Annotated in this window: 49 protein-coding genes and 3 tRNA genes (2 of these 52 cut by a window edge); 21 read left to right on the forward strand and 31 right to left on the reverse strand. The window is 68.9% G+C overall.

What is annotated here, in order from left to right; all coding sequences use genetic code 11:
• A protein-coding gene (gene rdgB / locus H7J06_RS25890) for an RdgB/HAM1 family non-canonical purine NTP pyrophosphatase (RefSeq protein WP_264042330.1) crosses the window boundary here: on the forward strand, window positions 1-150 show its end. Its footprint begins 450 nt before the window's first position; only the last 150 of its 600 coding nucleotides appear in the window; its start codon lies off the left edge, out of view; it ends in the stop codon at window positions 148-150.
• A 12-nt stretch (window positions 151-162) separates the two neighbouring features.
• On the opposite strand, the gene H7J06_RS25895 is transcribed toward rdgB, so the two are convergent.
• The gene (locus tag H7J06_RS25895; RefSeq protein WP_264042280.1) at window positions 163-531 is read right to left on the reverse strand and encodes a DUF3817 domain-containing protein; all 369 of its coding nucleotides are present in this window, start codon (window positions 529-531) and stop codon (window positions 163-165) included.
• Window positions 528-914, reverse strand: a complete 387-nt coding sequence (locus H7J06_RS25900) for a hypothetical protein (RefSeq protein ID WP_264042281.1) — start codon at window positions 912-914, stop codon at window positions 528-530. The genes H7J06_RS25895 and H7J06_RS25900 overlap by 4 nt, the downstream gene beginning before the upstream one ends.
• A 172-nt stretch (window positions 915-1,086) precedes the next feature.
• Here H7J06_RS25900 and H7J06_RS25905 point away from each other — a divergent pair.
• Both H7J06_RS25905 and H7J06_RS25910 read left to right on the forward strand, forming a co-directional pair.
• A tRNA-Leu gene (locus H7J06_RS25905) sits at window positions 1,087-1,170 on the forward strand.
• A 61-nt stretch (window positions 1,171-1,231) separates the two neighbouring features.
• Window positions 1,232-2,170, forward strand: coding sequence for an NmrA family NAD(P)-binding protein (locus tag H7J06_RS25910; RefSeq protein ID WP_264042282.1), 939 nt, complete (start codon window positions 1,232-1,234; stop codon window positions 2,168-2,170).
• Here the strand turns inward: H7J06_RS25910 and H7J06_RS25915 are convergent.
• A complete protein-coding gene (locus tag H7J06_RS25915; RefSeq protein ID WP_264042283.1) occupies window positions 2,148-3,134 on the reverse strand; it encodes a GlxA family transcriptional regulator in 987 nt (328 codons plus the stop codon). The two genes, H7J06_RS25910 and H7J06_RS25915, sit on opposite strands and share 23 nt — an antisense overlap.
• A 92-nt stretch (window positions 3,135-3,226) precedes the next feature.
• Between H7J06_RS25915 and H7J06_RS25920 the strand changes: the two genes are divergently transcribed.
• A complete protein-coding gene (locus tag H7J06_RS25920) occupies window positions 3,227-3,865 on the forward strand; it encodes an HD domain-containing protein (RefSeq protein ID WP_264042284.1) in 639 nt (212 codons plus the stop codon).
• Window positions 3,866-3,915: 50 nt separating this feature from the next.
• Here the strand turns inward: H7J06_RS25920 and H7J06_RS25925 are convergent, their stop codons facing one another.
• From H7J06_RS25925 to H7J06_RS25970, 10 genes are all read right to left on the reverse strand, one after another.
• Window positions 3,916-5,715: a sulfatase-like hydrolase/transferase gene (locus tag H7J06_RS25925; RefSeq protein WP_264042331.1), complete on the reverse strand. Its 1,800-nt coding sequence runs from the start codon at window positions 5,713-5,715 to the stop codon at window positions 3,916-3,918.
• Between the two features lie 28 nt (window positions 5,716-5,743).
• Entirely contained in the window at window positions 5,744-6,211 is a 468-nt protein-coding gene (locus tag H7J06_RS25930; protein WP_264042285.1) for an SRPBCC family protein, read from the reverse strand.
• A 34-nt stretch (window positions 6,212-6,245) separates the two neighbouring features.
• Entirely contained in the window at window positions 6,246-8,648 is a 2,403-nt protein-coding gene (locus H7J06_RS25935) for a lysylphosphatidylglycerol synthase transmembrane domain-containing protein (protein ID WP_264042286.1), read from the reverse strand.
• 102 nt (window positions 8,649-8,750) lie between these two features.
• A complete protein-coding gene (locus H7J06_RS25940; RefSeq protein ID WP_264042287.1) occupies window positions 8,751-9,560 on the reverse strand; it encodes an SDR family NAD(P)-dependent oxidoreductase in 810 nt (269 codons plus the stop codon).
• A 31-nt stretch (window positions 9,561-9,591) separates the two neighbouring features.
• Entirely contained in the window at window positions 9,592-11,148 is a 1,557-nt protein-coding gene (locus H7J06_RS25945; RefSeq protein ID WP_264042288.1) for an FAD-binding protein, read from the reverse strand.
• Between the two features lie 9 nt (window positions 11,149-11,157).
• Complete coding sequence (locus H7J06_RS25950; protein ID WP_264042289.1) at window positions 11,158-11,994, reverse strand: mycofactocin-coupled SDR family oxidoreductase; 837 nt, start codon at window positions 11,992-11,994, stop codon at window positions 11,158-11,160.
• The gene (locus H7J06_RS25955) at window positions 11,991-12,827 is read right to left on the reverse strand and encodes an oxidoreductase (RefSeq protein ID WP_264042290.1); all 837 of its coding nucleotides are present in this window, start codon (window positions 12,825-12,827) and stop codon (window positions 11,991-11,993) included. Before H7J06_RS25955 ends, H7J06_RS25950 begins: the two co-directional genes overlap by 4 nt.
• A gap of 1 nt (window position 12,828) precedes the next feature.
• On the reverse strand, window positions 12,829-14,082 hold the full coding sequence (locus H7J06_RS25960; protein ID WP_264042291.1) for a hypothetical protein: 1,254 nt from the start codon (window positions 14,080-14,082) through the stop codon (window positions 12,829-12,831).
• Entirely contained in the window at window positions 14,079-15,266 is a 1,188-nt protein-coding gene (locus H7J06_RS25965) for a sulfotransferase family protein (protein WP_264042292.1), read from the reverse strand. The genes H7J06_RS25960 and H7J06_RS25965 overlap by 4 nt, the downstream gene beginning before the upstream one ends.
• Window positions 15,267-15,271: 5 nt before the next feature.
• The gene (locus H7J06_RS25970; RefSeq protein WP_264042294.1) at window positions 15,272-15,715 is read right to left on the reverse strand and encodes a nuclear transport factor 2 family protein; all 444 of its coding nucleotides are present in this window, start codon (window positions 15,713-15,715) and stop codon (window positions 15,272-15,274) included.
• 81 nt (window positions 15,716-15,796) lie between these two features.
• Here H7J06_RS25970 and H7J06_RS25975 point away from each other — a divergent pair, with 81 nt between their 5' ends.
• The gene (locus H7J06_RS25975) at window positions 15,797-16,687 is read left to right on the forward strand and encodes an SDR family NAD(P)-dependent oxidoreductase (RefSeq protein WP_264042295.1); all 891 of its coding nucleotides are present in this window, start codon (window positions 15,797-15,799) and stop codon (window positions 16,685-16,687) included.
• Window positions 16,688-16,693: 6 nt separating this feature from the next.
• Here the strand turns inward: H7J06_RS25975 and H7J06_RS25980 are convergent, their stop codons facing one another.
• Window positions 16,694-17,491: an oxygenase MpaB family protein gene (locus H7J06_RS25980; RefSeq protein ID WP_264042332.1), complete on the reverse strand. Its 798-nt coding sequence runs from the start codon at window positions 17,489-17,491 to the stop codon at window positions 16,694-16,696.
• Window positions 17,492-17,614: 123 nt separating this feature from the next.
• Between H7J06_RS25980 and H7J06_RS25985 the strand changes: the two genes are divergently transcribed.
• Entirely contained in the window at window positions 17,615-19,384 is a 1,770-nt protein-coding gene (locus tag H7J06_RS25985; RefSeq protein ID WP_264042296.1) for an MOSC and FAD-binding oxidoreductase domain-containing protein, read from the forward strand.
• Between the two features lie 7 nt (window positions 19,385-19,391).
• Here the strand turns inward: H7J06_RS25985 and H7J06_RS25990 are convergent, their stop codons facing one another.
• Window positions 19,392-20,045 carry a DedA family protein gene (locus tag H7J06_RS25990; protein ID WP_264042297.1) on the reverse strand — a complete coding sequence of 218 codons (654 nt, stop codon included), beginning with the start codon at window positions 20,043-20,045 and terminating at the stop codon, window positions 19,392-19,394.
• 65 nt (window positions 20,046-20,110) lie between these two features.
• On the opposite strand from H7J06_RS25990, the gene H7J06_RS25995 reads away from it, so the two are divergent.
• Entirely contained in the window at window positions 20,111-21,037 is a 927-nt protein-coding gene (locus H7J06_RS25995) for an enoyl-CoA hydratase (protein ID WP_264042298.1), read from the forward strand.
• On the forward strand, window positions 21,030-22,175 hold the full coding sequence (locus tag H7J06_RS26000; RefSeq protein WP_264042299.1) for a thiolase family protein: 1,146 nt from the start codon (window positions 21,030-21,032) through the stop codon (window positions 22,173-22,175). The genes H7J06_RS25995 and H7J06_RS26000 overlap by 8 nt, the downstream gene beginning before the upstream one ends.
• Window positions 22,176-22,178: 3 nt before the next feature.
• On the opposite strand, the gene H7J06_RS26005 is transcribed toward H7J06_RS26000, so the two are convergent.
• Window positions 22,179-23,477 (reverse strand): acyl-CoA dehydrogenase family protein, encoded by a 1,299-nt coding sequence (locus tag H7J06_RS26005; protein WP_264042300.1) that lies wholly within the window; start codon window positions 23,475-23,477, stop codon window positions 22,179-22,181.
• A 63-nt stretch (window positions 23,478-23,540) separates the two neighbouring features.
• Here H7J06_RS26005 and H7J06_RS26010 point away from each other — a divergent pair, with 63 nt between their 5' ends.
• On the forward strand, window positions 23,541-23,738 hold the full coding sequence (locus H7J06_RS26010) for a hypothetical protein (RefSeq protein WP_264042302.1): 198 nt from the start codon (window positions 23,541-23,543) through the stop codon (window positions 23,736-23,738).
• Here the strand turns inward: H7J06_RS26010 and H7J06_RS26015 are convergent.
• Window positions 23,735-24,367, reverse strand: coding sequence for a TetR/AcrR family transcriptional regulator (locus H7J06_RS26015; RefSeq protein WP_264042303.1), 633 nt, complete (start codon window positions 24,365-24,367; stop codon window positions 23,735-23,737). The two genes, H7J06_RS26010 and H7J06_RS26015, sit on opposite strands and share 4 nt — an antisense overlap.
• A 69-nt stretch (window positions 24,368-24,436) precedes the next feature.
• On the opposite strand from H7J06_RS26015, the gene H7J06_RS26020 reads away from it, so the two are divergent.
• From H7J06_RS26020 to H7J06_RS26035, 4 genes are read left to right on the forward strand one after another with little or no spacing between them, the layout of a single operon-like run.
• Window positions 24,437-25,477: a Rieske 2Fe-2S domain-containing protein gene (locus H7J06_RS26020; protein ID WP_264042304.1), complete on the forward strand. Its 1,041-nt coding sequence runs from the start codon at window positions 24,437-24,439 to the stop codon at window positions 25,475-25,477.
• Window positions 25,474-26,553, forward strand: coding sequence for an NAD(P)H-dependent amine dehydrogenase family protein (locus tag H7J06_RS26025; RefSeq protein ID WP_264042305.1), 1,080 nt, complete (start codon window positions 25,474-25,476; stop codon window positions 26,551-26,553). Before H7J06_RS26020 ends, H7J06_RS26025 begins: the two co-directional genes overlap by 4 nt.
• A 34-nt stretch (window positions 26,554-26,587) precedes the next feature.
• Window positions 26,588-27,589, forward strand: coding sequence for a patatin-like phospholipase family protein (locus H7J06_RS26030; protein WP_264042306.1), 1,002 nt, complete (start codon window positions 26,588-26,590; stop codon window positions 27,587-27,589).
• 20 nt (window positions 27,590-27,609) lie between these two features.
• Entirely contained in the window at window positions 27,610-28,296 is a 687-nt protein-coding gene (locus H7J06_RS26035) for a 2-C-methyl-D-erythritol 4-phosphate cytidylyltransferase (RefSeq protein ID WP_264042307.1), read from the forward strand.
• Here the strand turns inward: H7J06_RS26035 and H7J06_RS26040 are convergent.
• Both H7J06_RS26040 and H7J06_RS26045 read right to left on the reverse strand, forming a co-directional pair.
• Window positions 28,274-29,005 (reverse strand): IspD/TarI family cytidylyltransferase, encoded by a 732-nt coding sequence (locus H7J06_RS26040; RefSeq protein ID WP_264042308.1) that lies wholly within the window; start codon window positions 29,003-29,005, stop codon window positions 28,274-28,276. The two genes, H7J06_RS26035 and H7J06_RS26040, sit on opposite strands and share 23 nt — an antisense overlap.
• A gap of 5 nt (window positions 29,006-29,010) precedes the next feature.
• Window positions 29,011-29,433 (reverse strand): PPOX class F420-dependent oxidoreductase, encoded by a 423-nt coding sequence (locus H7J06_RS26045; RefSeq protein WP_264042309.1) that lies wholly within the window; start codon window positions 29,431-29,433, stop codon window positions 29,011-29,013.
• A 188-nt stretch (window positions 29,434-29,621) separates the two neighbouring features.
• Between H7J06_RS26045 and H7J06_RS26050 the strand changes: the two genes are divergently transcribed.
• Both H7J06_RS26050 and H7J06_RS26055 read left to right on the forward strand, forming a co-directional pair.
• Entirely contained in the window at window positions 29,622-32,468 is a 2,847-nt protein-coding gene (locus tag H7J06_RS26050; protein WP_264042310.1) for an MMPL/RND family transporter, read from the forward strand.
• 93 nt (window positions 32,469-32,561) lie between these two features.
• Window positions 32,562-33,764, forward strand: a complete 1,203-nt coding sequence (locus tag H7J06_RS26055) for a low temperature requirement protein A (protein WP_264042333.1) — start codon at window positions 32,562-32,564, stop codon at window positions 33,762-33,764.
• Window positions 33,765-33,769: 5 nt separating this feature from the next.
• On the opposite strand, the gene H7J06_RS26060 is transcribed toward H7J06_RS26055, so the two are convergent.
• Complete coding sequence (locus tag H7J06_RS26060; RefSeq protein WP_264042311.1) at window positions 33,770-35,041, reverse strand: MFS transporter; 1,272 nt, start codon at window positions 35,039-35,041, stop codon at window positions 33,770-33,772.
• Window positions 35,042-35,207: 166 nt separating this feature from the next.
• On the opposite strand from H7J06_RS26060, the gene H7J06_RS26065 reads away from it, so the two are divergent.
• Window positions 35,208-35,849: a MerR family transcriptional regulator gene (locus H7J06_RS26065; protein WP_264042312.1), complete on the forward strand. Its 642-nt coding sequence runs from the start codon at window positions 35,208-35,210 to the stop codon at window positions 35,847-35,849.
• 6 nt (window positions 35,850-35,855) lie between these two features.
• On the opposite strand, the gene H7J06_RS26070 is transcribed toward H7J06_RS26065, so the two are convergent.
• From H7J06_RS26070 to H7J06_RS26085, 4 genes are read right to left on the reverse strand one after another with little or no spacing between them, the layout of a single operon-like run.
• Complete coding sequence (locus tag H7J06_RS26070) at window positions 35,856-36,656, reverse strand: ABC transporter permease (protein WP_264042313.1); 801 nt, start codon at window positions 36,654-36,656, stop codon at window positions 35,856-35,858.
• The gene (locus H7J06_RS26075) at window positions 36,656-37,513 is read right to left on the reverse strand and encodes an ABC transporter permease (protein WP_372515413.1); all 858 of its coding nucleotides are present in this window, start codon (window positions 37,511-37,513) and stop codon (window positions 36,656-36,658) included. The genes H7J06_RS26070 and H7J06_RS26075 overlap by 1 nt, the downstream gene beginning before the upstream one ends.
• A complete protein-coding gene (locus tag H7J06_RS26080) occupies window positions 37,492-38,697 on the reverse strand; it encodes an ABC transporter substrate-binding protein (RefSeq protein ID WP_264042314.1) in 1,206 nt (401 codons plus the stop codon). The genes H7J06_RS26075 and H7J06_RS26080 overlap by 22 nt, the downstream gene beginning before the upstream one ends.
• A gap of 29 nt (window positions 38,698-38,726) precedes the next feature.
• A complete protein-coding gene (locus H7J06_RS26085) occupies window positions 38,727-39,779 on the reverse strand; it encodes an ABC transporter ATP-binding protein (RefSeq protein ID WP_264042315.1) in 1,053 nt (350 codons plus the stop codon).
• Between the two features lie 1,074 nt (window positions 39,780-40,853).
• Between H7J06_RS26085 and H7J06_RS26090 the strand changes: the two genes are divergently transcribed.
• The 3 genes from H7J06_RS26090 (at window position 40,854) to H7J06_RS26100 (ending at window position 51,974) form a co-directional block, all read left to right on the forward strand.
• Window positions 40,854-50,090, forward strand: a complete 9,237-nt coding sequence (locus H7J06_RS26090; protein ID WP_264042316.1) for a type I polyketide synthase — start codon at window positions 40,854-40,856, stop codon at window positions 50,088-50,090.
• Window positions 50,091-50,145: 55 nt separating this feature from the next.
• Window positions 50,146-50,538, forward strand: a complete 393-nt coding sequence (gene acpS / locus H7J06_RS26095) for a holo-ACP synthase AcpS (RefSeq protein WP_079923263.1) — start codon at window positions 50,146-50,148, stop codon at window positions 50,536-50,538.
• A 98-nt stretch (window positions 50,539-50,636) separates the two neighbouring features.
• Window positions 50,637-51,974, forward strand: a complete 1,338-nt coding sequence (locus H7J06_RS26100) for a dipeptidase (protein ID WP_264042317.1) — start codon at window positions 50,637-50,639, stop codon at window positions 51,972-51,974.
• On the opposite strand, the gene bcp is transcribed toward H7J06_RS26100, so the two are convergent.
• The gene (bcp, locus tag H7J06_RS26105) at window positions 51,971-52,444 is read right to left on the reverse strand and encodes a thioredoxin-dependent thiol peroxidase (protein ID WP_264042319.1); all 474 of its coding nucleotides are present in this window, start codon (window positions 52,442-52,444) and stop codon (window positions 51,971-51,973) included. The genes H7J06_RS26100 and bcp overlap by 4 nt on opposite strands.
• 107 nt (window positions 52,445-52,551) lie before the next feature.
• On the opposite strand from bcp, the gene H7J06_RS26110 reads away from it, so the two are divergent.
• Window positions 52,552-52,779 carry a DUF3618 domain-containing protein gene (locus H7J06_RS26110; RefSeq protein WP_264042320.1) on the forward strand — a complete coding sequence of 76 codons (228 nt, stop codon included), beginning with the start codon at window positions 52,552-52,554 and terminating at the stop codon, window positions 52,777-52,779.
• A 6-nt stretch (window positions 52,780-52,785) separates the two neighbouring features.
• Here H7J06_RS26110 and H7J06_RS26115 read toward each other — a convergent pair whose 3' ends face one another.
• Together H7J06_RS26115 and H7J06_RS26120 are read right to left on the reverse strand one after the other, a co-directional pair.
• Window positions 52,786-52,956 (reverse strand): hypothetical protein, encoded by a 171-nt coding sequence (locus H7J06_RS26115; RefSeq protein WP_264042321.1) that lies wholly within the window; start codon window positions 52,954-52,956, stop codon window positions 52,786-52,788.
• Between the two features lie 558 nt (window positions 52,957-53,514).
• Window positions 53,515-53,590, reverse strand: a tRNA-Lys gene (locus tag H7J06_RS26120).
• 159 nt (window positions 53,591-53,749) lie between these two features.
• Between H7J06_RS26120 and H7J06_RS26125 the strand changes: the two genes are divergently transcribed.
• Window positions 53,750-54,973 (forward strand): L,D-transpeptidase, encoded by a 1,224-nt coding sequence (locus tag H7J06_RS26125; RefSeq protein ID WP_264042322.1) that lies wholly within the window; start codon window positions 53,750-53,752, stop codon window positions 54,971-54,973.
• Between the two features lie 40 nt (window positions 54,974-55,013).
• Here the strand turns inward: H7J06_RS26125 and H7J06_RS26130 are convergent, their stop codons facing one another.
• From H7J06_RS26130 to orn, 4 genes are all read right to left on the reverse strand, one after another.
• On the reverse strand, window positions 55,014-55,358 hold the full coding sequence (locus tag H7J06_RS26130; RefSeq protein ID WP_264042323.1) for a hypothetical protein: 345 nt from the start codon (window positions 55,356-55,358) through the stop codon (window positions 55,014-55,016).
• Window positions 55,348-56,778 (reverse strand): phage exclusion protein Lit family protein, encoded by a 1,431-nt coding sequence (locus H7J06_RS26135; protein WP_264042324.1) that lies wholly within the window; start codon window positions 56,776-56,778, stop codon window positions 55,348-55,350. Before H7J06_RS26135 ends, H7J06_RS26130 begins: the two co-directional genes overlap by 11 nt.
• 155 nt (window positions 56,779-56,933) lie before the next feature.
• A tRNA-His gene (locus H7J06_RS26140) sits at window positions 56,934-57,009 on the reverse strand.
• A 40-nt stretch (window positions 57,010-57,049) separates the two neighbouring features.
• Window positions 57,050-57,671: the 3' portion of an oligoribonuclease gene (gene orn, locus H7J06_RS26145; protein WP_264042325.1), read on the reverse strand. Its footprint extends 26 nt past the window's final position; the window shows 622 of its 648 coding nt (coding positions 27-648); the start codon falls outside the window, past its right edge; its stop codon occupies window positions 57,050-57,052.

Genomic DNA, 57,671 nt, shown 5'->3' on the forward strand with positions numbered 1-57,671 from the left:
GGCGACGGAGGGTTCGGATACGACCCGATCTTCGTGCCGGCCGGCTCGGATCGCTCCGCGGGCGAACTGACCCCGGCGGAGAAGGATGCCGCGTCCCATCGTGGGCGCGCCCTGGGCCTGCTGCTGCCCGCGTTGCGCGCGTTGGTCTGACCGGCCGCAGCCTCAGAGGTCGTAGGCGGCCTTGATCTGCTTGGTCTGGAAGTGCTCCACGATGACGCCGAGCAGCGGGATGGTGCCGGCCAACAGCACGCCGATGGTCTTGCCGATGGGCCACCGCACCTTGGTGGCGAGGTTCGCGGCCGACAGCAGGTAGGCGAAGTACACCCAGCCGTGCACGACGCCGATCCAGCTCGGCGGATCCTCGACCTGCACGATGTACTTCAGCACCATTTCGTAGCAGAGCGCGATCAGCCAGAGCCCCGTGGTCCAGGCCAGGACGCGGTAGGCGATCAGTGCCTTGCGGATGGGCTCCTTCGGGGTCCGCGGTGACGACTCGTCGGCAACGGGTGCGTCGGGTTCGGGACTGCTCATGTCGTGGTCCTGTCGTCGGTGTCGGGGCGGCGGTCGGCCTTGGCGAGCTCGGCCAGGTACGCGTTGTACTCGGAAAGCGTGGGGTCGTCGTCGTGGTGCGCGGCGACCGTGGGCCGCTCGGGCAGCAGACCGTCGGGGATCTCGGTCGGCTTGTCGTGGTCCGGCCTCGGCGGCGGGGCCTCTTCGTAGCGGACGAACTTGTAGTACGCATAGAAGCAGAAGCCGCCGAACATGGGCCACTGCAGGGCGTACCCGAGATTCTGGAACGAGCCGGACGCCGACTCGTAGCGCGTCCACTGCCACCAGGCCAGGACCAGGCAGCCCGCTGCGGCGACGAACACCAGCGCGACGAGCGCCGGTCTCCTACGCCGTGTAGTGGACATTCGTCCACGGTACCGCGACGGACGTGGCCGCCGGCGCACTCCTCGGTGGCCCGGTCGACGTCAGCCAGGGCTCGAGGTCGATCGCCCACGGCAGCCGTACTCCGCGCCGCACGTGACGTGACCGTGCGCTGCCCGAGAGGCATCCGATGATGCAGGTACGATTTCACGCGTTGCGGGCGTGATGGAATTGGCAGACATGATGGCTTTAGGTGCCATTGCTCGGAAGAGCGTGGGGGTTCGAGTCCCCCCGCCCGCACTGCGAGGGAACCGTAGTAACGTCTCCACCTGAGTATTGTCAACCATACCCAGGAGGATTGATGGCCGAAGAAGCGAAGCCGCTCGTACTGGTGATCGGCGCCGGTGGGCACGGTGGCACCGGACGGCGCGTCGTCGAGCAACTCCTGGCCCGCGGTCGCGCGGTTCGACTGTTCCTGCGTTCCCGCGGCGCGCACGTGGACGATCTCGAGCGTCGGGGCGTTCAGGTGGTCATGGGCGACCTGATGGACCGCAGGACGCTCGTCGACGCGGTCGCGGGAGTCGACGCCGTCTACTTCGCCTACCCGATCGCCGCGGGTGCCGTCGCGGCCGCCTCGAACCTGGCCTCGGTGCTGCGGGCCGATGGGGTGTCGCCCCACCTCGTGGTGATGTCGATGGGCCCCTCCGCGGCCGACAGCCCGAGCGCGCTCGGTCGCGCGCAGTGGGTTGCCGAGGAGGTGTTCACTTGGGCCGGCCTCGATCCCACCGTGCTCAGGGTCGCGGCGCTGTTCTACGAGAACGTCGTCGTGTTGCACGGCAAGGAAATTCGCGAAACCGGCCGGTTCGCCAACAGCTTCGGCACGGCACCCGCGCCGTGGATCGGTGGGCGCGACGCCGCCGACCTCGCCGTCGCCGCGTTGGTCGACCCCGACCGCTTCGCCGGCGCCAAGGTCAGCTATCCGCCGGGAGCGGAACTGCTCAGCCACGTTCAGATCGCCGAGGCGATCAGCGCGGAGATCGGCAGCGCGGTCGAGTTCGCGCCGATCTCCGCCGGGGAATGGCAGCGAACGTTGGAGGACGCCTCGATGTCTTCTGGCGTCGTCAACGACGCCATGGCACAACACATCTCGGCGGTCGGGGCCCAGTTGGCCCAGCGCGCCGGCGCGGCGATCGTGCCGGACCCGAAGAAACTGTCCGACGTCATCGGCCGGGAACCGCAGTCCTTCGTCGAGTTCGTCCGCGACAACCGCGAAGCGTTCACGTCGACCGGGACGTCCTGAAGCGACTGCGGTAGGCGCTGGGGGTGATGCCGAGCTCGCGGTGAAACAGCCGGCGCAACGACTCGCTCGAGCCCACCCCCGTCTGCTCGGCCACCTGGTCGAGTGTCGCGTGGCCACTGGTCAACGCCGCGCACGCTGCCTCCAGGCGGGTCCGGTCGACGAAGTGCTGTGGGGTGTGGCCGGTTTCGGCGAGGAACAAGCGCGACAGGTGCCGCGGGCTGACGCCGGCTCCGTCCGCGAGACTGGCCAACGTGTGGTTGCGGCGGGGGTTCTCGGTGATGTCGTCCATCACCATGCGCACCACGGAGTGATCGGTGGGCTGCGCGTCGAGGCGCACGCTGAACTGGGACTGGTCACCAGGGCGGGCCATGAACACGACCAGGTCCCTGGCAACCTCCCTGGCGAGCACCGGTCCGTGATCCTGCTCGATCAGCGACAGGACCAGGTCGATGCCCGCCGTGACGCCGGCCGAGGTCGTGAACGTGCCGTCGGTGACGAACAACGACGCCGAGTCGACGGTCACCTCTGGATAGCGTGCGGCCAGGTGGCGGGCCAGCTTCCAGTGCGTGGCGACGCGGCGACCGTCGAGCAGCCCCGTCGCCGCCAGCGGGAAGGCGCCCGCGCAGATGGACACCGTGCGACGGCTGCGCTGGGAGAGGTCCCGCACCGCGGCGACGAGGGCGGTGTCGGTGACGCTGGCCTGCCAGTTCGGCGACCCCGGCACCAGCAGCGTGCCGAACGTCGCAGGAAGGTCGTCGACGCCCGCGTCCGCGCCGTGGCGGGCACCCGAGCTGGCCACCACGTCGGCACCGGTCAGCGAGGCGTGGGTGATGCGGTAGGCCGCACCGAAGGCGTTGGCCGAGGCGAACGCGTCGATCGGACCCGCGACGTCGAGCATCTGGACTCCGTCGTAGAGCAGGACCACGACGTCGTGCGCTTCAGTGTCCATATCTGAGGTTTTCATGTCTGGAAGCGCACGGCACGGGCGCCTCCGTCGGACCGATAGTCGAAGGAGTAGACCGGCACCACCGCCGGCCACGTCGAAGGGAACACATCATGACCGAGAACATTGCGGGCGTCGCGATACCGGACAGCGCGCTGGTGAAGGACGCGACCGAGTTGATCCGGGACACCACCACCGAGTTGATCTTCCACCACTCGCGCCGGGTGTTCCTGTTCGGCAGCCTGCAGTCGCGCAGATTCGGGATCACCCCCGACGCCGAATTGCTGTACGTCGCCGCACTGTTCCACGACACCGGGCTGGTGCCGCCGTACCGAGGCACCGCCCAGCGGTTCGAGATGGACAGTGCCGACGCCGCGCGGGAATTCCTGCTCTCACACGGCTTCTCGCGTCCGGAGACCGACGTCGTGTGGACGGCGATCGCGCTGCACACCACGCCCGAGGTGCCCTACGGGCTGGACCCGGTGATCGCTGCGACCACCGCCGGCGTGGAGACCGACGTGCTGGGACTCCGGTTGGACGCGATCGACTCCGCGGAGATCGACGCCGTGACCTCGGCGCACCCGCGACCGAACTTCAAGGCCCAGATCCTGCAGGCCTTCGCCGACGGCTTCTCCGACCGCCCGGACACCACCTTCGGCACCGTCAACGCCGACGTCCTCGAACACTTCGTGCCCGGCTTCACGCGAACCGACTTCGTCGACGTGATCACCAACTCCGCCTGGCCGGAGTGAGTCGGCGCGCCGAGACAGTACCCACTGTTGCCCGTGGGGCGTCTGCGCGACTACCCGTGCTGTCTCGGCGAGAGGGTCTTGCCGAGCGCCCAACGAATCACGCCCCCCGACCGGCCGGCCGGGGGCTGACGGTCGGCGTACGGCCACGGTCGATTGCGCTCGGGCACCGAGGTGGCCCGCGCCTGCTTGAGCTGCACGCGTAGGTGCGCGCGGACGTCGTGCAGGGCCGGGTCGTCCCACCGGTTGTCGGCCTCGACGGGATCGGCAGTCAGGTCGTAGAGCTCCCACTGGTCGTCGAGCGGATCGGTCCGGTACACGTCGCGGCCGAAGCCGTTGGCGGCCAGGTGACGCACGCCTGGCTCGGTCCAGGTCGACGGATCGTCGAAGGTGCGCACCAGCTTCCACAGATGGCCGTCACCACCGGGGGCGTCGGCGTCGTCCACGCGCACCACCAAGCCCTCGAAGTTGGACGCCACGTGCGCGGGAATCCTGATACGCAGCGGCGCAGGCGGATTCACCGTCAGACCCATTCCGCGGGCGGCCGCCGAGGCGCCGGTGTCACCCTCGAGCACGTTGTCCCGCGTCATCAGGTACACCGCCCGGCCCTCGTCCGGGGCCGCGCCGTCCACGACCGGCATGAGGTCGCGGCCAGGCAGCGGGTGCACCTCCGAGAAGGACTCCGAGAGCACGTCGGCGACGACGTCGACGTCCACGCCCGCAGCGCCGAGCAGGGTGGGCACCAGGTCGACGTGCGACGTCGGTGCCGAGACGGTCCGTGCCGCCGTCGCGTCCGCACCGACCCGGGCGATGACGAACGGCACCCGGGTGGCTTCGTCGTACAGGTTGAACCACTTCTGATTCAGCCCGCCGTGGGCGCCGAGGAGATCGCCGTGATCCGAGGTCCGCACCAGGACCGCGTTCTCGGACCCGCCCTCGGTGACCGCGCGCCGCACCCGGTCGAGCGGTTCGTCCACTTCGGCGTGCAGGCGGTAGTACAGATCGCGGTACTGCTGCGCGTTGCGCTTGTATCCGCGGCCGATCGCCGGTGCCGGACCGTAGCCGGAGTAGTACGCCTCGCGAAACGCGATCTGTGCGGCCGGCTTGGTGCGCAGGTCCTCGTCGGCGGTCGGTGGCGCCGGCACGTGCGGCGGATCCAACGACGGCGACGCGGTCAGCGGACTGCGGCGTTGCCACGCCGGGAACAGCACGATGTCGTGCGGGTTGACGAAGCTGGCGACCAGGAGGAACGGACGCATCGCGGCCTCGTCACCGGCACGGCGTCGCTCGTAGCGGTCGGTCAGCCAGGCCACCACGCGGTCGGCGAACAGCGGATCGCGTCGAAACCCGCTGTTGGCCAACGCCGCACCGTGCGGCTCGGGGCCCACCCAGCCGGAGAAGCCGTACGGGCCGAGCGGGTCGGCGTCCAGATAACGCCGAACCGCGGCGTCGTCGACGACGCCGTCGTCGTCATTGGTGGCCAACGTCTCGCCGGTGACCGGGTCCTGGAGATCGGCGTGCGAGATGTGCCACTTGCCGTCGTAATGGGTGTCGTACCCCGCGGCGCGGAACCAGTTGCCGAGCGTCGGCACCTCGCCACTGCGCAGCCACCGCAGCCGCGAGTCGTCGTACCGCTTGCCGATCCCGTCGGTCTGGGTCACCCCGTGCAGGTCGGGATACTGGCCGGTGAAGATCGTCGGGCGGCTCGGCACGCACGCCAACGACCCCGTGTAGTGCCGCTCGAAGCTCACGCCGTGCTCGTCGAACCACCGTCGCCCGCCGAGGGCGCGGCGGCGCCAGGCCAACAGGTCCGGCGACTCGTACGGCGGTATGGCGCGCTCCTCGTCGGTCATCAGGATGACGACGTCGGGGCGATGCGGGTCAGCCACGGGTGTGCTCCGTTCGTCGGGCCAAGCCGGTGAGCATCGACTCGGACAGTTTGGCCATGCCGCGGCAGACGACCCATTCGGCCGCGCCGGCAACCGGGCCCGCGCCGACGTCGACCGTGCTGGTCACCGTGACCTCCGTCGAGGTGCCGGCCGGCCGCAACGTCCACCGGTTGACGACGGTGCGCAGCCGGCTGGGGAGGCCCTCGACGTGATAGGCCAGCGCCACGGCCGGGTCGAATTCGGTGATGCGTTCCACCAGCACGTTGCGCCCCACCTGGACGCGGCGCGTCGTGCCCGCTGCCGCCCCTCCCGGCCCGCGCGTGAGGATGCAGGAGTGGTCGACGTCGTCCACCCACGCACTGAGGGACCCGAAGTCGGCGAGGACGTCCCAGATCGTCTGCGGCGGGGCGGTTATCGTGCGGCTGCGGCTGAGGTCTGCCACCCCGTCATCAAACACCATCGGCGGCGACCGCGGGCGAGAGTGCGCCAGCCGGTCAGATCATGTCCCGTCTGGTCAGCCACCGCATCACCGGCCAGCCGACGAACACGGGCAGCCAGCAGGTGAGCACCCGGTAGAGCAGGACCGACGGCACGGCGACCGCGGCGGGCACGCCGAACGCGGCGAGTCCACCGATCAGCGCGGCTTCGACGGCGCCGACGCCACCGGGGGTGGGGGCGGCCGAGGCCAGGGTGCCGCCGATCATCGTGACGACGGTGACCGTGACGAAGGTGGTGCCGCCGCCGAACGCCCCGACGCTGGCCCAGAGTGCCAGTGCCGCACCGAGAGTCGTCGCGGCGCAACCCGCCACGATGATTGCGAGGCGCTTTGGCTCGCGCGCCAGTTCGACGAGCTCACCGCCCAGCTCCTTGATGCGGGGCCGCAGCTCGGTACCCAGCCAGCGTCGCAGCTTGGGTACGAACGTGAAGACGCCGACGATGCCGAGCGCCACGCCGCCGATGAGGTAGAGCACCGTGGTCTTGGGGACGAAGTGGGACAGGTTCGCCGACGTTCCGGCGATCACGCTGAAGAAGATGAGCAGCCCCACGTGGGTGATCACCTGTACCGACTGCTGCAGTGCCACCGCGGCGGTGGCCCGCAGCGCGCCGAGCCCGCCCTTCTGGAGGAACCGGGTGCTGAGGGCGAGTCCGCCGACGCCGGCGGGCGTCGTGGTGGCGGCAAACGTGTTGGCCACCTGCATGATCGTGAGGTTGCGGAAGCTCACCGCCCCCGAGGCGCACGCCCACAGGGCCGCGGCCGCCCCCACGTACGTCAGCGCCGACACCGCCAACCCGAGCAGCGCCCACCACCAGTTGGCGGTGCGCAACTCCGAGAAGAACGCGGGCACGGTGCTGATGAACGGATAGGCGACGTAGACCAGCGCCACCAGCAGCACCAGCTGGATCACCTGGATCCTGGTGAAGCGGGTGATGGTCTCGGCCTTGATCTGGTCGGCACCCGTCTGGTGCATCACCTCGTCACGGGCCGTCGACATCACGGTCGCCGGATCCATCACCGAGGCGCGAATGTGCTTGGGCAGAGCGGCTTTGGTGAGCCGGCGGGAGGCGTTGAGAACGGTGTCCCTGTCGAACTCTGCGATGGCGGCGCGCACCGCCGCCTCGGCGCCGAAGATCGCCGTCGTCGTCACCAGCAGGGCGGCGATGTCGGCCTGGAGCAGGACGTCGGTGGCGCCGTATTCGGCGCTGCCGAACCCGCCGAACAGCGCCGTGGGGTCACCGTCGCCGACGTCGACGGTGATCTCCTTGCCCCGCAGGTCGCCGTGGGAGATCTGGTGGCCGTGGAGTGTGGCCAGCGCCTTCCAGACGGGGGCGACCAGCGATTCGTCGGCGGAGGTCTCGTCGAGCGCCACCCCGCGCGTGGGGGTGTGGGCGTAGAGCGTCCAGCCGCGGTCGAGGGCGGACAGCGCGACCGTCGTGCTGTTCGCCACGCCCAGGTCGCCGATGGCGATGGCCATCAGGCCGCGATGCTCGACGGCGCGCCGCATCGAGGCGTGCAGGGGAGCGGTCTCGCTGTTGCGCAACCGCGCCCGCCGCCAGATCTGGCTCATGATGCCGCCGCTGCGCTGGTTGGGTCCGTACATCTCGAGGATCGCCCGGGACCCCGGTTCGTCCTCGGGGTCGTCGGTCGCCGCCCACAACACCAGCGGTCCCGGACCGGCGGGCCGGATCACCGTCAGCCCGGTCACCGGGAACCCGCGGCGGACCAGCGCGCGCACGGCCCCGTCGAGCGGCACCTCGAGCGCGGGGGTCCCGACCACCAGCACCGTCAGCGCCCCCACGAACCACCCCACCGCCAGCCCCAACAGCGACCGGGCGGGCACCACGGCGCTGACGACGAGGTGAATGGGCACGAAGGCGAGCAGCAGCGTCCACCACCAGCGGCGCCAGCGGGCCTCCAGCCACGGCCCCGACACCGTCAGCATCGCAGCGAGCATGGCGATCCAGCGCGGGTCGTCGAGGAACTGCGACAGCAGGGTCTGCAGGCGGTCGTCGAGGTCGAAGTGCCAGCGCGGCGCCGCGAAGCCGTTGGAGTTGATCGACAGCGCCAGAACGGCGATCGCCGCGGCCGTGGCGTAGGCGCCGAGCAGTCGCCATCGACGGGCGGTGACCAGCCCGATCAGGATCGCGAACGGCAGCGCCAGAATGGCGACGCCGTAAGCCAGGTACACGAGGTTCGACTGCGTCGGGGTCAGCAGCGCGACGATCCCCGAGATGGAACGCTCCAGCGCCACCCAGTCCCGGCGGGTGATGAGTGAACCGGTGATGACCACGACCAGGAAGAGCGCCGCCAGCGCCAACCGGAAGATGTCGTTGGTGCGACGGACGAGGGGCTGCAACAGGTCGCCGGAAACGGCAACGTCCCGCCCGTCAACTCGCATGCCTTAAGGATGTCTTCCGATCGAACGTCGTGCCGCCTGGTCGGCGGCCCGCGGCCAACCTATCCCAGCCGCCGTCCGGTTCCCTGGATTCTCGGGCCCGAGCTACATGTGGGTGCCGCCGTCGACCCGGACCTCGGTGCCGGTCACCCAGTAGGCGTCCGGGGAGCCGAGCATCGCCACGACGCTGGCCACGGCGTCGGGCTTGGCGAACATCGCGCCGTCCTCCAGCGGCAGCACGGCCATGATCTTTCCGAGCAACGCGAAGTCCATGTCGTCGGGCAGGCCGGGTCCCACGCTCTGCCTGGACTCGCCGACGCCGTCGGTCATCCCCGACGAGACCGACCCCGGCTGCACGCAGTTGAACCGGATGCGTTCCTTGCTGAACTCCAGCGCGAGGGCGTGGGTCATCGCCTGCACGCCGCCCTTGGACGCGGCGTAGGCCGCCATGTACGGGTGGGCGAAGTTCGCCGAGGTGGAGCTGAAGTTGACGACGGCGGCCGCGGTGCCGCGGCGGAGCGCCGGGATGGCCTCGCGGGTGACGAGGAACGTGCCGAACAGGTTGACCCGCACCACCTTCTCGAAGTCGGCGAGCGTCGTGTCGACGAAGTGCGCCGACCGCAGGATGCCCGCGGCGTTGACCAACGTGTCCAGCCCGCCGACCGCGTCGACCGCTTCGGCCACCCCGGCGCGGACCGACGCCTCGTCGCCCACGTCCATCTGGACCGTCGACAGGCGTTCGCCGTGCGGGTCGGCCTTCGCCACGGTGTCGTCGAGCCCGGCGGCACTGATGTCGGCAGCGACGACGGTGCCGCCCTCGTCGAGGATGCGCAGAACGGTGGCCTGTCCGATACCGGAGCCACCTCCGGTGATCAGGACCCGACGGTCGGCGTAACGCTGCAGTGAGGAAGGCATGGCCGAATGATGCCCGTCGGAGGCGTCGGTGTCATGAAGTCGTGCGATCAGCCATGTGGAGAGCGGCGAGGTGGCTGAACAACATCGAGGCGCCGATCGGGTTGCCGCCGCCCGGATAGACCGTCCCGCTGACCGCGGCCATCGTGTTGCCCGCGGCATACAGGCCCGGGATCGGCCGGCCCGCGGCGTCCAGCACGCGGGCGTCGCGGTCGGTGCGCAAGCCGCCCTTGGTGCCGAGGTCGGACAGGCCGAACGCGGCGGCGTGGTACGGCGGCCTTGTCACCGGCACCAGGGGTGACGCGCCGCCGGTGAACGCGCGGTCGTAGGCCTCGTCGCCGCGGCCGAAGTCCGGATCGCGACCGTCGGCCGCCAATGCGTTGAAGCGCGAGACGGTGTCGACGAGCGTGGCGGGTGGGACGCCGATCGCCGCGGCGAGATCCTCCAGGGTGTCCGCGGTGTGCCACAGCCCCGCGTCGCGGTAGCGCTCGGTCTCGACGAGCGACACGCTCGCCGACAGCAGCGGCGGAGTCTCGCCGCCGGCGTCGTCGTAGACCATCCAGAACGGCAATTCCGCTGCGCCGGAGGCGATGTGTGCGATGACGTCACGACCCAGCCGGTCGTAGGGGGCCGACTCGTTGACGAAGCGTCGACCGTTGGAGTCGACGAAGATGCCGCCCGTGGCTCCCAGGGAGAAGGTCGACCGGCCGTCGGGGTGCGTCAATCCGGGAGACCACCAGGCCTGATCCATCAGGTCGGTGGCGGCACCGATCCGGATGGCCGCCCGATGTGCGGCGCCGGTGTTGTCCGGAGCGCCCATCGAATCGGCGGAACGCCCTGGCACGCCGTAGGTTTCGCGCATCTCGGTGTCGTGTTCGAACCCGCCGGCTGCAAGCAGGACGCCCCGGCGCGCGCGGATCCGTACGCGGGCGCCGTCGCGCCGGACGACGGCCCCGGTCACTGCGCCGTCGTCGACGACGAGGTCGGTCAGCGGGGACTCGAGGTGCACCGACGCGTGCGGATGACGCAGCAGAGCGGCCAGGAGGCGGCCGACGAGGGCGCGGCCACCGGTGAGCAGATCCGGCGCGGGTGTGCCGAGCCGTTCGGTGTCGAGCGGTCCGCGGATTCGGTCGGCGTGGGGGCCGAGGACCTCCGCCTTCAACGCTCGGGACACGATGTGGCGCATGCCGTCCAGACGCGCGTTCGGGGCCTTGCCGAAGTAGTCGGGCCACGGCAGCACCTTGAACGCGAACGCGTCGTCCTGCTCGAGATACTCGACCAGGCGCGCCCCGCCCTCGACGTAGGCGTCCTGCAGGTCCCGCGGCGTGCGGTCGCCCACGACGGCGTGGAAGTAGGTAAGCGCGTCGTCGATCGTGTCGTCGTCGGCGCCCGCCCGGCGCAGCACCGGGTTGCACGGGAACCACATTCCGCCGCCGCCGGAGTAGGCCGTCGTCCCCCCGAACTCGTCGGATGCCTCGACCAGGGCGACGGACAGGCCTTCGCGGGCGGCCGTGTAGGCGCCGGTGATGCCGCCGCCCGAGCCGACGACCACCACGTCGACGGTCTCGTCCCAGTCATCGTCGGTCGTCATGGTCGATCCTCAACTCCTCAGCGTGAATCCGGCGTCCAACGGCCACGAGGTGCCGGTGATGAACGCCGCGTCGTCGGACACCAGCCACGCCACCGCGGCCGCGATCTGCTCGGGTTGCAACAGTGCGATCGGCAGGGCGTTGCGCTGACTGACCAGCCACGGGTCACCCGCAGCGGCCAGCTTCATGGTGGTCTCGTTGAGGATCATGTCGGTCGCGACACCGCTGGGATGGATCACGTTCACCCGGATCGAGTGCTCGGCCAGCTGGTCGGCCCACACCTGCATCAGCGCCACCAGGGCTCGCTTGGAGGCGGCGTAGCCCTGAATGCCCGCGCGTTCGGTGCCGGCGGCCCTGATGCCCTGGGTCGAGCTGACCAGCACCACGGATCCGCCGCGGCCGCCGGCGACCATCGCCGGGATGGCTGCGTCCACGGTGTTCCACGCGCCGATCAGGTTGACCTCGACGACGTCGCGGAACGCCTTCGCCCGGTGGTCGGTGTCGCTGACCCGGATGATGCCGGCGTTGGCGATGACGACGTCCAGGCGGCCGAATCGTTCCACGCCGTCGGCGACCACGGCCGCGACCGCGTCGGGATCGCGAACGTCGGCCTGGGTGGCCAGGATTCGGCGGCCATGGGCCTGCACCAGGCGGACCGTCTCGGCCAGGTCGTCGGTGGTGGCGCCGGGGTAGTCGGTGGTGTCGAACTCGGCGCAGACGTCGACGGCCACGACGTCGGTGCCCCTGCTGGCGAGCGTGACGGCGTGGGCGCGGCCCATCCCGCGGGCGGCCCCGGTGACGAGGGCGACCTTGCCCGCGAGTTGCCCGTCGGGAGCGGACACCGTCACGAGCCCTTCGGGAAGTTGACGTCCTTGGTGACCGTCTCCCACTCGTCGATCGAGGCGGAGAACGCGGCGAGCTTGTCGCGCACCGCCTTCAGGACGTCCCTGCCGAGCAGCAGGCGCAGCGGCGGCGCGTCGAGGGTGGTCACCATGAGGACCGCCTCGGCGACCTTGCGGGGATCGCCGGGCAGATGGTTGGCGAACTCCTTGATCATCGTCTTGCGCGCGCCCACGTTGTCGTCGTAATCGCCGATGGAAGTGGAGGACTCCCACATCGACCGTGCCGCCCAGTCGGTGCGGAAGGCGCCGGGCTCGATTGCCGTCACCCTGATGCCGAGCGGCCCCACTTCTTGGGCGAGCGCCTCGGTGAGCGCTTCCAGGGCGAACTTCGTCGAGGAGTAGTAGCCGTTCGGCGGGTTCGCGACCAGACCCGTCATCGACGAGATGTTGACGATGTGCCCGGTGTGACGGGCCCGCATGCCGGGCAGCACGGCCTTGATCGTGTCGACCACGCCGAAGTAGTTGGTGTCGAACAACTTTCGCACCCGGTCGTCCTCGCCCTCCTCGATGGCGGACAGGTAACCGTTGCCGGCGTTGTTGACCAGGACGTCGACGCCGCCGAAGGCCTCGTCCGCGATTCGCACCGCCGCGGCGATCTGGGCCTTGTCGGTGACGTCGAGGGCGACGACCGCGGCGCGATCGCCGAAGTCGTCACCGAAGTCGGCGATCGACTCGGTGCGTCGGGCGGTCACCACCACGGAGTGGCCCGCCTCCAGTGCGGCACGGGCGATCTCGCGCCCGATGCCCGTCGAACATCCCGTGACCAACCAGCAGCCCATGTCAGATCGTCCCCTCGGGCAGGCGGCGCAGATACGCGGCGCGACGGTCGGCAAGCTCGGTTGCGCGTTCGGACTCCGACACCCGGCGCAGCGTCGGAACGTCGGTCTCGAGCCGGTCCAGCGACACCACGCGGCCGCGGGCACCGAGGTCGTCGGCCGGTCCCTCGCCACCGAATTCGGCCATCCGCAGGGTCAGGATGCCCTCGGTGAGACCGTCGGAGTCGATCCAATTGGCGACGCCGGGATCGCATGGGGAGATGACGTAGGTGTAGGTGCCGTCGTCGTTGGGCACGGACTGGGACTTGTTGAGGCTGCCCGTGCGGTCGACGATGTCGAGGGTGGTGCCCCACACGTTGCTCAGCGGCACCGTGAAGTACTCGGCGCCACCGTCGCCGACGTCGACGACGAAGCACTCGCCCGGTCCCAGGTCGAAGCGGCCCATCACGTAGACCTGATTGCGCATGGCGCCGACCTTGTCCGCCGACCAGGCCAGGTTGAAGTCGTTGGGCGGCATCTTGTAGACGCCGTGGCTGAGCTTGCCGGTGAAGTTGGCGAAGTGGGCCATCATCGCCGCGGTGGCCTCGGCCTGTTCGTCGAGCGAGCGAGCCCGGGTCACGGGCGCGCCGCCCAACCGTTGCACGGTCAGGTGATTGGGGTCGTCGCGATCCCAGTTCAGCAGGACGTCGCGGATGTAGAACTCGTGCGCCGCCGGCGTGGACTGCACGTGGTTGGGACGTCCGCCGGGCGGATCGGCGTCGACGGTGACGGTGAACGACCCGTCGGACTCGACGTCCATCCTGCGGCCGTCGAGCACCGCGACCGTGCCCATGTTGGCGTCCCACAGCGTGAAGTAGTTCTCGGTCATGCGGTGGGCGCCGACGCGGCCGTGAATCTCGTAGCGTTCCTCACCGGAGATCGGAATCACCCGGTACACGCTGTCGGGATTGTCGATGCCCCAACGGGATCCGGGTATGCGGCGATCCGCGACCGGATGCGCGAGCCGGGTGATGCAGGTGACCTTCGGCCGCAACACGTCCTGGTTGGACGACCACATCGCCGCGGAGAACATCACCTCGGCGAACGCGGCGTCGAAGCGGGCGCGCATCGCCTCGGACGCCTTCGCGCGACTCAGCCACGTCTCGGCGACGCTGCGGTACGCCGCCGTGACCGTCGGATGCTCGACGAGCTCGAGTGCCGCCAGTTCCTGCTCGTGCTGCGACGCCGTGGCGACGGGGTCGGCGGTGTACTCGGTCAACGTGGTCTCCTCGATGACGAATCAGAACGGAATCTGGTGGCGTAGGCGGCGAAGCGCTCGTCGATCTGGGCGTCGTCGAGACCGAAGTCGCCTGCTGTGTACGGCGGTCGCGGTGCCTCGCGCGGGCGGTTCGCCAGCCATCGCCGCATCGCCGCCTCGGCGTGGGCGGTCAGCGGCAGGCCGATCGCGTCGTACACCCGGGCCACCTGGCCGATCGGGTCGGCGACCGCGTCGGCGAAGGCGACGTCGGTACAGACCGTCGCCTCGTCCGGCCAGCGGTCGCGGGTGGCCATCGCCCGATCGTTGGTCCACCCCATCCGCTGCAACCACTGGGCGCCGACGCGGTGGCGGTCGACCCGATCGGCGTGCATCGCGTGCAACGTGGCGTTGAGGCCCGCGCCCGACGGGATCGTCTCGCGCGGGTCGCGGTGCATGTGCACGATGTGCAGGTCGCCGAATTCGGCCCGCAGCGCGTCGAGGTAGCCCAGGTGCGCGGGCGACTTCAGCACCCATCGGTCGGCGGTCGCGCCGACCATCCGCTTCTGCCACTGCAGGAAACGAAGCATTCGGTGCAGATACGCGTACGCGGGCGCGAAGTCCTGCCCGTCGATCCAGGACCGGTAGCGGGGGACGTGGGCGCCCGACTCCGGCACGTGTGAGAGGAAGGCGTCGGAGAGGAAGACGATCTCCTCCTCCGGCTCGCGGGCGTACATGGGGTGGATCGCGAACAGCTCGGGTGCCAGTTCGCGCGAGATCGCCTCGCGCTTCTCGCTGACGACGATGCGGGGGTCCTCGGGATCCGACCACCGGTAGTCGAGCTTCGGTGCGGTCTCGACCACCTCCCACCCGTACGCGCAGTGGAAGCGGTCGTCGGCGGCGAGCAGTCGCTGCACCAGGGTGGTGCCGCTGCGCATCATGCCGACCACGACGATCGGCGCGACGATCTCCTCCCGCAGGATCTCGGGGTACCGCCGGATCCACTCCTCGGCGCGCAACCGCATCCGCAGGCTGTGCACCAGCCCGGAGCGCAGGACGTGGGCGCCGACGTCGTTGAGATCGGCCTGGGCGTAGTCCTCGGTCAGGACGCCGAGCGGTTCGGCGAACGGCAGGGGACCGAAGTCGTCGAGACCCTCCTTCTGCCGGGCGGTGGTCATCAGCTGAGCCGCCTCGAACGCGTGGGCCACGGCGGTCAGAACTTGAGGTGGTGGCTGACGTCGCCGACTTGGTCGACGAACATGGTGCGGCTGTCGAACCACCACCTGCCGTCGACGCGGTGGAAGGTGTCGCGGTAGTGACCCGTCACGATGATCTGCAACGGCAGGTCGGGGGTGGCCTGCGTGACGCAGTAGTAGGCGCTCGCCCGTGCGGTGCCCGCTTCGTCGTCGACCTCGACCCGGACGTTGGTGGTCAGGTGCTTGGTCTTCGGGGTGCCGTCGTCGTGAAGGCGCGTCGCCATCCCGTACATCCTTCGCACGCCGTCGATTCCGGAGAAGACCGTCTCCGGCGGCCCGTCCTCGACGCCGCAGATCCGGCCGTGCTCGAAGAGCGCGGCCACCCCGTCGAGGTCGCCGGCGTCGATCCGCTCGGCGTAGGTGTACACCAGGTTCTCGATCTGCCGCGCACTGTCAGTCATCGCCGCCAGTTTGGTAGACATGACCGGATTTGTGTCTATTTTCGGTGAATGCCTCCCCGGGGGTGCGGTTAGTCTCAGCCGGTGACATCTCACTGGTCGCCGACCCGACTCGGCAATCTGACCGGCAAGCGCGTCATCGTCACCGGGGCGACCAACGGCGTCGGCCTCGCGACGGCGGGCGCCCTGGCCCGCGCCGGCGCCCACGTGATCCTCGCGGTTCGCAACGTCGAGCTGGGCGCCCAGCGCGCCGCCGAGATCGGCGGAGACACGTCGGTGGTCAAGCTGGACCTCGCCGACATGTCGTCCGTCCGGGCCTTTCCAGGCCTGTTCGACGGCGACGTCGACGTGTTGGTCAACAACGCCGGGGTGGTCGCGCAGCGCCGGTCCGAGACCGCCGACGGCTTCGAGATGACCCTGGGCACCAACTTCCTCGGGCCCTTCGCGTTGACCAATCTCCTGTTGCCACGGGTGCGCTCGACGATCGTCAACGTCGCCTCCGACGCGCACAAGACCGGCAAGATCGGGCTCGACGACCCCCACCTGCGCGTCCGCAAGTGGTCGGCGTTCCCCGCCTACGCCCGCTCGAAGTTGGCGGTGATGCTGTGGGGCCTCGAACTCGACCGACGGTTGCGGCAGGCCGGCTCGCCCGTCACCAGCCAGCTGACCCACCCCGGGTGGGTCGCCTCCAACCTGTCGAACATGGCCGACGAGGGCGTGATGGCGGCGTTCCACAAGGTCGTGAAGACGGCGGCCGGCGTGCTCGCCAACGACACCGACGCGGGCGCGGCGCCGACGCTGTACTGCCTCAGCGAACCGATCCCGCCGGGCAGCTACGTCGGGATCGACAGCCGGCTGGGGCTCAAGGGCGCCCCGACGCTGAGCGGCCGCTCGGCAGAGGCGTGTGATTACGAGGTTGCCGCCCGGCTGGTGGACTTCGCCGAGAAGGAAACGGGCACAACCATTCCCGTGTGACGGGGGTCAGCCGCGGGCGAGGGCCCAGCGGATGCCGCCGACCAGGGTTCGGCCGGCAACCCGGACGGCGGTGGCCTCAAGAGGAGGCAGGTACGGCAGTCGCAACGGCAGCCGCGCCCAGGCCGGGAGCATGGCCACCGAGGTGGCCGCCAGCACCGCGTAGGGCGGCTTGGCCAGCAACGGCAGCGGGGGAGTGAGCAGCAGGAACTTTGCCGCCTCGCGGGCGGCCGCCGTACCGTCGAGCTCGGGCCGGTAATCCGAGATGCGTTGTCTCAGTTCGTCTTCGGTGCGCGGCGGGTCGAGCACTCCAAGCGCGGCGGCGACCCGGGCGGTGTCGGCGACGTAGTCGTCCCGGCCCTGCTGGTCGAGCGGACGCGCGCCGTACAGCTGGTGCGCCCGCAGGAAGCTGTCGACCTCGGCGACGTGCACCCATTCGAGCAGGTGCGGGTCCGAGGCCTCGTAGGGGCGTCCGTCGGCGGCCATCCCGTGGACGCGACGGTGGATGCCGCGAACCTTGTCGACGGCACGCTGGGCGTCGTCGGCCGGACCGAACGTGGTGACCGCGAGGAAGGTGCTGGTGCGCTGCAGCCGACCCCACGGATCGCCGCGGTAGTCCGAGTGGTCGGCGACGCCCGCCATGGCCAGCGGGTGCAGGGATTGCAGCAGCAGCGCACGCAGTCCGCCGACGAACATCGACGCGTCGCCGTGCACCCGTCTGATCGGACGGTCCTCGCCGAACCACCGCGGGCCGGGGGTGTCGTGGATGCGCGCGCGGTTGGCCGGACCCTCCGGGCCCGCCACCATCCCGAACAAACGCTGACCGAGGCCGTCACGCACCGTCGTCAATCCAGGCAGGGCCACGTAATCGACAGTACGCGCGGCGGGGTCGGTCTATCTTTTTCCACAGGCGACGGAAGGGTGACGGCGATGGCCACGTTGATCTCACTGAACGTCGGCCTTCCCGCCGACGTCGAGTGGAACGGACGAGTCGTCCACACCGGCGCGTGGAAGGCCCCGGTCGACGGACCGCGGATGGTGCGCAGTCTCAACGTCGACGGCGACGGTCAGGGCGACCTGGGCGGGCATGGCGGCGAGAACCGGGCCGTCCTGGTCTACCAGCTCGACTCCTACCGCCACTGGAACGCCGAATTCGGTCGCGACGACCTGACGCCCGGCCACTTCGGGGAGAACTTCACCGTCGACGGGCTGCCGGACGACGAGGTCTGCATCGGTGACCGGTACCGGGTCGGCGAGGCGGAGTTCGAGGTCACCCAGCCACGGGTCACCTGTTACCGGGTCGGCCTGCGGGTGGGGGTGCCGAGCATGGCGGCCCTGCTGGTGTCTCATCGCCGGCCGGGGTTCTATCTGCGGGTAATCGTCGAGGGTGAGGTGTGCGCCGGCCAGGAGATCGTGAAGGTCGCCTCGGGCCCCGAGGAGGTGACCGTCGCCGAGGTCGACGCCCTGCTGTACCTGCCCGGCCATCCCCGGGACAGCCTCGACCGGGCGCTGCGCGTGCCTGCGCTGAGCCCCGGTTGGAAGACGTCGTTGCAGAGTTTGGTGACGCAGGCGGACGGAGCCGCGGGCAACACCGGGCTGACCGCTGCGGCCAGCGCCCCGCCGCCCGCGTGGACGGGGTTTCGGCCGCTGCGCGTCACCTCGGTGCGCGAGGAGAGTGCCGACGTCCGGTCGTTGACGTTGGCCGACCCCGAGGGGGCTCTGCTACCGAATTGGTCACCTGGACAGTCGATTACGCTACGGCTGCGCCCAGATCCCACGGGGGCGGCCGTCCTGCGCAACTACTCGCTGTCCAATCCACCCGGCTCGGGGATCTACCGGATCGGAGTCAAGAAGGAACCGCACGGCCGGGGCAGCGGATACCTCCACGCCGGGGTGACGACGGGTGACCTGGTCGACGTCGCCGCTCCGCGTGGCACGTTCGCGCTCGCCATCACCGACGACCCCGACGGCCCACCGGTGCTGCTGGTGTCCGCCGGCGTCGGGATCACCCCGGTGCTGTCCATGCTGCACGCGCTCGTCGCGGCGGGTACGACCCGCGAGGTGTGGTGGTTGCACGGGGCGCGCGACGGGACGGCCGACGCGTTCGCCGCGGAGTGTCACGAACTCCTCGACAGGCTGCCCGGCGGCCGGTCGCACGTGTTCTACAGCCGGCCGGCGGCGGCCGACCGGATCGGCGTCGACTACACCGGGACGGGCCGTATCTCGGCCGCGGCGCTGGACGAGCTCGGACCGCCCAGGGACGCCGAGGCCTATCTGTGTGGTCCCGTCGACTTCATGACGGTGTTGACGGCGTCCCTCGCCGCGTACGGGTTGGCACCGGACCGCATCCACAGTGAAACCTTCGGTGCGACGGCAGGTCTCACGCCAGGCATTGCCGCGACCGCGTCCGTCCCGCCCCACGTGCCGGCGGGGGAGCCCGGGCCCGGGCCCGATGTCGGCTTCGCCCGCAGCGGACTCACCGTGCCGTGGGGGCCGGCGTATCCAAGCCTGCTCGACTTCGCCGAGGCGTGCGACGTGCCCACCCGATGGTCGTGCCGCACGGGGGTCTGCCACAACTGCGAGACGGCGGTGGTGTCGGGATCGGTGCGCTACGAACCGGAGCCGCTGGAACCGCCGGCCGACGGCAACGTCTTGATCTGCTGCGCCACGCCCGACGGCGAACTGGTGCTCGACCTCTAGCGGCGCGTCAGTTCCCTCGCAGCGTGTCCCAGTCGTGCTCGTCCTCCAGCTTCGCGATGGCCTTGCCGGTGCGCTCCTTCATCACCATCGTGAACACGACGCCGATCACCACGGCCAGCGCCAGCGCGACCCAGGAGAATCGGGACAGCCACTTCTCGGCGGCCAGGCCCAGGTAGTAGACGACGGCAGTGGTGCCGCCCGCCCAGAACACCGCGCCGGTTGCGTTGGCCGCCAAGAACTTTCCGTACGGCATCTTCAACGCCCCCGCGAGGGGGCCGGCGAAGATGCGGAGCAGCGCGATGAACCGGCCGAAAAACACCGCCCAGACGCCCCACCGGGTGAAGAGCCGTTTGGCCAGTGCGACGTGGCCGGGGCCGAAGTGCTTGGGGAAGCGTCTGCCGAGTCGTTCGAACAGGCCCATGCCGTACCGGTGGCCGATGGCGTATCCGATCGTGTCACCGACGATGGCTCCGATGGTGGCGGCCGTCGCCACGCCGACGGGGTTGACGTCGAGCTCGTGCCGCGAGGCCAACAGTGCGGCGCTGACCAGTGCGATCTCGCCGGGCAGCGGTATGCCGAGACTCTCCAGGCCGATGACCGCGCCGACGACGAGGTACACCGCGATCGGCGGGATGGTCTCCAGGAGCGCGTCGACGGTCACGCGCCAAGGATGCACTACGCGATACGGGGTTGGCCCGAATGTCGGGAGGAATAGAGTCGCACGGCATGGCCGACTACCGCTTCGTGACGTACGAGACCTTCGACGAAGGCACCATTGCCCGGATCATGCTCAACCGACCGGACCAGCGCAACGCCCAGCAGCGCGGGCTGCTCGTCGAGCTGAACGAGGCGTTCCTCCGGGCGGAGGCCGACGACGACGTCCGCGTGGTGATCCTCGGCGGCCACGGGCCGATGTTCTCCTCCGGGCACGACCTGGGTTCCAAGCAGGCCATGGCCGAGCACGCGCCGGGCCCCGACCAGCACCCCACCTTCACCGAGGGCGGCGCGACCCGCCAGGCGGCCGAGAAGCTGATGCTGCAGGAGTGGCACCACTTCTTCCAAAACACCCTGCGGTGGCGCAACTTGCGCAAGATCACCGTGGCGCAGGTGCACGGCGACGTGTACGCCGCCGCCCTGATGCTGATGTGGTCGTGTGACCTGATCGTCGCGGCCGAGGGGACCCGCTTCGCCGACGTGGTCGGCACCCGGCTGGGCATGTGCGGCGTCGAATACTTCGCCCACCCTTGGGAATTCGGCGCCCGCAAGACCAAGGAGCTGATGCTCACCGGCGACACCCTCTCGGTCGACGAGGCCTACCAGCTCGGCATGGTGTCCAAGGTGTTTCCCCTCGACCAACTGGCCGACCGGACGTTGGAGTTCGCCAGGCGGATCGCGAAGGTGCCGACGATGGCGGCCCTGCTGGTCAAGGAGTCGGTCAACCAGACCCAGGACAACCAGGGGTTCTACAACTCTCTGAACGCGTGCTTCACGCTCCACCAGCTCAACCACAGTCACTGGACCCAATTGCACGGCGGCGGATTTCCCGTGGCCAACGAGTCCGACGGCGTGCCCAACTGGCGGCAGGCACCGCCGGTGGTGCCCGCGGTGAAGAACGAGGTCCGCGCCGGTGGAAGCGAGCAGATCGATGCGTGAGACGGTCGTCGTCGGAGCGGTCCGAACGCCGGTGGGCAAGCGCAACGGCGGCCTGTCCGCCCAGCACGCCGCCGACCTGTCCGCGGTCGTGCTCACCGAACTCGCCGAACGCACCGGGGTCGACACCTCGGTGGTCGACGACGTGGTCTGGGGGTGCGTGTCGCAGGTCGGCGACCAGTCGAGCAACATCGGCCGGTGGGCGGTGCTGGCGGCGGGCTGGCCGGAGCACATTCCCGGCACCACGGTGAACCGGGCCTGCGGATCCAGTCAGCAGGCCCTCGACTTCGCCGTGCACGCCGTGATGTCGGGTCAGCAGGACGTCGTCGTCGCCGGCGGGGTCGAGGTGATGAGCCGGGTGCCGCTGGGCTCGGCGCGGGCCACCGGCATGCCGTATGGGCCGAAAGTGCTTGCCCGCTATGACGACTTCGCGTTCAACCAAGGGATCTCCGCCGAGATGATCGCGACGAAGTGGAACCTCTCAAGAGGCCGACTCGACGAGTACTCCGCGCAGTCGCACGAGCGTGCGGCCGCCGCGCAGGACGCCGGGGTGTTCACCGATCAGATCGTGCCCGTGTTCACCGAGGACGGCGTGGTGACCGCCGACGAGGGCATCCGGCGCGGCACCACCGCCGAGAGGCTGGCGGCCCTGAAGCCGGCCTTCACCGACGACGGCGTCGTCCACGCGGGCAACTCGTCGCAGATCTCCGACGGCGCCGCGGCCCTGCTGGTGACGACCGCGGAGAACGCCGTCACCATGGGGCTCACCCCGCTGGTGCGCTACCGCGCCGGGGCGGTCACCGGCGCCGACCCGGTGCTGATGCTGACCGGTCCGATCCCGGCGACCGCGAAGGTGCTGCACAAGGCCGGCGTCGGCATCGACGAGGTGGGCGTCTACGAGGTGAACGAGGCCTTCGCACCCGTCCCCCTGGCGTGGCTGGCCGAGACCGGAGCCGACGAGGCGCGGCTCAACCCGCTGGGCGGCGCGATCGCGCTGGGTCACCCGCTGGGGGCGTCGGGTGCGGTGCTCATGACGCGGATGATTCATCACATGCGCGACAACGGGATTCGGTACGGGCTGCAAACCATGTGCGAGGGCGGCGGCACCGCGAACGCCACCCTCGTCGAGCTCATCGCTTGAGCGTCACTGGTTGCCGATCTCGAGTTCGAGGTACTCGGCGTACTTCGCCCTCGCCGCGTCGCGCTTGCGCGGAATCCACTCCGTCGGCCACACGTCGGCACTGGCCCGGTAGTCCCGGAGCACCTGCCTGGCGACGGTGGTGCGGTGCACCTCGGTGGGGCCGTCGGCCAATCCCATCACGGCCGCGGCCGTCACCATCCCGAGGAACGGCATCTCGTTGGTGACGCCGAGGGCGCCGTGGACTTGCATTGCGCGCCAAGCGATGTCGTGCAGCACCGTCGGCATCTGAACCTTCACCGCGGCGATGTCCTTGCGCACCATCTTGTAGTCGTTGAACCTGTCTATTCGCCACGCGGTGTAGAGAACCATCAGCCGGAACTGCAGCAGTTGGGCGTAGGAGTCGGCGACGTACCCCTGGACGGCCTGCTTGTCGGCGAGCAGGCTGCCGGCGGTCTCGCGGCTCAGCGCGCGCTCGCACATCATGTCCAGCGCCTTCTGCGCCAGGCCGATCGTGCGCATCGCGTGGTGAATTCGGCCGCCGCCGAGGCGGGTCTGGGCGATGACGAACGCCTGCCCCTCGCCGCCGAGGAGTGCCGAACCCGGCACCCGCACGTCGGCGTAGTGGATCAGGGCATGGGAGCCCTGGCCCTCCGGTTCGCCGTGCAGGCCGGCGTTGCGCACGATCTCGACGCCGGGAGTGTCCGTGGGCAGGAGGAACATCGACATGCCCTGATATGGGCTGACGTCGGGGTTGGTCACGACCATCACGATGAGGAACGCCGCGGTACTTGCGTTGGAGGAGAAGTACTTCCAGCCGTTGATCACCCACTCGTCGCCGTCGCGAACCGCACTGGTGGTGAACTGGGTGGGGTCGGCGCCGCCCTGCGGTTCGGTCATCGAGTAGCTCGAGAAGAGCTCGCCGTCGAGCAGCGGCCGCAGGTAGCGCTCCTTCTGCTCTGGCGTGCCGAACTGCGCGATGATTTCGGCGTTGCCGGTGTCCGGAGCCTGACACCCGAAGACGACGGGCGCCCACTGCGACCGCCCGAGGATCTCGTTGAGCAGCGCGAGCTTGAGCTGACCGTAGCCCTGGCCGCCGTGCTCGGGGCCGAGGTGGGTGGCCCACAAACCCCGTTGGCGCACGCGCTCCTTGAGCGGGTCGACGACCCTGCGGCGCGTCTGGTCAAGCGGGGTGAACTGCAGGTGGGGCCAGATCAGGTCGAGGGGCTCGACCTCGTCGCGGACGAATGCGTCTGCCCAGTCGAGCAATTCCTGATACTGCGGATCGGTCTCGAAGTCCCACACGTGGCCTCCTTGCCAGTGGTCGCACCACGGGCGAGCATAACGCCGGGCTTGCACACTGGAACCATGACTGGACTTCGCGCGGCGGCAGTGGCATTCGGCGTGCTCGCGCTGTGCGCCGGCGGGTTGCAGCTGTGGGCCTTCGCGTCGAGTGACCATTCGCGACACCTCGTGGTCGGGGTGTTTGCGGTGGCGGTGGGCGTCAGCGTGCTGGCGGCCACGGCCTCGCGGAAGGGTCCGCGATGGCCGGGTGACCGGCGTTAGCGGTCCTCCGGCGAGGCGAGGTAGGCGACCAGCGCCATCGTCAGGGTCTCGCGTGCCACGTCGAGGTCGGCGTAGGAGCCCAGCCGGCGTTCCGACACCAGGCCCCGCATCGCGCCGGGGATCAGGGTCGCCACGTTTCGCACGCGGTCGGGCGAGAGGTCGAGGTCGGCGAAGGCCCGTTGACACGTCTCGAGCCAACTTCTCTCCCAGGACGCGAGCTCGGCGGCGGTGAGCGGGTAGAGCCGCTCGAGTTCGTCGGGATTGCGGGGGAGCGCGGCCCGCAGGTTCTCGATCGCGCGCGAATCCGACGACGACAGACCGTGATACAGCGTGTCGACGATGCGGCTGACGCGGCTGCGCAGCGACGTGTCGGGCTCCACCGGCGCGGCCAGCAGACCCGCCCGCCGCTCGGCGGTGCGGTGCAGGACCGCCGCCCAGAAGCCGTCGACGTCGCCGAACTGGTACTTCACCGTGCCCCACGTGGCACCGACGTCCTTGGCGATGCGGTTGGCCGACACCGACCCGGGCTGCCCGGACGCCAGCGACGTCAGGGCGGCTTCGAGGATGTTCTCTCGCGTGGCGAGGCCGCGACGGTTGGTGCGCCTTCCTACGCTGCCCGCCTCGGTCATCGGTGAATCATAGAACCCTCTACCAATCTTTGACAGAGCCATCTATCATTCGGATCGAAGGAGGCAGGGATGGCGAAGCCGCCGTTGTCGATGACACCGACCGGATGGTTCCAGGTGGCCTGGTCCGACGAGATCGCCGTCGGCGACGTGCACACCATGACGTACTTCGGTCGCGAACTCGTCGCCTGGCGCGCGGAGTCCGGACGGCTCACCGTGATGAACGCCTACTGCGAACACCTCGGCGCGCACCTGGGATTCGGCGGCACGGTGCTCGGGGAGGTGCTGCAGTGCCCGTTCCACGGCTGGCAATGGAACTCCGACGGGCGCAACGTCTGCATCCCGTACGAGGACCGGCCCAACCGTGGTCGACGCATCACGTCGTACCCGGTGACCGAACGCAATCAGTCCGTCTACGTCTGGCACGACACCGAGGGCCGCGCACCGTTCTTCGAGGCGCCCGACGTGTTCGCCAGCTTCGCGGGCGGGGCCACGGTCGAGGACTACTACCCGCAGCAACGGCTGTTTCGGCCGGGCCTCGAGCTGCACCCCCAGTACGTCCTGGAGAACGGCGTCGACTTCGCGCACTTCAAGTACGTCCACGGCACGCCGATCGTCCCGGTGTTCACCCGCCACGACTTCGCCGAGCCGGTGTCCTACGTCGACTTCACGATCACCTTCGAAGGTGACGACGGCCAGCGCATCGAGGACGTCGACAGCGGCGTCGAGGCCGTCAACGGGGGCTTGGGCATCGCGGTCACCAAGAGCTGGGGAATGATCGACAACCGGACCATCTCGGCGATCACGCCGGTCGACGAGTTCACCTCCGACGTGCGGTTCATGGTCTACATCGGCCGGCCCGCCGGACGCGCCGACCGGGATCCCGTCCGCGCCGAAACCAAGGCCCGCGCGTTCGGCGACGAGGTCATCCGGCAGTTCAGCCAGGACGTGCACATCTGGGCCCACCAGCGGTACTCCGACCCGCCGGCCCTCGCGAACTCCGAGCAGGAGGGATTCACCGCAATCCGCTCCTGGGCCAAGCAGTTCTATCCCGACGGCAGGGGCGGCAGTGCCGCCGAGCTGGCCGCCGCACCAGAGAGGCGAACGTCATGACCACCCCCATCACCGTCTTCCAGGTCGCCACCGGCAACGTCGGCAGCGAGATGATCAAACGCATTCAGACCCGTCCCGATCTGAAACTGGTTGGCGTGCATTGCTATTCGCCAGAAAAGATCGGCCGTGACGTCGGCGAGCTGGTCGGCATCGGACCCGTCGGCGTCACCGCCACCGGCAGCGTCGAGGACATCATCGCCGCCAAGCCCGACGTGCTGACCTTCCACGGGGTGTTCCCCGACGAGGACCTCTACGTCACGGTCCTCGAGGCCGGTATCGACGTGGTCACCACCGCCGACTGGATCACCGGTTGGCACCGCGACAAGAATCACCCCCACCCGTCCGGCCGGCTGGTGTCCCAGCTGCTGGCCGAGGCGTGCGAGCGGGGCGGCTCGACGTTCTACGGCACCGGCATGAATCCCGGCGTGAATCAGATTCTGGGCGTTGCCTGTTCGGCAGACGTCGCCGACATCGAGAACGTCACCACGCTCGAGTCGGTGGACGTGTCGTGCCACCACTCCAAGGACACCTGGATCGAGGTGGGGTACGGCCTGCCCGTCGACGATCCGTCGATCCCGTCGAGGCTGGAGAAGTACACCAGGGTCTTCGCCGACAGCGTGCTGATGATGGCCGACTGCTTCGGCCTGGAACTCGACGAGGTGACGTTCTCCTATGACCTGGGGGCGTGCACCAAGGACGTCGACCTGGGCTGGTACACCCTCCCCAAGGGCTCACTCGGAGGCAGCTACATCAAGTACCAGGGCATGGTCGACGGCGTGCCCAGGGTGGAGACCCACTTGGAGTGGCAGATGACACCGCACACCGACCCGAGCTGGGACATCAAGGGCTGCTACATCACTCAGATCAAGGGCGATCCCTGCATCTACAACAAGCACATGATCTTCCCCAAGCCCGGGGTCGACCTGTCCGACCCGGACAGCTTCGCGTCGATCGGCATGACCGTGACGGGAATGCCCGCCCTCAACGCGATCGAGTCGGTGGTCGCCGCGCCGCCGGGACTGCTCACCAGCGCCGACCTTCCACTGCGCGGATTCGCGGGACGCTTCCGGTCGTAGCCGGTTGTCGGGCGCGCCCCGTACCGTCGACGGCATGACAGAGGGCAAGCGTGCAGACCTGGTGCTCTCCGGAGGCGGCGTCAAGGGCGTCGGCCTGGTGGGAGCCGTCGTCGGACTGCTGGACGCCGGCTACCAGCCGCAGCGCGTCTCCGGCACGTCGGCGGGATCGATCGTGGGGGCCGTCGTCGCGGCCGCGGCCCACACCGGTGCGATGACCGGCGCGCAGGTCAAAGAGCTTGCGCTGCAGATCGATTACCGCAAGTTCCTCGATCCGGGTCCGGTGGAGCGGGTGCCGCTGCTTGGCCCGTCCGTGGCGTTGCTGCGCGGGTCGGGGATCTACCGGGGCGACTACATCCACGAGTGGGTCCGCAGCCACCTCGCCGATCTGGGCGTGGCGACCTTCGGCGATCTGGCCGTCGACGACGACGAGCTGCCGCCGGAGCAGCGCTATCGCCTGGTGGTCACCGTCGCCGACGTGACCACCGGACAGTTGGTGCGACTGCCGTGGGACTACCGCAGGGTCTACGGGCTGGACCCCGACGAGCAACTGGTCGCCGACGCCGTCCGCGCGTCCATGTCCATCCCGTTCTTCTTCCGCCCGGTGGAGCTGACCGCCACCTCGGGCCTGACCTCGACGCTGGTCGACGGTGGCCTGCTGTCCAACTTCCCGATCGACTCGCTGGACCGGACGGACGGGAAGGCGCCGCGCTGGCCGAGTTTCGGCGTCACGCTGCTGCCGAACCTGCCCGACGGCAACGACCAGGCCATCCCGGCGCTGGCCGCCCTTCGCGTGCTGGGGGCGCCACACCTGCTGGAGCAGGTCATCACCACGATGCTGGTCGGTCGCGACCAGGCGTACCTGAATCAGCCGTGGGTCGACGCCCGCGCCATCCGCGTGGATTCGACCGACGTCGGGTTCCTCGACTTCGACATCACCGACAACGAGCTGGAGGCCCAGTACCTCAAGGGGTACGGGGCGGCCGAGGAGTTCCTCGCCGGCTGGGATTGGGCGGCATATCTTCGCCGCTTCCGCTGATCGTCGCTACTGTCTCGACGATGAAGCAGTGCGCGGTGGTGCCGCTGACCCACGCCGAGGACGTCGACGCCGCCACGGTGCCGGTGGCGGGGGAGGCGCCGCTGGCGCGTGTCGTCCGGTCGGTGCTGGGCGTGGTGGCCGACGACGACGTCGTGGTCGCGACGCTGCCCACCCTGGCGGGCACCGTCCGAGAGTGCTTGCGCGCGGCGGGGTTGACGACCGCCGTCGCCGTCACCCGGGGCCCAGGCTCGCGCCGCGAGGCGATCCGGGCCGGCCTCGAGCACCTCGACGTCCACCCCCACGAGCCCGCCTCGGTGCTGATCTGCGATCACCGGTATCCGCTGTCGTCGGGCGCTGTCGCCGCCGGCGTGCTCGTCGCCTTGGCGGCCGGCGGTGACGTGGTGGTGCCCGTGCTGGCGGTGACCGACACCGTCAAGACCGTCGACGACACGGGCTCGGTGCTCAGTACGGTCGACCGCACCACGCTGCGGACGGTCCAGTACCCGCGCGGCTTCACCGCGTCGGCCCTGTGGCAGTTGGTCTCGGAGCTCCCGACCACCGGACTGGACGGCCTCGACGAATTCGACGCGGCCCTGCGCGCGGGGCTCGACGTGGGCGTGGTCGACGGCGACCCCGGTGCGGTTCAGGCGGAGTTGCCGCGTGACACGCATCTTTTGGAGGCCGTCATCGCGGGCCGACGCGACTGATCCTGTCCTGCAGGAGCCGCTCGGCGAGCCGAACGTCGGGGGCGAAGGTGACCTTGAGATTGGTGGCGGCACCGGGAAACACGCCGACGTCGACGTCGGTGTAGTTCTGCACGCACGACGCGGTGTCGGTGCCCTCGAAGCTGCCGCCCTCGGCGGCCAGGTACGCGGCCAGCAGCGGGCGGGCGCGAAATGCCTGCGGCGTCTGGACCCGGACGAGCGTGCCGTCGGCGGGGGAGAGCCGGCCGTCCGCGTCGGCCGCCACCACGTCTGCGGCGGGCAGCACGGGGATCGCGCCGCCGCGGGCGCGTGCCGTCGTCACCGCGGTGTCCATCATCGCCCGGGTGGCCAGCGGCCGGGCGGCGTCGTGAACCAGCACGACGTCGACGGCGCCGGACTCGATGTCGGGGGCCAGGTGGTGCAGCACGTTCTCCTCCGAGCCGTGGCGGGTGTCGCCGCCCTCGACGAGCTCCACGTCGAGCTGGGGCACCTCCGCGGCAAGGGTCCGTTCGGCGAGAGCGCGCTCGCCCCGGCGGAACACCAGGATCGTGCGGGTGACGGTCGTCGCCCGGGCCACCGCCTCCACCGACCACGACACCATGCTGCGGCCGGCCAACGGGAGATAGGCCTTGTTGCCGTCGGCGCCGACGCGCGTGCCCATTCCGGCGGCCAGGACCACGCCTACGGCGGCGGTCCGCGGCGTCTCGTGCATCCCCGTCACTCCGCGAGGTCGAATGCCTTGAGCACCTTGGTCGGCCGCACCCGCACCACGAGCTCGCCGGGCACGCCGTTGCGGCGCCCGTACTCCTCGGCCTTGTCGGCACCCATGTAGCGCGCTCCGGCGCGACTCGCGACGGCGACCAGCTCCTCGGGATCCTCGCTGAGCTCGGCGACGCCCTGCACCTGGACGAAGGAGTACGGCGGATGGGGATCGTCGACGCAGATCACCACGCGGGGGTCGCGTCGCAGCGCACGGCCCTTGGCGGTGTCCTTGCCGGTGTTGAACACCAGGGCCCCGTCGTCGACCACGAACCAGACCGGCGCCACCAACGGCCTGCCGTCGGCAGCCACGTATCCCAGCATCGCGGTGCGCGTGCCCTCGGACAGGAATGCGATCACGTCATCGGAGAGTTGGTCCACGGCGTCTACGGTAGGCCCGCCGACGGTCGCACGGGCCCATCCGGACGCCCCCGTGGACCCCTCCCTGAAATTGACAGAAACAGTTTGACGGCCTACATATATTGAGCGCGGCATTCCGCTCGCGGGTGGCGTCAATCGTGCCGATGACGCCCGTGCATCCGACATCTATGGGAGCCGGTGACCTCGAAATGAGTGACACGAGTCCGGCACGCTCGAAGATCGCCCACTTCATCCGCGCGTTCGCCCCCTTCATCGTCCTCGGCTGGTTCGTCCTGACCGTGGTGTCCAACGTCGCCGTGCCGTCATTGGAGAAGGTCGGCGAGGCGCACACGGTGTCGATGAACGCCAAGGACGCGCCGTCGATGCTGTCGATGCAGGAAATCGGCGCGACGTTCCAGGAGTTCAGCTCCGACAGCAACGCGATGATCATCCTGGAGGGGGACAAGCCGCTCGGTGCCGACGCCCACCGGTACTACGACGAGCTGGTCAAGAAGCTCGAGGCCGACACCGCCCACGTCGAACACATCCAGGACTTCTGGGGCGACCCGCTGACCGCGTCGGGCGCGCAGAGCAACGACGGCCTGTCCGCCTACGTCCAGGTCTACCTGCACGGCAACATGGGCGAGACACTGGCCAACGACTCGGTGAAGTCGGTGCAGCAAATCGTCGCCGACACGCCCGCACCGCCGGGGGTGAAGACCTACGTCACCGGCGGATCGGCGCTGGTGTCGGATCAAACCGAAGCCGGCAACACCAGCATCCTCATCGTCACGATCATCACGCTGGTGGTCATCGCGTTGATGCTGGTGCTGGTCTACCGGTCCTTCGTGACCATGCTGCTGGTGCTGTTCATGGTGTTCATGGAACTCGGCGCCGCCCGGGGCATCGTCGCCGTGCTCGGCTACTACCAGATCATCGGGCTCTCTACCTTCGCGACGAGTTTGTTGACGCTTATGGTCATCGCCGCGGGCACCGACTACGCGATCTTCCTCATCGGCCGCTACCAGGAGGCGCGCGGCGCGGGGGAGGACCGGGAGGCGTCCTACTACTCGATGTTCCGCGGGACCGCGCACGTCGTGCTCGGGTCCGGGTTGACCATCGCCGGCGCCATGCTTTGCCTCAGCTTCACCCGGCTGCCCTACTTCCAGACCCTGGGCGTGCCCTGCGCGGTCGGCACCGTCGTCGCCGTGATCGCGGCGCTGACCCTCGGACCGGCGGTGGTGACGATCGGCAGCCGGTTCCGCCGCATCTTCGAACCCAAGCGCGCGATCCGCTCCCGCGGCTGGCGCCGCCTCGGCACCGCGATCGTGCGGTGGCCCGGCCCCATCCTGGCCGCCACCATCGCGCTGGCGCTGATCGGCCTGCTGGCCCTGCCGAGCTACAAGACCAGCTACGACAACCGCAGGTACCTGCCGGCCGACATGCCGGCGAACGTGGGCTACGAGGTGGCCGACCGGCACTTCAACGCCGCCCGGATGAACCCCGAGCTGCTGATGATCAAGAGCGATCACGACCTGCGCACGTCGGCGGACTTCCTGGTGATCGACAAGATCGCCAAGGCGATCTTCCACACGCCGGGCATCTCGCGGGTGCAGACGATCACGCGCCCCGACGGCAAGCCGATCAAGCACAGCACCATCCCGTTCCAGATCAGCATGCAGGGCACCGCATCGAAGCTGAACGAGAAGTACCAGCAGGATTCGTTCGCCAACATGCTTCAGCAGGCCAACGACATGCAGACCATGATCGACACGCTGACCCACATGCTGGCGTTGATGGACGAACTCTCGGCCAACATCAACGAGATGGCGGCCAAGATCACCGATCTCGCCGCGACGGTCGGCGAACTCCGCGACAACATCGAGAACTTCCAGGACATGTTCCGGCCCCTCAAGGCGTACGTGTACTGGGAGCCGCACTGCTACGACATCCCGTTGTGCGTGGCCGGGCGGGGCATCTTCGACGCGCTCGACGGCACCAGTTCCCTCACCGACCAAATCGGCGGTCTGGTCACCGACACCCAGAAGCTGGCCGCGCTGACCCCGCAACTGGCGGCCACGCTGCGACCGCAGCTCGAGCAGCTCCGGTCGGTCAAGCAGATGCTGCTGACCACCTACCAGGTCCAGATGGGCTTCCAGAACCAGCAGTCGGCGATGTCGGACAACGCCACCGCGATGGGGGACGCGTTCGACGCCGCCCGCAACGACGACACGTTCTACCTGCCGCCGGAGATCTTCTCCAACAAGGACTTCAAGCGCGGGATGAAGAACTTCATCTCGCCCGACGGGCACGCCGTCCGGTTCATCATCAGCCACGAGGGCGACCCCGCGACCGTCGAGGGCATCAACCACATCGACGCCATCAAGCAGGCCGCCAAGGAGGCCGTCAAGGGCACTCCGTTAGAGGGCTCGTCGATCTACCTGGCCGGCACGGCAGCCACCTACAAGGACATGCGCGACGGGTCGTACTACGACCTGCTGATCGCCGGAATCTCCGCGGTCACGCTGATCTTCATCATCATGCTGATCATCACGCGCGCACTCGTCGCGGCGGCGGTGATCGTCGGCACGGTGCTGCTGTCGCTGGGGGCCTCCTTCGGCCTGTCGGTGCTGCTGTGGCAGCACCTCCTCGGCCTGGAACTGCACTGGATGGTGCTGGCGATGTCGGTGATCCTGCTGCTCGCAGTGGGTTCGGACTACAACCTGCTACTGGTGTCCAGGATGAAGGAGGAGCTGCCCGGCGGGCTCAAGACCGGCATCATCCGCTCCATGGCGGGCACCGGTTCGGTGGTGACGTCGGCCGGGCTCGTCTTCGCCGCGACGATGGCGACGTTCGCCTTCAGCGATCTGGTCGTCATGGGCCAGGTGGGCACCACGATTGCGCTCGGCCTGCTGTTCGACACCCTGATCGTGCGGACCTTCATGACGCCCGCGATCGCGGCGCTGATGGGCAAGTGGTTCTGGTGGCCGACGGTCGTGCGGTCGCGGGCGGCCATGCGCGTTCCGCCGCCGCCGGAGCCCGCGCCCACCCGCTGAATCCGGTACGGTCAACGGCCGTCGGAAGGAGCAAGTCGGGTGAACGAACCGGAGCCGTCGACCCCCGCCGTGCGGGCCCACCGCGTCCAACGGATGGCCGGTCGTGACCCGCACGAGCGCCACCGCGTCGCCACTCCTCTGGAGCTGCTGTTCGACCTGACGTTCGTCATCGCGTTCGGCGTCGCGGCGTCGGAGTTCGCCCACGCGCTCGCCGCCGGCCACGTCGGCGTCGGCTTCACGGGGTTCGTCTTCGCGACGTTCGCCACCTGCTGGGCGTGGATCAACTTCACCTGGTTCGCCTCCGCCTACGACACCGACGACTGGGTGTACCGCTTCCTGACGATGCTGCAGATGGTCGGCGTGCTCGTCCTCGCGCTCGGCATCCCGCCGTTCTACGCCTCGATCGAGCACGGCGGCCACCTCGACAACGCCCTGATCGTCGCCGGCTACGTCGTGATGCGCGTGGCGATGGTGGCCCAGTGGCTGCGGGCCGCGCGCCAGGATCCGCAGCGCAGGCGGGCCAGCCTGACGTACGCAACGGTGATCACCGTCGTCCAGGTCGGGTGGATCGCCTCGATCTTCCTGCCACTGTCGGTGACGTTCGGGCTGGTGGTGTTCGCGCTGTTGGCGTGCGCGGAGATGGTCGGCCCGTGGCTCGCGGAATCGCGCCGCGGTGGGACGCCGTGGCACGCCCACCACATCGCGGAGCGGTACGGGCTGCTGGCCATCATCGCGCTCGGTGAGGGCGTCGTCGGCACCGTGGCGTCGTTGACGGCCGTCGTCGGCGAACACGGGTGGACGCCGGACGCCGCCATCCTCGCCATCTCGGGCACCGGGCTGACGTTCGGGATGTGGTGGATCTACTTCGCCGTGCCCACCGCCGACCTGCTGCACCGCCACCGCGAACGCTCCTTCTGGTTCGGCTACCTCCACATCGCAGTGTTCGGGGCGATCGTGGCCACGGGTGCCGGACTCCACACCGCCGCCTACTACGTCGAGGAGCAGTCGACCCTCGGCTCGACGGGCACGGTGCTGTCGGTGGCCATTCCCGTCGGCATCTACATCGGGCTGGTCTACCTGCTCTACGGGCTCATGGTCAGGACGTGGGACGTACTACACCTCGTGCTGGTGGTGCTGACCGTCGGCACGCTCGGGGCCGCGGTGGTGGCGGCGTCGGCCGGTGTCCCCATGACGGCGTGCCTGCTGATCGTCACACTGGCGCCGTTGATCAGCGTCGTCGGGTTCGAGGTCATCGGGCACCGGCACATGTCGGCCGCGCTCGCCAAGGACGCGTAGGCCGCCTACCTCTCGGTGGCGTCCACCTCGAACGACTCCAGCAGGGAACGTTCCTGCTCGGCCGCCAGCAGGCGTCGGGTCTTCCTGCGGGTGATCAGGATGCCGATCACCGCGATCGCCCACACCGCGTACTGCACCGTCCACGCCTGGCGGAACGAGTCGAAGGAGTAACCGCCCGCAGCGCCGAGCAGGACGCCCATCGCCTGCATCACCAGCAGCGACGCGATGAAGCCGCCCATGTTCACCATGCCCTGGGCGGTACCGAGGGTGGCGCTCGGATTGAACGTCCTGGCGAAGTCGAACCCGACCATCGACCCGGGACCCCCGGCCGAGATGACCACGACCAGGACGACCAGCAGCCACAGCGGGGCGCGGCTCGGGAGCGCCAGGATGACGGTCCACATGACGGCGTTGCTGGCGATGATCGTGAGGACGATCCACGACCGCCGGTGCGGATACCGGCCGGTGAGGATGCCGATGAAGACGCCCGCGCAGATCGCGGAGACGACGGAGACCGTCAACAGCGCTCCGGCTACGTGGGCGGATTGACCTTGGGCGACGGTCAGATAGGGCACGCCCCACATGAGGCAGAAGACGGTGACCGAGAACTGGGTGCCCATGTGCGTGAAGAACCCGAGTCGGGTGCCGGGGCGTAGCCACACCGTCTTCACGCTCGACAGCACAGCGCCCACCGACAGATTCTCGGCCGCCACGACCCGCCCGTGCGGAGTGTCTCTGACCACGGCCAGGGCCAACACCATGGCGAGTACGCCGAAGGCGGCCACCGACACGTACGCGGTCGCCCAGGTGGTCCCGGTGAGCAGGGCCAGGAAGGGCAGCGCCGAGAGCACCTGCCCCAGCTGTCCGCAGATTCCGGTGATCTGCGTCAGCAACGGCACCCGGCGTGGCTCGAACCAGCGCGGCACCAGGCGCAACACCGAGATGAACGTGAGGGCGTCGCCGAGCCCGACGACGGCCCGGGCTCCGATGGCCAGTGGCAACGACTCGGTGAGGGCCAGGAGCAGCTGGCCGCCGGCCATGAGCGCGGCCCCCGCCACGATCAGCACCCGCGAGCCGTAGCGGTCCAGCAGGATCCCGGCCGGGACCTGGGCAGCCGCGTAGACGACGACCTGAAGCACCACGAAGGTCGAGAGAACGCTGGGGCTGGCGTCGAACCGCTCGGCGGCGTTGAGCCCCGAGACGCCTAGCGTGGTGCGGTCGAGTACGGCGACGACGTAGGCAAGCAAGCCCGTCGCCCACACCATCCATGCACGCACTCGGACAATCGTCGCGCACCGACGTACCCGATGGCGAATCGACTCGTGCAACATGACGCGAGCGTGCAAATCTCGCAAACTTCTGGGAGGGTCTACAGTAGGCCAATGGCTCGTTGCGGACGCGCGGTGACTAAGGCCGTGACCGGCTGTTTGAGGGAGTATCCAGGTGGTTGAGTATCGTCTCGGCGAGTTGTCCGAACTCTCCGGGGTAAGTATCCGCAACATTCGCGCCTATCGTGAGCGAGGTCTCCTCGACCCGCCGCGCCGCGAGGGGCGCTCGGCCTACTACGACGGCCGACATCTGTCCCAGTTGGGGACCATCAACGAGCTGCTGCGCAAGGGATACACCTCGGCCCACATCGCGGAATTCCTCTCCAGCATGCGCGAGGGGCACGACCTGGCCGACATCCTCGGACTGCAGCAGGCCGTCTTCGGTGAGCCCCACCCGGCGCCGACCGCGGCCGTCGACATCGACGCCGACGGCGACGAGGCTCGACGCCTGGTGCGGCACGGGCTGGCCGAGGTCGTCGACGGTCGCCTGACGCTGGTCGACCCGAACATCGCCGAGGTGGTGGTCGCCGCCGACGAGCCGCTGCGCTACGTCCAGACCATCCTGCGGGTGGCCGACGGCGTGGCCGACCAGCTCGACGAACTGGCGAAGTCGGTGGTGGAGTCGCTGGAGGAGAGCCTGCTGGCCGGCGACGGGCAGCGGCTGGCCACCGATTACCAGACGCTCGGGCGGCGGGTGGTCACCGATCGCTTCGAGGACGTCCTGCAGCGCTACCTGACGGCCGCCGACAAGGGCTAGTTCCGGTCACACCCTGGTGGTGGCGGGGTCGCCGCCAAAGCGCTGGGCCAGCCACACCGGAATCACGGCCAGCACCGTGAGGGCCGCGGCGACGACGTTGATCACGGGAGCCTGGTTGGGGCGGAACAGGTTCCCGAAGATCCAGATGGGGAGCGTCTGTACGGCCGGCCCCGCCGTGAAGGTGGTCACCACGATCTCGTCGAAGCTCAGCGCGAAGGCGAGGATGGCGCCCGCCACCAGTGCGCCGCGCATCATCGGGAACGTCACGAAGCGGAACGTCTGCCACGACGACGCCCCGAGGTCGGCCGACGCATCCTCGAGATCGGTTCCGAGCCTGCGCAATCGGGCCTGGGTGTTGTTGAACACGATGACGATGCAGAAGGTGGCATGTCCGACGATCACGGTGGCGAGGCCGAGCGTCACCCCGAGCGCGGAGGTGAACGTGGCGTTGAGCGCGATGCCCGTGACGATGCCGGGCAGCGTGATCGGAAGGACGACGAGGAAGCTGATCGCGTTGCGGCCGAAGAACCGGTGCCGTTGCACGGCAAAGGCGATCATGGTGCCCAGCACCAAGGCGATCGCCGTGGCACCGAGTCCGACCAGCACGGAATTGGCCAGCGACGTCCACATCCCGTCGCTGTTCCAGGCGTCGGCCCACCAGCGCAGGGTGAAACCGCTCGGCGGGAAGGCGAAGGTGCGCGACGCGTTGAACGCGTTGACGACGACGAGAAGCAGTGGCGCATAGAGGAACACCAGCACCAGGACGGTCCACGCCCGGACCGCCGTGCGAGCTCCACCGGACAACATCAGACGTTCTCCAGGGCGCCGGTGCGTCGCATCGCGAGCAGGTACAGGATCACCGCGACCAGCGGGATGATCGACAGCGCCGCGGCCAGCGGCTGGTTGTTCGCCGTGACGAGCTGCCCGTAGATGATGTTGCCCAACATCTGGGTCTTGCCGCCGACGATGGTGACGGCGATGTAGTCACCGAGCGACAGGGAGAACGTGAAGATCGATCCGGCAGCGATGCCGGGAAACACCAACGGCGCGACCACCATTCGCAGGGTGGAGAAGTCCGATGCGCCCAGATCCGAGCTCGCGTCGACGAGGTGGTTCGGGACGCGCTCGAACGCCGCGAACACCGGGATGATCATGTACGGCAACCACAGATACGTCAGCGTGACGACCGTGGCCACCAGGCCGTACCCCGGGGTGTAGCCGGTGGCCCACGACATCGGGCCCTCCGGGGACAGCATGACGCGCCACGCATAGGCCTTGACGAGGTAGCTGGCCCACAGCGGAGTCGTGACGGCCACCACCAGGGCCAGTCTGGTGCGCGGTGAGGCGACCTTGGCCATGTACAAGCCCAGCGGCGCGGCCAGCACCGCGCACAGCACCGTGACCACCAGCGCCACGCCCACGGTGCGCACGGTCACCGTACGGAAGACCTCGTCGGACACCGCGCGGACGACGTTGTCGCCCGTCACGGTGTGCACCACCGCGCCGGTGAACGAGTTGGTGGTCCAGAAGGCCGAGACCAGCAGCACCGCCAGTGAACCGAGGTAGGCCACCACCAGCCAGGCCATGGGTGGCACCAGCAGGAAGGCCAGGGTCAGCCGGCCCCGGCGGTCCGGCTCCGTCGTCACCCCTTGATCTGCTGCCACTTGCTGACCCACTCGTCGTAGGCCGTGCAGTTGTCGCCGCTGCCGTCGACGCACTGCTTCTGCGGCGTCGTCCAGTAGTGGAGCTGGGACGCGTAGGACTCGTCGGTGGCGTGGTAGATCTCGCAGAAGTCCTTCTGCGAGGTGAAGTCGCACGCCTTGGTCTGCGCGGGTGCCTCACCGAAGTACTCGGCAACCTGGGCGTTCACCTTCGGCGAGGTGATCCAGTCCATCCACTTGTACATGCAGTTCGGGTGGGCGGCCTTCGCCGAGACCATCCAGGTGTCCGACCAACCCGTGGCGCCCTCCTTGGGCAGCACGGTGTTGACCTGCACCTTGTTCTCGGTGCCGATGGTGTTGGCGATCACTTGCCACGTGGTGCCGATCACCGACGTGTCCGACTCGAACGCCTGCACTTCCTTGGTGTAGTCCGACCAGTACTCGCCAACGTCCTCGCGCTGCTTGGTCAGCAGGTCGACGGCGGCGTCGAGCTGTTGGGAGGTCAGCGAGTACGGATCCTTGATGCCCAGCTCCGGCTTGGTCTTCATCAGGTACAGCGCCGCGTCGGCAATGTAGATCGGCGAGTCGTAGGCGGTGACCTTGCCCTTGTACTTGCCCGAGTCGGTGAACACCGCGCCCCACGAGTCGGGTGCGTCGGTGACGACGCCGACGTTGTACATCAACAGGTTCGCGCCCCAACCGTGTGGGACGCCGTACATCTGGCCGCCGACGGAGTTCCACGGCTTGTCCTTGAGGAAGCCGGAGATGGTCGAATAGTTGGGCACCAATGCGGTGTTCACCGGTGCGACGTCCCCGGCGTAGATCAGTCGCAGCGTGGCGTCACCCGAGGCGGAGACGCCGTCGTACTGACCGGTCCGCATCAGCTGCACCATTTCGTCGGAGGTGTTGCCGACCTTGACGTTGACCTTGCACCCGGACTGCTGCTCGAACGGCGTCACCCAGTCGACGGTCTTGTCGTTGGAGCCGTTCTCGGCGTAGCCGGCCCAGGCGATCAGGTTGAGTTGGCCCTCGCCGTTGCCCAGGGAGCCCGGCGCCTCCATCTTCGGCGGCGCGGTTCCGGCGTTCCCCCCGCCGGACTGGGAGCTGGAGCAGCCCGTGCTCGTGCCGACGACGAGGGTTGCGCACGCGGCCAAGGTGAAGCCGATCCGCAACGCGGTGAGTTTCATGGGTCTCCTCGAGGGTGTCGTGGGTGTGGTCAGTTCGAGAGATCGTGGACGGCGCCGTCGGGCCAGGCCAGGGTGATCGGGGTGCCGTGGCCCAGGTCGTCGGGTAGTGACGCCGCGGCGTTGAGCACCGTCGCGGTGAGCGTGACGCCCGGCGCCTCGCCGACTCGGGCGACGGCGGCCACCCGGGTGGTGGGCCCGGCGTAGATGATCTCGGCAACGGTGGCGTCGACGGCGCGGCTGCCGGGTGTCGGGGCCGTCCCGGTCGGCAGCACCGCGATGCGTTCGGGTCGCACGGCGAACAGGCCGCGCCGGCCGACGAGCGCCTCGGCGGCGTCGCCGTCGAGCACGTTGGAGGTGCCGACGAAGTCCGCCACGAACCGGTTGACCGGGTTCTCGTAGACGTCGCGAGCCTTGCCGATCTGCTCGATGCGGCCGTCGTTGAAGACCGCGAGCCGGTCGCACAGCGTCAGCGCCTCGTCCTGGTCGTGGGTCACGATGACGAAGGTGATGCCGACCTCGCGTTGAATCGCCTTGAGCTCGAGCTGCATTTGCTCACGGAGCTTGAGGTCGAGCGCACCGAGCGGTTCGTCGAGGAGCAAGACCTTGGGGCGACCCACCAGTGCGCGCGCCAGTGCGACGCGCTGGCGCTGCCCGCCCGAGAGCTGTGACGGCTTGCGTGGCCCGTAGTCGGCGAGGCGAACCATCTCGAGTGCCTCGGCCGCCCGGGTGCGCCGTTCCCCCTTCGGGACGCCGCGAACCCGCATCCCGTACTCGACGTTCTGCGCCACGGTCATGTGGGGGAAGAGGGCGTACTCCTGGAAGACGGTGTTGACGTCGCGGCGTCGGGCCGGCAGGGCGGTGACGTCGACGCCGCCGAGACGGATGGTGCCCGCGGTCGGCTGTTCGAAGCCGGCGATCATTCGCAGCACGGTGGTCTTGCCCGATCCCGACGGGCCGAGGATGGCGAACAGCTCGCCGTCCTCGACGGTCAGGTCGGCGCCCGCCACGGCCACGATCGAGTCACCGAACACCTTGCGAACGCCTGCCAATTCGATTTGGGGTTCGCCGGGGCCCGTTGGCATGGGCTGAATCGTATGGATTGGTCGGTCACGCCGCAGCGCAACGTATGGAATCCGCATCACATGCGTTCGTCGGCCGATGTATTCCGTCGTCGGGGCCGCCGGTGCCGACGGCGGCACGTGGAGCTCGGGCACGCCCAGTCTGCGTCCCGGGGCCCGCAACTCATACCAGAACGGGCGGACGTTCGTGGGTCGCCGGCGGTTCGCCGGGGCGGACGACGCCGACGCGGTCGACGACCGGGCCGGGTGGGTTCGACGTGCTCGGCTGGCTGGCAACCACGCGACGCGGCCTGCGATTGGTCGCGGCGCCGCGAGCCCGGCTGCTCGGTCGACGTCGTGTGGGACGTACGCCGTGGTGAGACCGGCCGTCGGGGGCGGCAAGGTGGTTGCGAGGCGCGCTCGTGGCGGCACCACCGCGACGTGTCGGAGGGGGTCGCCCCCGTCGCAGCGCACGTGGGCCGGGCCGAATGGGACGGGTGCTCGACGACCGGCGTCGGGGGCGGTCCCGCGGCGCGCCGACGTGTCCCGCGGCGGAGTGAGCCAAATGTTACCGATCAGTAAGGTTGTTCAGCAAACTAAATTTCGGCGTGGCAAACGCCGAATGGACATATACGGTGCCCGTGTCGAGCCGTTCACGAATCGGGACGCCTCGACGCGCAGCGCCAAATTCAACATAACGATTCGGTAACAATACTGCTTTGATCTGCGCTGTTATAGCTACTGAACCGTAACCACCCGCCAACAGGACGTTTGTCCCGGGAGCGACGCAGGCGGGTGTCGGCGCGTGTTACCCAACGCACGGTTACCCATGCGTAGAACTCGCCAGTAACCATTTTCGGGCCGAAACTAGGCCTAGCTCTTATGACACTCTTAGTACGGCTGACCCGACCGCCTGGGCGGCCCCAGAAACGACTTTGAGCCCGCCGGGAACGGACACCCGGCACGGAACCGCGGAACCCGCAGGGGCGCGGGCCTCACCGCCGAGGACGCAGTAGACGCACACCGTAACCGTGCAGCCCCGACACGTGCAGAACCAGAAGCGATACGCGCGAGAGCGCACCGAGGAGATGGCAAGACGTGACGATCAACGAACACGACCGAGTTACCACCGGACGCACGGGTGGTTCGCCGTCTACGTCCTCCGGCGCGCATGCGCTCGTCGACCTCCTCAACGCGGGTGAACCGTACGCCGTGGCCTTCGGTGGGCAGGGCGGCAACTGGCTGGAGAACCTCGAAGAACTCATCAGCTCCGCCGGCATCGAGTCCGAGCTGAGTGAGGTCATCGGTGAGGCCGCGCTGCTGCTGCAGCCCGTCGCCCGGGAACTGGTCGTGGTTCGCCCGATCGGCTTCGAGCCGATGCAGTGGGTGCGCGCGCTGGCCGCCGACGAGCCGCTGCCGACGGCCAAGCAGCTGACCACCGCCGCGATCTCCGGTCCCGGCATCCTGCTGACCCAGCTGGCCGCCATCCGGGCCTCGATGCGCCAGGGTCTCGACCTCTACGGCACCCCGCCGGTGGCCATGGCCGGACACAGCCAGGGCATCGTGGCGTGCGAAGCCCTCAAGGCCAAGGGCACGCGTGACGCCGAACTGCTCGCGATGCTGCAGCTGATCGGTGCGGCCGGCTCCCTGGTCTCCCGCCGGCGCGGGATGGTCGGCCGTGGCGACAAGTCGCCGATGGTGTCGGTGACCAACGTCGACCCTGCCCGCATCGCCGAGCTCCTCGAGGAGTTCTCCACCGACGTTCGCACCGTCCTGCCGCCCGTGCTGTCCATTCGCAACGGCAGGCGCTCGGTCGTCATCACCGGTACCCCGGAGCAGCTGTCCCGCTTCGAGCTGTACTGCAGCAAGATCACCGAGAAGGAAGAGGCGGAGCGCAAGAACAAGCTTCGCGGCGGCGCGGTCTTCAGCCCTGTCTTCCACGGCATCCAGGTCGAGGTCGGCTTCCACACGCCGCGACTGGCCGACGCGATCGACGTCGTCGACGGCTGGGGCGCCAAGCTTGCCATCGACTCCGAGCTGCTGCACTACTTCGCCAAGGCGATCTTCACCGACCCGTTCGACTGGGTCGACGAGGTGGAGCGCCTGCACGACTCGGGCGCCCGCTGGATCGTCGACCTCGGTCCCAGCGACACCATCACCCGCGTCACCGCGCCCGTCATCCGGGGACTCGGCGTCGGCATCGTGCCCGCGGCCACCAGGGCCGGGCAGCGCAACCTGTTCACCGTGGGGGCCGCCCCCGAGGTCGTCCCGGCGTGGTCGAGCTATGCGCCGTCGGTGATCTCGCTGCCGGACGGCTCGGTCAAGCTGTCCACCAAGTTCACCAGGCTCACGGGTCGCTCGCCGATGCTGTTGGCCGGCATGACGCCGACCACGGTCGACGCCAAGATCGTCGCCGCGGCCGCCAACGCCGGGCACTGGGCCGAGCTCGCCGGTGGCGGTCAGGTCACCGAACCCATCTTCGACCGGCGCGTCGCCGAGCTCACCGAGCTCCTCGAGCCGGGCCGCGCGGTCCAGTTCAACACCCTGTTCCTCGACCCGTACCTGTGGAAGCTGCAGGTGGGCGGAAAGCGGTTGGTACAGAAGGCCCGTCAGTCCGGTGCCCCCTTCGACGGCGTGGTCGTCAGCGCCGGCATCCCCGAGCTCGACGAGGCCGTCGCCATCATCGAGGAGCTCAACGAGGTCGGCATCGCCTACGTGTGCTTCAAGCCGGGCACCGTCGAGCAGATCAAGTCGGTCATCAAGATTGCCGCCGAGGTTCCCGACCGCGAGGTCATCGTCCACGTCGAGGGCGGCCGCGCCGGCGGGCACCACTCGTGGGAGGACCTCGACGACCTGCTGGTCTCCACCTACGGCGACCTCCGCAAGCTCTCCAACATCACGCTGTGCGTCGGTGGCGGCATCGGCACCCCCGAGCGGGCCGCCCAGTACCTGTCCGGCGAGTGGTCGCAGGCCTACGGCTTCCCGATCATGCCGGTCGACGGCATCCTCGTCGGCACCGCGACGATGGCCACGCTGGAGGCCACCACCTCGCCCGCGGTCAAGCAACTGCTGGTCGACACCACCGGCACCCCGCAGTGGGTCGGCGCAGGAAAGGCCCAGGGCGGCATGGCGTCCGGGCGCAGCCAGCTCGGCGCCGACATCCACGAGATCGACAACGCGGCGTCGCGCTGCGGCCGTCTGCTCGACGACGTCGCCGGCGACGTCGACGCCGTGGCCGAGCGCCGCGACGAGATCATCGCCGCGATGGCGCTGACCGCCAAGCCGTACTTCGGCGACGTGGCGGACATGACCTATCTGCAGTGGCTGCGACGCTACGTCGAGCTCGCCATCGGCGAGGGTGACAGCACCGCGGACACCAAGCGCCCCGAGTCGCCGTGGCTCGACGGCAGCTGGCGGGATCGCTTCGAGGCGATGCTCAAGCGCGCCGAGGCCCGTCTGCACCCGCAGGACTCCGGACCCATCGAGACCCTGTTCGCCGATGCGGAAGGTGAAGCGCTGCTGGAGGATCCGCAGCGCGCGCTGGCCGAACTGCAGTCGCGGTACCCCGACGCCGAAGACGTCAAGCTGCACCCGGCCGACGTGCCGTTCTTCACGACTCTCTGCAAGACGCTGGGCAAGCCGGTCAACTTCGTGCCGGTCATCGACAAGGACGTCCGGCGCTGGTGGCGCAGCGACTCGCTGTGGCAGGCGCACGACGCCCGCTACACCGCCGATCAGGTGTGCGTCATCCCCGGCACCGAAGCCGTCGTGGGCATCACCCGCGTCGACGAGCCCGTCGGCGAGCTGCTCGACCGGTTCGAGAAGGCCTCGGTCGACGAGGTGCTCGCCTCCGGCGCCGAGCCGACCCCGGTGGTGTCGCGCCGCCAGGCCCGTGCCGACGTGACCGGACCGCTTGCCGTCGTCCTCGACTCGCCCGACGTGCTGTGGGCGGGTCGCGCCGCGATCAACCCGGTGCACCGCATCGGTGCGCCAAATGAGTGGCAGGTCAACGAGAACCGCTCTGCCACGCATGCATCTACCGGTTCGCGCCTGGAGCTCGACGGCGAGAGCGTCAACCTGAGCGTGCCGCTGTCCGACATCTGGATCACCATCCGCTTCACGTTGCCGACCGCCACCGTCGACGGCGGCATGCCCGTCGTCACCACCGAGGACGCCTCGGACGCCATGCGCGCCGTGCTGTCCATCGCCGCGGGCGTCGACGGGGTGGACGCTCTGCCGCAGGTGACGGACGACAGCACCACGGTCACCGTCTCCTGGGATCCCGAGGAGGTCGCCGACCACACCGGCGTCACCGCGACCTTCGGTGCTCCGCTCGCGCCCGGGCTGACGCTCGTGCCCGACGCGCTCGTCGGCCGCTGCTGGCCCGCCGTGTTCTCCGTCATCGGCGCCGCGGTCACCGAGACCGGCTTCCCGGTCGTCGAAGGCCTGCTGAGCCTGGTGCACCTCGACCACGCCGCACACCTGTTGGCGCCCATGCCGACGACCAAGAGCGAATTGACCGTCACCGCAACGGCTTCCGCTGCGGTCGACACCGAGGTCGGTCGCGTCGTCCCGGTGTCGGTGACGATCCGCGACGCCGAGGGAACCGAACTGGCGACGCTCGAGGAGCGGTTCGCGATCCGCGGCCGCACCGGCGCCGTCGCGCTCACCGACCCGGCCCAGGCCGGTGGCGCGATCACCGACAACGCGACCGACACCCCGCGTCGTCGCCGTCGTGACGTGACCGTCACCGCGCCGACCGACATGAGTGCGTTCGCCGTAGTCTCCGGCGACCACAACCCGATCCACACCGACCGCGCCGCGGCACTGCTCGCCGGGCTGAAGTCGCCCATCGTGCACGGCATGTGGTTGTCGGCCGCCGCGCAGCACGTCGTCACCGCCACCGACGGCCGGGCCACCCCGCCGGCGCGCCTGGTCGGCTGGACCTCGCGCTTCCTCGGCATGGTGATGCCCGGCGACGAGATCGACTTCCGGGTCGACCGCGTCGGCATCGACCGCGGCGCCGAGATCATCGAGGTCACCGCGAAGGTCGGCACCGACCTGGTGATGTCGGCGACCGCCCAGCTGGCCGCGCCCAAGACGGTCTACGCCTTCCCGGGCCAGGGCATTCAGTCCAAGGGCATGGGCATGGAGGTCCGCGCCCGGTCCAAGGCTGCCCGCAAGGTGTGGGACACCGCCGACAAGTTCACCCGCGAGACGCTGGGGTTCTCGGTGCTGCACGTGGTGCGGGACAACCCGACCAGCCTGATTGCCAGCGGCGTGCACTACCACCACCCCGAGGGCGTGCTCTACCTGACGCAGTTCACCCAAGTGGCGATGGCCACCGTCGCCGCGGCCCAGGTCGCGGAGATGCGTGAGCAGGGTGCGTTCGTCGAGGGTGCGATCGCGTGCGGTCACTCCGTCGGCGAGTACACCGCACTGGCCTGCGTGTCCGGCGTGTACCCGCTCGAGGCGCTGCTCGAGGTGGTCTTCCACCGCGGCAGCAAGATGCACGACATCGTGCCGCGTGACGAGAACGGTCGGTCGAACTACCGGCTGGCCGCGATCCGCCCGAGCCAAATCGACCTCGACGACGACGACGTGACCGACTGGGTAGCCGAGATCAGCGAGCGCACAGGCGAATTCCTGCAGATCGTGAACTACAACCTGCGCGGTTCGCAGTACGCGATCGCCGGCACCGTGCGCGGTCTCGAGGTCCTCGAGGAAGAGGTCGACAAGCGTCGCGAGATCTCCGGCGGCAAGCGCTCGTTCATCCTGGTGCCCGGCATCGACGTGCCGTTCCACTCCGAGGTGTTGCGGGTCGGCGTCGCCGACTTCCGTCGTTCCCTGGAGCGGGTCATGCCGCGTGACGCGGACCCCGCGCTGCTGGTCGGCAAGTACATCCCCAACCTGGTGCCGCGGCCGTTCACCATGGACCGCGACTTCATCCAGGAGATCCGCGACCTGGTGCCCGCCGAGCCGCTCGACGAGATCCTCGCCGACTACGACACCTGGGTCACCGAGCGGCCGCGCGAGCTGTGCCGCAAGGTCGTCATCGAGCTGCTCGCATGGCAGTTCGCCAGCCCGGTGCGCTGGATCGAGACCCAGGACCTGCTGTTCATCGAGGAGGCCGCGGGCGGTCTCGGCATCGAGCGCTTCGTCGAGATCGGCGTCAAGAACGCGCCCACGGTCGCCGGCCTGGCCACCAACACGCTGAAGCTGCCGGAGTACTCGCACAACACCACCGAGGTGCTCAACACCGAGCGTGACGCCGCGGTGCTGTTCGCGACCGACACCGACCCGGAACCGGATCTGGAGGAGGACACCGCGCCTGCTGCTCCGGCCGCCGACTCGGCACCTGCCGCCGCTGCCCCCGCCGCACCCGCGGCGGCCCCGGCAGCGCCGTCGGGTGGTCCGCGTCCGGACGACATCGCCTTCGGCGCCGACGATGCGACCCTGTCGCTGATCGCGCTGTCGGCCAAGATGCACGTCGACCAGATCGAGCCGCTGGACTCCATCGAGTCGATCACCGACGGTGCGTCCTCACGACGCAACCAGCTGCTCGTCGACCTCGGTTCCGAGCTGAACCTCGGTGCCATCGACGGTGCGGCCGAAGCCGACCTGGCCGGTCTCAAGGCTCAGGTCACCAAGCTGGCTCGTACCTACAAGCCCTTCGGCCCCGTGCTGTCCGACGCCGTCAACGATCAGCTGCGCACGGTGCTCGGGCCCTCGGGCAAGCGCCCCGCCGCGATCGCCGAACGCGTCAAGAAGGATTGGGAACTGGGCGAGGGCTGGGTCAAGCACGTCACCATGGAATTGGTGCTGGGCACCCGCGAGGGCACCAGCGTCCGCGGCGGCAACCTCGGCCACCTGCACGACGGCGCACTGCCCGACGCGGCCACGGTGGACCGGGTCGTCGACGCGGCCGTCGCCGCCGTCGCCGCTCGCCGCGGCATCGCGGTGTCGCTGCCCTCCGCCGGTGGCGCCGGGGGAGGCGTCGTGGACTCCGCGGCGCTGACCGAGTTCGCCGAGAAGGTCACCGGCCGGGACGGCGTGTTGGCCTCGGCGGCCCGACTGATCCTCGGTCAGCTCGGCGTCGACGCCCCGGTGAACGTCGACGAGACGGTCAGCGACGCCGACCTGGTGGACCTGGTCACCGCCGAACTCGGTTCGGACTGGCCGCGTTTGGTCGCCCCGACGTTCGACGGTCGCAAGGCGGTGCTGTTCGACGACCGCTGGGCGAGTGCCCGCGAAGACCTGGCCCGGCTCTGGTTGACCAGCGAGGACGAGGTCGACGCGGACTGGTCGCGGCTCTCCGAGCGCTTCGAGGCCGCCGGTCACGTCGTCGCCAGCCAGGCCAGTTGGTGGCAGGGCAAGGCGCTGGCCGCGGGACGCAACGTCCACGCGTCGCTCTACGGCCGCGCGGCCGCCGGTGCGGAGAACCCCGGCACCGGTCGCTACAGCGACGAGATCGCCGTCGTCACGGGTGCCTCCAAGGGCTCCATCGCGGCGTCGATCGTGGCGCAGCTCCTCGACGGCGGTGCCTCGGTCATAGCGACCACCTCGAAGCTGGACGACGACCGGTTGTCCTTCTACAAGGAGCTCTACCGCGACCACGCGCGCTTCGGCGCGACGCTGTGGGTGATCCCCGCGAACATGGCCTCCTACAGCGACATCGACGCGCTCGTCAGCTGGATTGGCAGCGAGCAGTCCGAGAGCCTCGGGCCCAAGTCGATCCACCTCAAGGACGCCCTGACCCCGACGCTGCTGTTCCCGTTCGCGGCGCCGCGGGTGGCCGGCGACCTGTCCGAGGCAGGTGCGCGCTCGGAGATGGAGATGAAGGTCTTGCTGTGGGCCGTGCAGCGGCTCATCGGTGGGCTCTCGCACATCGGCTCCGAGCGTGACATCGCGTCCCGCCTGCACGTGGTGCTGCCGGGATCGCCGAACCGCGGCATGTTCGGTGGCGACGGTGCCTACGGTGAAGCCAAGTCCGCGTTGGACGCCCTGGTGACGCGCTGGAAGGCCGAGACCTCCTGGTCGCAGCGAGTGTCGTTGGCCCACGCCCTGATTGGCTGGACCAAGGGCACCGGGCTGATGGGTCACAACGACGCCATCGTCGGCGCGGTCGAAGAGGCCGGCGTGACGACGTACACGACCGAGCAGATGGCCGCCATGCTGCTCGACCTGTGCGACATCGAGTCCAAGGTGGCCGCGGCGCGCGCGCCGATCCACGCCGACCTGACCGGTGGGCTGGGCGAGATCGACATCGACATGGGCGAACTGGCCGCCAAGGCCCGTGAGGACATGGCGGCCGAGAGTGCCGCGAAGTCGTCCGACTCCGACGACGAGTCGGGCAGCATCAAGGCCCTTCCGTCGCCGCCGCGCGGATACGCCGCGGCGCCCCCGCCGGCGTGGGACGACCTCGACGTCGACCCCGCCGACATGGTCGTCATCGTCGGTGGCGCGGAGCTCGGACCGTACGGATCGTCGCGGACCCGCTTCGAGGCCGAGGTGTCCGGAGAGCTTTCCGCCGCAGGCGTTCTCGAGCTTGCCTGGACCACCGGTCTGGTCAAGTGGGAGGACGACCCGAAGCCGGGTTGGTACGACACCGCCTCGGGCGACCTGGTCGACGAGGGCGAGCTGGTGGAGCGCTACCACGACGTCGTCATCGAGCGGGTGGGCATCCGCGAGTTCGTGCCGGACGGTGTCATCGACGCCGATCTCTCTGCGCCGCTGCTGGTTTCGGTCTTCCTCGACAAGGACTTCACCTTCGCGGTGTCGTCCGAGGCCGATGCCCGTGCGTTCGTCGGGTTCGACCCGGAGCACACCGTCATCGCACCGGTCCCCGGCAGCGGTGACTGGCAGGTCACCCGCAAGGCGGGCACCGAGATTCGGGTGCCCCGCAAGGTGAAGCTATCGCGGACCGTGGGCGCTCAGATCCCGACCGGGTTCGATCCCACCGTCTACGGCGTCAGCCAGGACATGGTGAACTCGATCGACCGGCTGGCGCTGTGGAACCTCGTCACGACCGTCGACGCGTTCCTGTCCTCGGGCTTCACGCCGACCGAGTTGATGCGGTGGGTGCACCCGAGCCTGGTGGCCAGCACGCAGGGCACCGGCATGGGCGGCATGACGTCGATGCAGACCATGTACCACGGCAACCTGCTGGGCAAGAACAAGCCGAACGACATCCTGCAGGAGGTCCTGCCGAACGTCATGGCGGGCCACGTCGTGCAGTCCTACATCGGCAGCTACGGCGCGATGATCCACCCCGTCGGCGCGTGCGCCACGACCGCGGTGTCGGTCGAGGAGGGCGTGGACAAGATCCGGCTCGGCAAGGCCGAGTTCGTGGTCGCGGGTGGTTACGACGACCTGACGCTGGAAGCCATCATCGGCTTCGGAGACATGTCCGCCACGGCGGACACCGAGGCCATGCGGGCCAAGGGCATCAGCGACGCCAGGTTCTCCCGCGGCAACGACCGGCGTCGCCTCGGCTTCGTCGAGGGCCAGGGTGGCGGAACGATTCTGCTGGCCCGCGGCGATCTCGCCCTGGAGATGGGGCTGCCCGTGCTGGCGGTCGTCGGCTACGTGTCCTCGTTCGGCGACGGCGTGCACACGTCGATCCCCGCACCGGGTCTCGGCGCCCTCGGCGCCGGGCGCGGCGGCAAGCAGTCCGAGCTGGCCAGGTCACTGGCGAAGCTCGGGGTGAGTGCCGACGACATCGCGGTGATCTCCAAGCACGACACGTCGACGCTGGCCAACGATCCCAACGAGACCGAGTTGCACGAACGGCTCGCCGCGGCAATGGGGCGCTCACCGGGCAACCCGTTGTTCATCGTCAGCCAGAAGAGCCTCACCGGCCACTCCAAGGGCGGAGCGGCGGCGTTCCAGATCATGGGCATGTGCCAGATGCTGCGCGACGGGGTCATCCCGCCGAACCGGAGTCTGGATTGCGTCGACGAGGAGATGGCGCACGCCTCGCACTTCGTGTGGGTGCGCGAAACCCTGGACATGGCAGGCGAATTCCCGCTGAAGGCGGGTCTGATCACCAGCCTGGGCTTCGGGCACGTGTCGGGTCTGGTGGCGCTGGTTCACCCGCAGGCCTTCCTGGCTGCGCTGAGCCCGGAGCAGCGGGAGGACTACCAGGCGCGGGCCAACGGCCGTGTGCTGGAAGGCCAGCGGCGGTTGGCGTCGGCGATCGCCGGCGGGCCCGTAATGTACGAGAAGCCGGCCGATCGTCGCTTCAACCACGATTCACCGGAGAAGCGTCAGGAAGCGAACATGCTGCTCGATCCCGAGTCGCGCCTCGGCAAGGATGGTTGGTATGGGGCGTGAGGCCGTGCGGGAGGCTGCTGAGGACTCACTGCTGGGCTCGGCTAGCGTTCCTGGCATGAGCATCGTCGGGGTCGGCATCGACCTGGTCTCCATCTCGGAATTCGCCGAACAGGTCGACCAGCCGGGCACGGTGTTCGCCGAGACGTTCACTCCCGGTGAGCGGCGTGACGCCGCCGACAAGAGTTCGTCGGCGGCGCGGCACCTGGCGGCCCGGTGGGCGGCCAAGGAGGCCGTGATCAAGGCCTGGTCGGGGTCGCGGTTCTCCAAGCGGCCCGTGCTGCCCGAGGACATCCACCGCGACATCGAGGTGGTCACCGACATGTGGGGTCGGCCGAAGGTGCGGTTGTCCGGCGACATCGCCGAGCACCTCAAGGACATCACCATCCACGTGTCGCTGACCCACGACGGCGACACCGCCGCCGCGGTGGCGATTCTGGAGTCCGCCTAACCCTCTCCCGCGACCAGACGCAAAGGGCCCTCATTCGCTGAGAATGAGGGCCCTTTGCGTCTGCTCGCGCACGGGGGTGGGGCACTACGCTCGGTGCCATGAGCGATATCGTCTCCCGCGTCCAGTCGGTGCTGCCCTCGGTGCGTGCCGACCTCGAAGCCCTGGTCCGCATCGAGTCGGTCTGGGCCGACCACGGTCGCCGCGACGAGGTGCACCGCACGGCCGAAATGGTGTCGAAGCTGTTGTCGGAAGCGGGTTTCGACGACGTCCGCACGGTCAGTGAGGGCGGCGCCCCTGCGGTCATCGCCCGTCGACCGGCGCCCGAGGGTGCTCCGACGGTCCTGCTGTACGCCCACCACGACGTGCAACCCGAGGGCGACGCGTCCCAGTGGGCGTCGGCGCCGTTTGAACCCACCGAGCGCGACGGTCGGCTCTACGGCCGCGGCACCGCCGACGACAAGGCAGGCATCGCCACCCACCTCGCGGCCATCCGCGCCTTCGGCGGCGACCTGCCGGTGGGCGTCACCGTGTTCGTCGAGGGGGAGGAGGAGTCGGGATCGCCGTCCCTGGGCGCGCTGTTGGGTGCCCACCGGGATCTGCTGGCCGCCGACGTCATCGTCATCGCCGACTCGATGAACTGGACCACCGAGATCCCCTCGCTCACGGTGTCGCTGCGCGGCCTGGCCGACTGCGTCGTCGAGGTGGCCACGCTGGACCACGGTCTTCACTCGGGAATGTGGGGCGGCGTGGTGCCCGACGCGCTGAGCGCTCTGGTGCGCCTGCTGGCCAGCCTGCACGACGATGACGGGAACGTCGCGGTCGAGGGACTCTACGAGGGCTCGGCGGCCGACGTGGAGTACCTGCCGGAGCAGGTGCGCCACGAAACCGGGATGCTCGACGGCGTCACCGAGATCGGGACCGGTTCGGTCGCCGAGCGGCTGTGGGCCAAGCCGGCGATCACGGTCATCGGCGTCGACGCCACGTCGATCGCGAAGTCGTCGAACACCTTGATTCCCAGCGCCCGCGCCAAGGTCAGCATGCGCGTCGCCCCCGGAGGTGACGCCCGGCGCCACCTCGAGGCGCTGACCCGCCACCTCGAACGGCATGCGCCGTGGGGTGCCCGGGTGACCGTCACTCCGGGCGACATGGGCCAGCCCTACGCGATCGACGCGACGGGCCCGGTCTACGACGCCGCCCGCGCGGCCTTCCGACAGGCCTGGGGCACCGACCCCGTCGACATGGGTGTCGGCGGGTCGATCCCGTTCATCGCCGAGTTCGCGGCGGCGTTTCCCGACGCCGAGATCCTCGTGACGGGTGTGGAGGATCCGGACACGCAGGCGCACAGCATCGACGAAAGTCTCGATCTCGGCGTGCTCGAGCGGGCGGCGACCTCGGAGGCGCTGCTGCTCGAGGCGCTTGGTGCGCTAGACCGCTAGACCGCGAGGTCGCGGCGCAGCTTGGCGACGTGGCCGGTGGCCTTCACGTTGTACTGGGCGACCTCGATCTTGCCCTGCTCGTCGACGACGAACGTCGACCGGATGACGCCCTGAACGGTCTTGCCGTACATGGACTTCTCGCCGAAGGCACCCCACGCGGTGAGCACCGTGCGGTCCGGATCGGACAGCAGCGGGAACGTCAGCCCCTCGGCGTCGCGGAACTTGGCGAGCTTGGCCGGCTTGTCGGGGGAGATTCCGACGACGTCGAGACCTGCCTCGTTCAACTCGGCCAGGCTGTCGCGAAAGTCGCACGCCTGCTTGGTGCAGCCGGGCGTGGAGGCGGCGGGGTAGAAGTACACGACGACCTTGCGCCCCGCGAAGTCAGCGAGCGCGACGGTGTTGCCGTCGGCGTCGGTCAGGCTGAAGGCGGGGGCGGTGTCGCCCACCGTGAGGCGAGGGGTGGGTGGCATCTGTCAACGTCCTTACTGTCGGCCGGTGCGCGACTGCGGTTGTAGGGAAGTCGCGTGGCTGCTCTAGGGTAATTCCCCAAGACCGCACCGCAATTGAAGGGGCTGACGTGGCCGACCGGGATCCCGACAAGATCAAACAGGACATCGACGTGGCGCGCGAACAACTCGCCCACACCGTGGACGCCCTCGCCGAGCGGGCGAACCCGGCTCGGATCGCCGACGACGTCAAGACCGGCGTGGTGCAGTTCGCGAAGAAGCCCGCGGTCGCGATGACGCTGGCGGCACTCGGCACCATCGTCGTGGTGCTGACCATCCGGCGGATCACCAACCGCTGAGCAGCGTCAGCGACGGCGGAAGCGGCCGAAGCGGAAGAGATCCAGGAACGAGAATCCGGGTGGGTTGGCGGTAAGCCCCAGCCTGGTGCACGTGTAGACCACGACGACCCGGTCCTCGCCGTCGTCCGCCTCGACGGCCGACGAGGCGATGGGCGGGGCCGCACCTGCGGTCGACATCAGCTAAGACCTCAAATCTTTCTCGGGAATCGGGACGGTTGCCCGTTCATCCGGATGTAGCTAATCCGATGGTAGCAGGTGTACCCGGTGTGGCGTCGATCGTAACCAGCCCATTTTCGCTGGTGGAAGCTTTCGATACGACGAGTTTCGTTACCGGCGGCCGCAGCGATTGGTCGACGGGTCGCGATTCCAGCACACGACTGACGCACATCTTCGATATCGTGCAGTTAATCTTCTTTTGCGTTGGTCGCTATCGGAACGCATCGTTGGCGCCATCAAATTGCGCGCCGGCGCGCCGCGCATACAGCCCGGTCGGTGGGCTGACCTGGCGATCAGCGGGTTCGGCCGGTCCCGCCTGACCAATCGCATTCGGCGGTGTTGGGCAGAAAGTCGGTGCCGGCAATGGGGATCGCCATTTCACCGTGGACGTCCCCAAGGTGCCGAAATTGGGTGACCGGATTCCCATTCATGGGAACGTCACCGTTGGTGGCTCCGCGGACGGGCGGGCCCCGACGTGCCCCAGAAACCAAGAAATCGGGCCGTTGCCGACCCGATTCGTGGTGCGCCGTCAGGGTTTCGAACCCCGGACCCGCTGATTAAGAGTCAGCTGCTCTACCAACTGAGCTAACGGCGCGCGTGGAAGACGATAACAGTCTGGGCGGCCTTGGGTGAAATCCGGTCGGTCGACGTGTCGGGGCCGGGTGCGACGACCGCCCCCGTGTCGTCGGCCTCCCTTAGACTGCTGGCAGTTAGGTGGGAAAACCTCGTGAATCGGTTCGGAAGGTGTATGAGCATGTGGCAGGCCCAATCGGCGACCCGCCCGCGTCGGATGCGTAGTTGGTTGGCCGCCGTCGTGATGGTGCCGGCCGTCGTCCTCGGCGTCAGCGCGTGCAACGGCACGCCTACGCCGCCGCCGCAGCCTCAGACCATCGAGGACAAGGGCACGCCCTTTGGCGACCTCCTGGTGCCCAAGCTCACCGCGTCGGTGACCGACGGAGCGGTCGGCGTGACGGTCGACTCACCCGTCACGGTCAGCGCGGAGGACGGCGTCCTCGGCTCGGTCACGATGACCAACGAGGCGGGCTCGACGGTCGCGGGCCGGCTCAGCCCCGACGGTCTGCGGTGGATGACCACCGAGCCCCTCGGCTACAACAAGAAGTACCGGTTGAGCGCGCAGTCGTTGGGGCTCGGCGGCGTGACGAGCCGTTCGATGACCTTCCAGACGCACTCGCCAGAAAACCTCACGCGGCCGTATCTGCTGCCCAACGACGGTGACGTCGTCGGGGTCGGCCAGCCCGTCGCCATTCGGTTCGACGAGAACGTTCCGAACCGGCTCGCCGCGGAGAAGGCCATCACGGTCACCACCAATCCTCCGGTCGAGGGTGCGTTCTACTGGCTGAGCAACCGCGAGGTGCGGTGGCGCCCGGAGGCGTACTGGAAGCCGGGGACCGCGGTCGACGTGGCGGTGAACACCTACGGCGTGGATCTGGGCGACGGGCTGTTCGGTCAGGAGAACGTCAAGACCCACTTCACGATCGGCGACGAGGTGATCGCCACCGCCGACGACAGCACCAAGACGCTGACGGTTCGCCGCAACGGCGAGGTCGTCAAGACCATGCCGATTTCGATGGGCAAGAGCAGCACCCCGACCAACAACGGCACCTACATCATCGGTGACCGGCTGTCGCACATGGTGATGGACTCCTCGACCTACGGCGTGCCGTCGAACTCTCCGAACGGTTACCGCACGGAGGTCGACTACGCCACGCAGATGTCCTACAGCGGCATCTACGTCCACGCCGCGCCGTGGTCGGTCGGCAGTCAGGGTTACAGCAACGTGAGCCACGGCTGCCTCAACGTCAGCACCAGCAATGCGAAGTGGTTCTACGAGAACACCAAGCGCGGGGACCTCGTCCTGGTCACCAACACCGTGGGCAGCGTGCTGCCCGGCACCGACGGCCTCGGCGACTGGAACGTGCCGTGGGACCAGTGGAAGGCCGGCAACGCGAACGTGTAGAAGGTGAGACTACGACGGAGCCGTTCCATCGTTCTGATGCTCACTCTGCGCACAGGGTCGCTACGCCTCGACGGAGAATGATTGCGGCAATCGTCAGTGCGAGAAGCTGGTTGTTGCCGGTCAGTGGGAGCGTGAGGGCGGCGACGTCGACGAGGTCTCCCGGGAACTCACCGCTGAGTTCCTTGGCGATCACGGTGCCGCAAATGGCCTGTCGCCATTGGTCGATGCGATCTTCGAACCACTGCTGTCCAAAGCGGCGATATTCGTCGTCGTCCTGTGCCCCGGCGCCCAGGGTCTCGCCGAGTAGTTCGGCTCCTAGAGTGGCGTACAGCTCCCGTTCGTTGCGCCCATCGAGCCGTCCGATGAGTGCGCTGTCATGAATCATGCTGACGATCCTCGCTATTGGTGATCAGTGGTGCGACAAGATGAGCAAGGCAAAAGGCTGCCGATCGTGGACCAAGCCCTTGCTTGCGTTGTCGGCCTCCGAGCGCCTCTGAGTCGAGGAGAGCCTCGACGAGAGCGTGGTAGGACAAGGGCAGGTTTCGATCGAGAACGGCCGCGGGTTGACGAAGCCCGAGTGCATCCACTGCGGCTTCTTCGTCCTCGCGGGCGAGGTGCTCCAGTGCGCGGGCGATAGCGGACAAGTCTGTCTCGGCCATTTCTTCGCGCACATCGTCGGGAGCGTCGGGGTCGGTCATACCCTCGATGTACCGCCACGCACGTTGCGGGGTGTATCCGGTGATCATGTCCATTCCGCGGATGAGGGTGAAGTAGTTGGCGCGGTGGTGCCGAGTGTCGAACTCAGGGCGTTCGAGCATCGCCGTCCAATAGTGCTCGGGCAGTGGCGTGGCTACGTCGAGTCCTCGGCTCACCATTTCGATCAAACCCCAGTAGCTAGCGACGACGGTCCGCATCGGTGTGGGGTACGTAGCGGCGATGCGGTCGAGTCGGACCGTGAAGGCGGGGTGAGTTTCCGGGGTTCGGACGAACATGGGATTGGTACTGATGGCGATGGCGCAGTGCGCGATCGTAGCAACGATCCCGGTGATGTTCGCGGCCTTCTTGCCACCGCCAAAGAGTCTGGTGCAGACGGGGTAGGCGAAGTCGTCCGCGGCTAACTCGTTGTGACGCTGGGTCTCGGCGTCCTTCGGTTGGCGCGTGTGTTCGAGTGCGACGTGGCCAAGCTCGTGGGCGAGGATGTAGAACAGTGCCCAAGCGCCCAGGCCGCGCTCGGTGTCGTTCATCGCCGTACGCCCGTCGACGTGGGTTGAGACCTTGGCCGACGACGCCCAAAGGCGTTGGTGCACGATGTAATAACGCAGAGCCGCGGCTCCGCCAAGGATCAGCGGGTCTGACTCGGCCAACTGAGTGCTTTGACGCGCCTGGGTAGCACGCCGCACGGTGGATGTCAGCCGAGTGCGGCCCTTCGACTTGCTCCACGCAGAGGTCAGTGCGCCCAGGAGGTCGACGAGGGTCATCATGGCGTCGGAGATCATGATCAGGTGTGAGCCGTCTGGGAAGGATCGAGTGGAGGCGGTCGTGGTGTCGGTCTCCACCGTGACCGTCTCGATCATCGAGGCCTCGATATGAGGCACGTGTTCGAGCACTCCGTCGATCATTTCTCTCAGCGCGCGCTCGTTGATTTCCTGAAGGGCGTCAGGGCTGTCGAGGTCGACGTCCGCCAACTCCTCTGGCTTCAAGGACGGCATTTCGCGGAGCTTGTCGCGGCCGAGCTCGGTTGACCTCAGCAGTGCCATCGTTCGTCGTCGCTCGGACAGCAGAATGTGTCGGGCGCGCGCCGCCATGGACTCCAAATCCCAACTCCCCTGATGTCGGTCCGGGTAAGTGTGCCGGATGGGGCGCGTGGGAGCGCAGCGAACCGCTCATACCTCGACGCGTTATTAGCGAGCGGGTACACAAACCAGAAGGTCGGAGGGCGTAGAACGCCCTCCGACTCCGTTGGGGTGACTGACGGGACTCGAACCCGCGACACCCAGGATCACAACCTGGTGCTCTACCAACTGAACTACAGCCACCATGTCCGCCTTGCCCGAAGGCGCCGCGGTGTTGACGATCTTAGCCGGTCGGGTGGCCCGTGTCCGAATCGGTTGGCCGCGCGTCGCCGGTGGGGGGCCCGAGTTCGGCCGCGACCGCGGCGATGTCGCTGGTCGACGGGCCGGGAGCGGGCACGAAGGCGGTGCTGCGGTAGTACTTCAACTCGCGAATCGACTCGTGGATGTCGGCGAGCGCGCGGTGCGCGAGACCCTTCTCCGGCTGCCCGAAGTAGATGCGCGGGTACCAGCGGCGGCACAGCTCCTTGATGGAGCTGACGTCGATCATGCGGTAGTGCAGGAAGTCGTCCAACGCCGGCATGTCGCGGGCGATGAAGCCGCGGTCGGTGCCGATCGAGTTGCCGGCCAACGGTGCGGTGTTGGGTTGCTTGACGTGCTTGCGGATGTAGTCCAGCACCATCGCCTCGGCTTCTGCCACGTCGACGGTGGACGCGCGCACCTCTTCGGTGAGCCCCGACTTGCGGTGCATCGTCGCCACCACGTCGACCATGCCGTCCAGCGCCTCGTCGTCGGCGTGGATGACGACGTCGAGGCCCTCGCCGAGAAGGTTGAGCTCGCCGTCGGTCACCAGGACCGCGATTTCGATGAGACGGTCGGACTTGAGGTCGAGCCCGGTCATCTCGCAG

The organism is Mycolicibacterium hodleri (genome assembly GCF_025822245.1).
GTDB classification, from domain to species: Bacteria; Actinomycetota; Actinomycetes; order Mycobacteriales; family Mycobacteriaceae; genus Mycobacterium; species Mycobacterium hodleri.

Coding starts and splice junctions, on each gene's coding strand:
- H7J06_RS25895 (WP_264042280.1), bottom strand. CDS start 531: ATGAGCAGTCCCGAACCCGACGCACCCGTTGCCGACGAGTCGTCACCG.
- H7J06_RS25900 (WP_264042281.1), bottom strand. CDS start 914: ATGTCCACTACACGGCGTAGGAGACCGGCGCTCGTCGCGCTGGTGTTC.
- H7J06_RS25910 (WP_264042282.1), top strand. CDS start 1,232: ATGGCCGAAGAAGCGAAGCCGCTCGTACTGGTGATCGGCGCCGGTGGG.
- H7J06_RS25915 (WP_264042283.1), bottom strand. CDS start 3,134: ATGAAAACCTCAGATATGGACACTGAAGCGCACGACGTCGTGGTCCTG.
- H7J06_RS25920 (WP_264042284.1), top strand. CDS start 3,227: ATGACCGAGAACATTGCGGGCGTCGCGATACCGGACAGCGCGCTGGTG.
- H7J06_RS25925 (WP_264042331.1), bottom strand. CDS start 5,715: ATGACCGACGAGGAGCGCGCCATACCGCCGTACGAGTCGCCGGACCTG.
- H7J06_RS25930 (WP_264042285.1), bottom strand. CDS start 6,211: ATGGTGTTTGATGACGGGGTGGCAGACCTCAGCCGCAGCCGCACGATA.
- H7J06_RS25935 (WP_264042286.1), bottom strand. CDS start 8,648: ATGCGAGTTGACGGGCGGGACGTTGCCGTTTCCGGCGACCTGTTGCAG.
- H7J06_RS25940 (WP_264042287.1), bottom strand. CDS start 9,560: ATGCCTTCCTCACTGCAGCGTTACGCCGACCGTCGGGTCCTGATCACC.
- H7J06_RS25945 (WP_264042288.1), bottom strand. CDS start 11,148: ATGACGACCGACGATGACTGGGACGAGACCGTCGACGTGGTGGTCGTC.
- H7J06_RS25955 (WP_264042290.1), bottom strand. CDS start 12,827: ATGGGCTGCTGGTTGGTCACGGGATGTTCGACGGGCATCGGGCGCGAG.
- H7J06_RS25970 (WP_264042294.1), bottom strand. CDS start 15,715: ATGACTGACAGTGCGCGGCAGATCGAGAACCTGGTGTACACCTACGCC.
- H7J06_RS25980 (WP_264042332.1), bottom strand. CDS start 17,491: ATGGTGGCGGGCCCGGAGGGTCCGGCCAACCGCGCGCGCATCCACGAC.
- H7J06_RS25985 (WP_264042296.1), top strand. CDS start 17,615: ATGGCCACGTTGATCTCACTGAACGTCGGCCTTCCCGCCGACGTCGAG.
- H7J06_RS25995 (WP_264042298.1), top strand. CDS start 20,111: ATGGCCGACTACCGCTTCGTGACGTACGAGACCTTCGACGAAGGCACC.
- H7J06_RS26000 (WP_264042299.1), top strand. CDS start 21,030: ATGCGTGAGACGGTCGTCGTCGGAGCGGTCCGAACGCCGGTGGGCAAG.
- H7J06_RS26010 (WP_264042302.1), top strand. CDS start 23,541: ATGACTGGACTTCGCGCGGCGGCAGTGGCATTCGGCGTGCTCGCGCTG.
- H7J06_RS26015 (WP_264042303.1), bottom strand. CDS start 24,367: ATGACCGAGGCGGGCAGCGTAGGAAGGCGCACCAACCGTCGCGGCCTC.
- H7J06_RS26020 (WP_264042304.1), top strand. CDS start 24,437: ATGGCGAAGCCGCCGTTGTCGATGACACCGACCGGATGGTTCCAGGTG.
- H7J06_RS26025 (WP_264042305.1), top strand. CDS start 25,474: ATGACCACCCCCATCACCGTCTTCCAGGTCGCCACCGGCAACGTCGGC.
- H7J06_RS26030 (WP_264042306.1), top strand. CDS start 26,588: ATGACAGAGGGCAAGCGTGCAGACCTGGTGCTCTCCGGAGGCGGCGTC.
- H7J06_RS26035 (WP_264042307.1), top strand. CDS start 27,610: ATGAAGCAGTGCGCGGTGGTGCCGCTGACCCACGCCGAGGACGTCGAC.
- H7J06_RS26040 (WP_264042308.1), bottom strand. CDS start 29,005: ATGCACGAGACGCCGCGGACCGCCGCCGTAGGCGTGGTCCTGGCCGCC.
- H7J06_RS26050 (WP_264042310.1), top strand. CDS start 29,622: ATGAGTGACACGAGTCCGGCACGCTCGAAGATCGCCCACTTCATCCGC.
- H7J06_RS26055 (WP_264042333.1), top strand. CDS start 32,562: ATGGCCGGTCGTGACCCGCACGAGCGCCACCGCGTCGCCACTCCTCTG.
- H7J06_RS26070 (WP_264042313.1), bottom strand. CDS start 36,656: ATGTTGTCCGGTGGAGCTCGCACGGCGGTCCGGGCGTGGACCGTCCTG.
- H7J06_RS26080 (WP_264042314.1), bottom strand. CDS start 38,697: ATGAAACTCACCGCGTTGCGGATCGGCTTCACCTTGGCCGCGTGCGCA.
- H7J06_RS26085 (WP_264042315.1), bottom strand. CDS start 39,779: ATGCCAACGGGCCCCGGCGAACCCCAAATCGAATTGGCAGGCGTTCGC.
- acpS (WP_079923263.1), top strand. CDS start 50,146: ATGAGCATCGTCGGGGTCGGCATCGACCTGGTCTCCATCTCGGAATTC.
- H7J06_RS26100 (WP_264042317.1), top strand. CDS start 50,637: ATGAGCGATATCGTCTCCCGCGTCCAGTCGGTGCTGCCCTCGGTGCGT.
- bcp (WP_264042319.1), bottom strand. CDS start 52,444: ATGCCACCCACCCCTCGCCTCACGGTGGGCGACACCGCCCCCGCCTTC.
- H7J06_RS26115 (WP_264042321.1), bottom strand. CDS start 52,956: ATGTCGACCGCAGGTGCGGCCCCGCCCATCGCCTCGTCGGCCGTCGAG.
- H7J06_RS26125 (WP_264042322.1), top strand. CDS start 53,750: ATGTGGCAGGCCCAATCGGCGACCCGCCCGCGTCGGATGCGTAGTTGG.
- H7J06_RS26130 (WP_264042323.1), bottom strand. CDS start 55,358: ATGATTCATGACAGCGCACTCATCGGACGGCTCGATGGGCGCAACGAA.
- H7J06_RS26135 (WP_264042324.1), bottom strand. CDS start 56,778: ATGGCGGCGCGCGCCCGACACATTCTGCTGTCCGAGCGACGACGAACG.